The organism is Lutibacter sp. TH_r2 (genome assembly GCF_033101135.1).
Lineage (GTDB): Bacteria > Bacteroidota > Bacteroidia > Flavobacteriales > Flavobacteriaceae > Lutibacter.
In genome coordinates, this window is sequence record NZ_JAWMPV010000003.1 from 173014 (window position 1) to 230684 (window position 57671).

The 57671-nt window shown below is 29.6% G+C and carries 49 protein-coding genes (1 of these 49 running past the window's edge); 12 read left to right on the forward strand and 37 right to left on the reverse strand.

Annotated features, from left to right (window positions below; all coding sequences use genetic code 11):
* Positions 1 to 122 precede the first annotated feature (122 nt).
* Genes R3X25_RS10690 through R3X25_RS10720 form a run of 7 tightly spaced genes read right to left on the reverse strand, consistent with a single transcriptional unit; the run spans position 123 to position 5653 of the window.
* Positions 123 to 698, reverse strand: a complete 576-nt coding sequence (locus R3X25_RS10690; RefSeq protein WP_317674635.1) for an electron transport complex protein RnfA — start codon at positions 696 to 698, stop codon at positions 123 to 125.
* A 3-nt stretch (positions 699 to 701) separates the two neighbouring features.
* On the reverse strand, positions 702 to 1307 hold the full coding sequence (locus R3X25_RS10695) for an electron transport complex subunit E (protein WP_317674637.1): 606 nt from the start codon (positions 1305 to 1307) through the stop codon (positions 702 to 704).
* Positions 1308 to 1309: 2 nt separating this feature from the next.
* Positions 1310 to 1906, reverse strand: a complete 597-nt coding sequence (locus R3X25_RS10700) for an RnfABCDGE type electron transport complex subunit G (protein ID WP_317674639.1) — start codon at positions 1904 to 1906, stop codon at positions 1310 to 1312.
* 2 nt (positions 1907 to 1908) lie between these two features.
* Complete coding sequence (locus R3X25_RS10705; protein ID WP_317674641.1) at positions 1909 to 2919, reverse strand: RnfABCDGE type electron transport complex subunit D; 1011 nt, start codon at positions 2917 to 2919, stop codon at positions 1909 to 1911.
* A 1-nt stretch (position 2920) separates the two neighbouring features.
* Positions 2921 to 4249, reverse strand: a complete 1329-nt coding sequence (gene rsxC / locus R3X25_RS10710; protein ID WP_317674642.1) for an electron transport complex subunit RsxC — start codon at positions 4247 to 4249, stop codon at positions 2921 to 2923.
* Positions 4242 to 5204: a Fe-S cluster domain-containing protein gene (locus R3X25_RS10715; protein WP_317674644.1), complete on the reverse strand. Its 963-nt coding sequence runs from the start codon at positions 5202 to 5204 to the stop codon at positions 4242 to 4244. The genes rsxC and R3X25_RS10715 overlap by 8 nt, the downstream gene beginning before the upstream one ends.
* Positions 5205 to 5206: 2 nt before the next feature.
* Positions 5207 to 5653: a SoxR reducing system RseC family protein gene (locus R3X25_RS10720; RefSeq protein ID WP_317674646.1), complete on the reverse strand. Its 447-nt coding sequence runs from the start codon at positions 5651 to 5653 to the stop codon at positions 5207 to 5209.
* A gap of 281 nt (positions 5654 to 5934) precedes the next feature.
* On the opposite strand from R3X25_RS10720, the gene dnaE reads away from it, so the two are divergent.
* The 4 genes from dnaE to R3X25_RS10740 are packed head-to-tail and all read left to right on the forward strand — an operon-like array spanning position 5935 to position 13469.
* Entirely contained in the window at positions 5935 to 10548 is a 4614-nt protein-coding gene (dnaE, locus tag R3X25_RS10725; protein ID WP_317674648.1) for a DNA polymerase III subunit alpha, read from the forward strand.
* Positions 10548 to 11645: an acyloxyacyl hydrolase gene (locus tag R3X25_RS10730; protein WP_317674650.1), complete on the forward strand. Its 1098-nt coding sequence runs from the start codon at positions 10548 to 10550 to the stop codon at positions 11643 to 11645. Before dnaE ends, R3X25_RS10730 begins: the two co-directional genes overlap by 1 nt.
* Before the next feature lie 5 nt (positions 11646 to 11650).
* On the forward strand, positions 11651 to 12718 hold the full coding sequence (locus R3X25_RS10735) for an acyloxyacyl hydrolase (RefSeq protein ID WP_317674652.1): 1068 nt from the start codon (positions 11651 to 11653) through the stop codon (positions 12716 to 12718).
* A gap of 1 nt (position 12719) precedes the next feature.
* On the forward strand, positions 12720 to 13469 hold the full coding sequence (locus R3X25_RS10740) for a head GIN domain-containing protein (RefSeq protein WP_317674654.1): 750 nt from the start codon (positions 12720 to 12722) through the stop codon (positions 13467 to 13469).
* Here the strand turns inward: R3X25_RS10740 and gldA are convergent.
* Positions 13462 to 14355 carry a gliding motility-associated ABC transporter ATP-binding subunit GldA gene (gldA, locus tag R3X25_RS10745; protein WP_317674656.1) on the reverse strand — a complete coding sequence of 298 codons (894 nt, stop codon included), beginning with the start codon at positions 14353 to 14355 and terminating at the stop codon, positions 13462 to 13464. The genes R3X25_RS10740 and gldA overlap by 8 nt on opposite strands.
* Before the next feature lie 101 nt (positions 14356 to 14456).
* Between gldA and R3X25_RS10750 the strand changes: the two genes are divergently transcribed.
* Positions 14457 to 14615 carry a YqaE/Pmp3 family membrane protein gene (locus R3X25_RS10750; protein ID WP_317674657.1) on the forward strand — a complete coding sequence of 53 codons (159 nt, stop codon included), beginning with the start codon at positions 14457 to 14459 and terminating at the stop codon, positions 14613 to 14615.
* Positions 14615 to 15307, forward strand: coding sequence for a lipoyl(octanoyl) transferase LipB (gene lipB, locus R3X25_RS10755; RefSeq protein WP_411556578.1), 693 nt, complete (start codon positions 14615 to 14617; stop codon positions 15305 to 15307). Before R3X25_RS10750 ends, lipB begins: the two co-directional genes overlap by 1 nt.
* Positions 15308 to 15322: 15 nt before the next feature.
* On the opposite strand, the gene R3X25_RS10760 is transcribed toward lipB, so the two are convergent.
* The 3 genes from R3X25_RS10760 to R3X25_RS10770 all read right to left on the reverse strand — a co-directional run bounded on the left by R3X25_RS10760 (position 15323) and on the right by R3X25_RS10770 (position 18745).
* The gene (locus R3X25_RS10760) at positions 15323 to 16963 is read right to left on the reverse strand and encodes a glycoside hydrolase family 43 protein (protein ID WP_317674659.1); all 1641 of its coding nucleotides are present in this window, start codon (positions 16961 to 16963) and stop codon (positions 15323 to 15325) included.
* 75 nt (positions 16964 to 17038) lie between these two features.
* A complete protein-coding gene (locus tag R3X25_RS10765; RefSeq protein WP_317674661.1) occupies positions 17039 to 18088 on the reverse strand; it encodes a nucleoid-associated protein in 1050 nt (349 codons plus the stop codon).
* Between the two features lie 54 nt (positions 18089 to 18142).
* Positions 18143 to 18745 (reverse strand): ribonuclease HII, encoded by a 603-nt coding sequence (locus tag R3X25_RS10770; protein WP_317674663.1) that lies wholly within the window; start codon positions 18743 to 18745, stop codon positions 18143 to 18145.
* Positions 18746 to 18844: 99 nt separating this feature from the next.
* Between R3X25_RS10770 and R3X25_RS10775 the strand changes: the two genes are divergently transcribed.
* Complete coding sequence (locus R3X25_RS10775) at positions 18845 to 20968, forward strand: putative porin (RefSeq protein ID WP_317674665.1); 2124 nt, start codon at positions 18845 to 18847, stop codon at positions 20966 to 20968.
* Here the strand turns inward: R3X25_RS10775 and nhaC are convergent.
* Positions 20961 to 22448: a Na+/H+ antiporter NhaC gene (gene nhaC / locus R3X25_RS10780; RefSeq protein WP_317674667.1), complete on the reverse strand. Its 1488-nt coding sequence runs from the start codon at positions 22446 to 22448 to the stop codon at positions 20961 to 20963. The genes R3X25_RS10775 and nhaC overlap by 8 nt on opposite strands.
* A 106-nt stretch (positions 22449 to 22554) precedes the next feature.
* Positions 22555 to 23754 (reverse strand): aminotransferase class I/II-fold pyridoxal phosphate-dependent enzyme, encoded by a 1200-nt coding sequence (locus tag R3X25_RS10785; RefSeq protein ID WP_317674669.1) that lies wholly within the window; start codon positions 23752 to 23754, stop codon positions 22555 to 22557.
* A gap of 167 nt (positions 23755 to 23921) precedes the next feature.
* On the opposite strand from R3X25_RS10785, the gene R3X25_RS10790 reads away from it, so the two are divergent.
* Positions 23922 to 24386: an Lrp/AsnC family transcriptional regulator gene (locus tag R3X25_RS10790; RefSeq protein WP_317674671.1), complete on the forward strand. Its 465-nt coding sequence runs from the start codon at positions 23922 to 23924 to the stop codon at positions 24384 to 24386.
* Positions 24387 to 24526: 140 nt separating this feature from the next.
* On the opposite strand, the gene R3X25_RS10795 is transcribed toward R3X25_RS10790, so the two are convergent.
* From R3X25_RS10795 to R3X25_RS10835, 9 genes are all read right to left on the reverse strand, one after another.
* The gene (locus tag R3X25_RS10795) at positions 24527 to 25162 is read right to left on the reverse strand and encodes a YceI family protein (RefSeq protein ID WP_317674673.1); all 636 of its coding nucleotides are present in this window, start codon (positions 25160 to 25162) and stop codon (positions 24527 to 24529) included.
* Between the two features lie 44 nt (positions 25163 to 25206).
* Positions 25207 to 27147 carry a hypothetical protein gene (locus R3X25_RS10800; protein ID WP_317674675.1) on the reverse strand — a complete coding sequence of 647 codons (1941 nt, stop codon included), beginning with the start codon at positions 27145 to 27147 and terminating at the stop codon, positions 25207 to 25209.
* Entirely contained in the window at positions 27147 to 29057 is a 1911-nt protein-coding gene (locus R3X25_RS10805; RefSeq protein WP_317674677.1) for a DUF3857 domain-containing transglutaminase family protein, read from the reverse strand. Before R3X25_RS10805 ends, R3X25_RS10800 begins: the two co-directional genes overlap by 1 nt.
* 69 nt (positions 29058 to 29126) lie before the next feature.
* Complete coding sequence (gene dtd / locus R3X25_RS10810) at positions 29127 to 29579, reverse strand: D-aminoacyl-tRNA deacylase (RefSeq protein ID WP_317674679.1); 453 nt, start codon at positions 29577 to 29579, stop codon at positions 29127 to 29129.
* A gap of 78 nt (positions 29580 to 29657) precedes the next feature.
* A complete protein-coding gene (gene rsgA / locus R3X25_RS10815; RefSeq protein WP_317674681.1) occupies positions 29658 to 30596 on the reverse strand; it encodes a ribosome small subunit-dependent GTPase A in 939 nt (312 codons plus the stop codon).
* 128 nt (positions 30597 to 30724) lie between these two features.
* Complete coding sequence (locus tag R3X25_RS10820; protein WP_317674683.1) at positions 30725 to 31801, reverse strand: bifunctional 3-deoxy-7-phosphoheptulonate synthase/chorismate mutase type II; 1077 nt, start codon at positions 31799 to 31801, stop codon at positions 30725 to 30727.
* A 14-nt stretch (positions 31802 to 31815) separates the two neighbouring features.
* Entirely contained in the window at positions 31816 to 32676 is an 861-nt protein-coding gene (locus R3X25_RS10825; RefSeq protein ID WP_317674685.1) for a prephenate dehydrogenase, read from the reverse strand.
* A gap of 1 nt (position 32677) precedes the next feature.
* Positions 32678 to 33832 carry a pyridoxal phosphate-dependent aminotransferase gene (locus tag R3X25_RS10830; RefSeq protein WP_317674687.1) on the reverse strand — a complete coding sequence of 385 codons (1155 nt, stop codon included), beginning with the start codon at positions 33830 to 33832 and terminating at the stop codon, positions 32678 to 32680.
* Positions 33832 to 34650 carry a prephenate dehydratase gene (locus tag R3X25_RS10835; protein ID WP_317674689.1) on the reverse strand — a complete coding sequence of 273 codons (819 nt, stop codon included), beginning with the start codon at positions 34648 to 34650 and terminating at the stop codon, positions 33832 to 33834. The genes R3X25_RS10830 and R3X25_RS10835 overlap by 1 nt, the downstream gene beginning before the upstream one ends.
* Before the next feature lie 379 nt (positions 34651 to 35029).
* Here R3X25_RS10835 and R3X25_RS10840 point away from each other — a divergent pair, with 379 nt between their 5' ends.
* Positions 35030 to 36427, forward strand: coding sequence for a capsule assembly Wzi family protein (locus R3X25_RS10840; protein ID WP_317674691.1), 1398 nt, complete (start codon positions 35030 to 35032; stop codon positions 36425 to 36427).
* 17 nt (positions 36428 to 36444) lie between these two features.
* On the forward strand, positions 36445 to 37182 hold the full coding sequence (locus R3X25_RS10845) for a tyrosine-protein phosphatase (RefSeq protein ID WP_317674693.1): 738 nt from the start codon (positions 36445 to 36447) through the stop codon (positions 37180 to 37182).
* Positions 37183 to 37197: 15 nt separating this feature from the next.
* Here the strand turns inward: R3X25_RS10845 and R3X25_RS10850 are convergent, their stop codons facing one another.
* From R3X25_RS10850 to R3X25_RS10865, 4 genes are all read right to left on the reverse strand, one after another.
* Positions 37198 to 39576, reverse strand: a complete 2379-nt coding sequence (locus R3X25_RS10850) for a polysaccharide biosynthesis tyrosine autokinase (protein WP_317674695.1) — start codon at positions 39574 to 39576, stop codon at positions 37198 to 37200.
* 17 nt (positions 39577 to 39593) lie between these two features.
* Positions 39594 to 40373, reverse strand: coding sequence for a polysaccharide biosynthesis/export family protein (locus R3X25_RS10855; protein WP_317674697.1), 780 nt, complete (start codon positions 40371 to 40373; stop codon positions 39594 to 39596).
* Entirely contained in the window at positions 40366 to 42255 is a 1890-nt protein-coding gene (locus tag R3X25_RS10860) for a nucleoside-diphosphate sugar epimerase/dehydratase (RefSeq protein ID WP_317674699.1), read from the reverse strand. Before R3X25_RS10860 ends, R3X25_RS10855 begins: the two co-directional genes overlap by 8 nt.
* Positions 42256 to 43310: 1055 nt before the next feature.
* The gene (locus tag R3X25_RS10865; RefSeq protein ID WP_317674701.1) at positions 43311 to 44429 is read right to left on the reverse strand and encodes a DegT/DnrJ/EryC1/StrS family aminotransferase; all 1119 of its coding nucleotides are present in this window, start codon (positions 44427 to 44429) and stop codon (positions 43311 to 43313) included.
* A gap of 92 nt (positions 44430 to 44521) precedes the next feature.
* On the opposite strand from R3X25_RS10865, the gene R3X25_RS10870 reads away from it, so the two are divergent.
* Together R3X25_RS10870 and R3X25_RS10875 are read left to right on the forward strand one after the other, a co-directional pair.
* Positions 44522 to 45451 carry an NAD-dependent epimerase/dehydratase family protein gene (locus R3X25_RS10870; protein ID WP_317674703.1) on the forward strand — a complete coding sequence of 310 codons (930 nt, stop codon included), beginning with the start codon at positions 44522 to 44524 and terminating at the stop codon, positions 45449 to 45451.
* Entirely contained in the window at positions 45452 to 46408 is a 957-nt protein-coding gene (locus tag R3X25_RS10875) for a glycosyltransferase family 4 protein (RefSeq protein WP_317674705.1), read from the forward strand. It abuts the gene before it with no gap.
* Positions 46409 to 46946: 538 nt separating this feature from the next.
* Here R3X25_RS10875 and R3X25_RS10880 read toward each other — a convergent pair.
* The 11 genes from R3X25_RS10880 to R3X25_RS10930 form a co-directional block, all read right to left on the reverse strand.
* Positions 46947 to 47234 (reverse strand): GIY-YIG nuclease family protein, encoded by a 288-nt coding sequence (locus tag R3X25_RS10880; protein WP_317674707.1) that lies wholly within the window; start codon positions 47232 to 47234, stop codon positions 46947 to 46949.
* Between the two features lie 749 nt (positions 47235 to 47983).
* Positions 47984 to 48982, reverse strand: coding sequence for an O-antigen ligase family protein (locus tag R3X25_RS10885; protein ID WP_317674709.1), 999 nt, complete (start codon positions 48980 to 48982; stop codon positions 47984 to 47986).
* 657 nt (positions 48983 to 49639) lie between these two features.
* Positions 49640 to 50383, reverse strand: coding sequence for a glycosyltransferase family 2 protein (locus R3X25_RS10890; RefSeq protein WP_317674711.1), 744 nt, complete (start codon positions 50381 to 50383; stop codon positions 49640 to 49642).
* A gap of 2 nt (positions 50384 to 50385) precedes the next feature.
* Positions 50386 to 51306 carry a glycosyltransferase family 2 protein gene (locus tag R3X25_RS10895; RefSeq protein ID WP_317674713.1) on the reverse strand — a complete coding sequence of 307 codons (921 nt, stop codon included), beginning with the start codon at positions 51304 to 51306 and terminating at the stop codon, positions 50386 to 50388.
* Entirely contained in the window at positions 51299 to 51844 is a 546-nt protein-coding gene (locus R3X25_RS10900; RefSeq protein ID WP_317674715.1) for a putative colanic acid biosynthesis acetyltransferase, read from the reverse strand. Before R3X25_RS10900 ends, R3X25_RS10895 begins: the two co-directional genes overlap by 8 nt.
* A gap of 11 nt (positions 51845 to 51855) precedes the next feature.
* A complete protein-coding gene (locus R3X25_RS10905) occupies positions 51856 to 53169 on the reverse strand; it encodes a Coenzyme F420 hydrogenase/dehydrogenase, beta subunit C-terminal domain (RefSeq protein ID WP_317674717.1) in 1314 nt (437 codons plus the stop codon).
* Between the two features lie 53 nt (positions 53170 to 53222).
* Positions 53223 to 54335, reverse strand: coding sequence for a polysaccharide pyruvyl transferase family protein (locus tag R3X25_RS10910; RefSeq protein ID WP_317674719.1), 1113 nt, complete (start codon positions 54333 to 54335; stop codon positions 53223 to 53225).
* 1 nt (position 54336) lies between these two features.
* Complete coding sequence (locus R3X25_RS10915; RefSeq protein WP_317674721.1) at positions 54337 to 55512, reverse strand: glycosyltransferase; 1176 nt, start codon at positions 55510 to 55512, stop codon at positions 54337 to 54339.
* A gap of 58 nt (positions 55513 to 55570) precedes the next feature.
* On the reverse strand, positions 55571 to 55981 hold the full coding sequence (locus R3X25_RS10920) for an acyltransferase (protein ID WP_317674723.1): 411 nt from the start codon (positions 55979 to 55981) through the stop codon (positions 55571 to 55573).
* Between the two features lie 44 nt (positions 55982 to 56025).
* Positions 56026 to 57156: a glycosyltransferase gene (locus R3X25_RS10925; protein WP_317674725.1), complete on the reverse strand. Its 1131-nt coding sequence runs from the start codon at positions 57154 to 57156 to the stop codon at positions 56026 to 56028.
* 71 nt (positions 57157 to 57227) lie between these two features.
* Positions 57228 to 57671, reverse strand: partial view of a hypothetical protein gene (locus R3X25_RS10930; RefSeq protein ID WP_317674727.1) — the 3' portion only. The gene runs 432 nt beyond the window's last position; the window shows 444 of its 876 coding nt (coding positions 433-876); its start codon lies off the right edge, out of view; its stop codon occupies positions 57228 to 57230.

Sequence of the window (57671 nt, forward strand, 5' to 3'; positions counted from 1 at the left end):
TATAATAAAACGCTCTTTTTCAGTATTTTTTGAATATTTTAATCAAATGTAAACCTTCTAAAATAAAAAAGCCATTATTTGTAATAAATAACGGCTTTTCAACTATTTATATTTTTATTTGATTACACTAAACCAGTAAATCCTAAAAATGCTAAAGATAATAAACCTGCTGCCAACAAATTAATTGGCACACCTTTCATTCCTTTAGGTAAATCTGCTAATTCTAAATGTTCTCGAAGGCTTGCAAATATTATTAATGCCAATCCAAATCCAATTGAATTTGCAATTGCAAAGAAAACAGCTTTTATTAAACTTGCATTCTCCATTCCTAAAGCTAAAATAGCAACACCTAAAACTGCACAGTTAGTTGTAATTAATGGTAAGAAAACTCCTAATGCTTGATATAATGGTGGGCTCACTTTTTTCAAAATAATTTCAACCATCTGTACCAAAGCGGCAATTACTAAAATAAACGTAATGGTTCTTAAATATTCTAAACCTGCTGGTACTAAAATAAATTCATGTAACATATAAGTTGCTAAAGTTGCAATTGTCATTACAAATAATACTGCTCCAGCCATACCAACTGATGTTGATACTTTACTAGAAACTCCTAAAAAAGGACAAATTCCTAAAAATTGCGATAATACAATGTTGTTAACAAATACCGCTCCAATTAATATAATAATGTATTCCATCTCTTAAGCTTTTTTTGTTGAAATTTTGTTGAAAAATACGGTTAAATATGCCAAGGCTATAAATGCTCCTGGAGGTAAAATAAATAAGATAAATGTGTTTGCGTTTTCAGCAACAAATTTAAAATCGAAAATACTTCCACTTCCTAAAATTTCACGTACTGAACCTAAAATTGTTAAAGCAATAGTAAATCCTAATCCCATACCTAAAGCATCTAAAATAGAAGACCAAACATTATTTTTACTTGCAAATGCTTCTGCTCTACCTAATATTAAACAGTTAACTACAATTAATGGAATAAAAATCCCTAATTGTTCGTACAAAAACGGAACAAATGCTTCTAACACCATTTCTACAATAGTTACAAACGATGCTATAATAATAATAAAAGCTGGTATTCTAACTTTACTTGGTATTTGCGATTTTACTAATGAAACTACTATGTTAGACATTAATAATACAAACATAGTTGCAATACCCATACCTAACCCATTGAATGCAGATGAAGTAACTCCCAACGTAGGGCACATACCTAATAGCATTACAAAAATTGGATTTTCTTTTATAATTCCTTTTAAAAAATTTTCTTTTTGATTGATTGACTCTGCCATTACTATTCGGTTTTAGATTGAGAAGTTGAACTTTCTTTCACAAAAATATCGTACGCCATTTGGGTTGCTTCACTAAATGCTCTTGTTGAAATAGTAGCTCCCGTTAACGCATCAACTTCACCTTGATCCTTTTTAGGTTTTAAATTAAAGGTTGAAGGGTTTTTTCCTCGAAATTGTTCAATAAATTTATCGTCCTTCATTTTAGTTCCTAAACCTGGAGTTTCTTTTTGTTCTAAAACTTCAATATTTTGAATACTTCCATCTGGTTTAAACCCAATCATTAATTTCACTAAACCACTAAATCCTTTTTCCGAAGAACCTATTACTGCGGTACCAACATTTTCACCTGTTTTAGTAGCTACATATATTTCTACACTATCTTTAGCTAAATCAGATTTTATCATTTTTACTTCTTCAACTGGATTGTTATCAAATTCTGGCACCACTAACCTTAAAGCATTAATTTTACGTTCTATTTTACCTTGTTTAATTGGTCCAACGGTTAATTCGTTAACAAATCCTAACGATAAACCTGCTACTATGGTTATCACAAATAATGAGACTACCATATTTATAAATGTATCTTTCTTTTTAGCCATGATTACACAATTTTAGATTTGATTTGAGACCCAAATCGTCTAGGTTTAAAATAAGTGTTAATTAGTGGTACAAATGCATTCATTATTATAATTGCAAATGAAACTCCTTCTGGATATGCTCCAAACAACCTAATTACTACCGTTATAACTCCAATACCTATAGCAAATATTACCATTCCTTTCTTCGTCATTGGGCTTGTTACTAAATCAGTTGCCATATAAAAAGCTCCTAAAATAGCTCCACCAGATAAAATATGTATCATAGGGTTTGCATAATGTTCTGGGTTTACTAACCAAAAAACACCTGTCATAACTGCCATTGTAACTAATACCGTAACTGGTATATGCCAAGTAATTACTTTTCTTACTATTAGATATACTCCTCCAATTAATAAGGCTAGTGCGGACATTTCTCCAATAGAACCACCTGTAATTCCTAATAACATTTCCATTGCTGAAGGAATTTTAGATCCAATTTCAGTCATTGTTTCTCCTAACATTAAACCTTCTTTAATTACTCCTAAAGGTGTTGCTCCTGTAACGGCATCTGCTAACGCTGTTTGATTTTCTACAGCTGTTGGCCAAGTTGTCATTTGTACTGGAAATGAAATCAATAAGAAAACACGCCCAACCAATGCCGGATTAAATATATTAAAACCTAAACCTCCAAATGATAATTTTCCAACTCCAATTGCAAATAAACTTCCAACAATAATCATCCAAATTGGAATACCTGATGGTAGATTAAAGGCTAATAGTATACCTGTAATTAAAGCTGATCCGTCACCAATAGTAACTTCAGATTTTAATAAAAACTTTTGAATTAAATATTCAAATAATAAACATGAAATTACTGCTGCTGCAGTAACTACAAAGGCACCAATTCCAAACACATAAAGTGATACTAAAAAAGCAGGAATTAATGCTATCACTACATCGTACATTAGTTTTTTTGATGTTCTGTCTGAATGTACGTGAGGTGACGCTGATACAATAATAGTTTGTGCGCTCATACTAATTTTTAGCGGTTTGTAATTTTTTAACAATACTTTTACCAAATCGAATGTAGTCTAATAAAGGACGATGTGAAGGACAAACATAGCTACAAGAGCCACATTCTATACACGTCATAATATCTTCGTTTGAAGCTCTTTCATACATTCCTTTTTCTGATAGATTCATTAACAAATGAGGTTCTAATCCCATTGGGCAAACATCAACACATTCCCCACAACGGATACAATTTTTTGCTTCTCCTCTACTTGCTTCGTTTTGATCTATCACTAATATTCCAGAAGTTCCTTTGGTAACCGGAACATCTAAATTTTTAATGGCTTTTCCCATCATTGGGCCACCATTTACTATTTTTCTGGTTCCTTCAGGTAAACCTCCAACCTCATCAACTAAATCTTTAATTGGAGTTCCTATTTTTACCCAGAAATTTGAAGCATCTTCAATTTTTTTACCAGTTACAGTTACAACTCGTTCTGTTAAAGGCTCGTTGTATTGAACAGCTTGATAAATTGCAAATATAGTTCCAACATTGTGCACAATAACACCAACATCCATTGGTAAACCACCTTTTGGAACTTCTCTTTTAAGTATTGCTTTTATTAATTGTTTTTCGCTTCCTTGCGGGTATTTTACTTGTAAAGCTGCTACCTGAATTCCATCATTCTCTTTTGAAGCTTCCTTCAATACTTTAATAGCATCTTTTTTATTATTTTCAATTCCAATAACTGCTTTTTTAATGTGCAACGCATGCATTAAAATTTGAATACCAACAATTATTTCGTCTGCCTTTTCCATCATTAATCTATGATCGGCAGTTAAATACGGTTCACATTCTACACCATTAATAAGTAAACAATCTACATGATTGTCATTTTTAAGGTCTAATTTTACATGAGATGGAAATGTTGCTCCACCTAAACCAACTATACCTGAATCTATTACATGTTGAAGAATATCTTTTTGAGATAAGGTTATTTCTTTAATTAGTGGATATTCCTTTACTTCAAAATTAGATTCATCTTTTTGATCAGTTCTAATTACAATACATTGTTTTTTGTAACCACTACTATCCACAATCATATCTAATTTAGTTACAGTTCCTGCAACTGGTGAATGAATGTTTGAGGATACAAATCCACTTGTTTTAGCAATAACCTGACCTTTTTGAACTTTATCTTTACGGTCAACAATTATTTCTGAAGGTATTCCAATATGCTGCGCTATAGGAACATACACTACTTTTGGCACAGGCATTCTTTTAATTTCCTTACCTGATGTTATTTTATTTTCAGGAGGATGTATTCCTCCTTTCGGAAATGTTTTAAGCATCTGTTTTTGGGTTTTCAGGTTCAACTTTTGTTGCAACTGTTATTTTTTCTTTTACCACTGCTACTTTTTCTACTGCTGGTTTTTCAACAACTTTTTTAGCTACTGGCTTTTTTACGGGTTCTTTTTTAGGTTTTCTAGGAGGAAAATTGGTTTCTATAATTGAATGCGTAGGACAAACGTCAACACATTTTCTACATAGTGTACACAAAGCAGGATCTATATATGCTAAATTATTGTTCATTGTAATGGCATCTTTCGGACAAACATCTTCACATTTTCCACAACCAATACAAGCAACATCACAAGATCTTTTTGCTATTCCACCTTTATCTTCATTTAAACAACCTACAAATACTTTTAAATCGCGCTTATTTCTTGGACGCATTTCAATAATATCTCTTGGACACGCTTTTACACAAGCACCACATGAAGTACATTTATCAGTAATAATTACTGGTAAACCTGTGTTTTCGTCCATATACATGGCGTCAAAATCACAAACGGCAACACAATCTCCGTCTCCCAAACAACCGTATTGGCAATCTGTTTCTCCTCCATAAACTAATGAAGAAATTGCACAAGATCTTGGACCTTGATACTCTGTTGTTTTCGGTCTAACATCACAACCTCCTTGGCAACGTAAAACTGCTACTGTTGGATCTTTTTCTGCTACTTCTTTTCCTAAAAGAGCAGCAACTTGTTTCATAACTTCATTTCCTCCTACAGGACAAAATAATTCTGAAATATCCTCTGTGCTTACTAATTTTTCAGCAAACGACCTACAACCTGGTGAACCACATCCAGCGCAATTTGCACCCGGAAGTATTTCATCAACCTCTCCTATTAAAGGATTTTCATACACATAAAACTTCTTTGAAACTATATATAGTACAACTGCCGCAACAACTCCTAATGAAACCAGCAACAAAACACTATATAAAACTGAATCTGTCATTATTAATTAAATTTAAATATTGATACTCTAAATGCTTTTTTAAACGTGTTCTGTAACACGTAAAGCATTAAATAATATGGTACTAAAATGGCCATAGCTAATAAGCCTGCCACCCATTCTTTTAAAAAACTTGATGCTATAATTAGTACAGAAAGCACTAATATAAATGGTAATACATACGCCCAAAAAACAGCTTTTAAACCTAATTCTTTTTGAAGAACAACATTTACTGGCTCATTTAATTGATATTTACCATCATTTAAAACTTCTATTTCTTTTGTATTTCCTTCTGAAACTCCACAAGCACCTTTAGCGTTGCAAGCTTCACAATGCACATTTCCTGTAAGTGCTACTGTCACTATTTCAGCACTTATTTTAGCGACAACTCCTTCATGAGTTATCACTTTCCGATCTCCATTTTTATATGCATTTAAATCTAACTTTTCCATGTATTAAAAAACTACAATTGGTTAACCACGTAAAAGTAAGGCAAATAAATAGTACAAAACATGACTATTGTTAGGGTTTTAAAATCAGTAATAATTGTTACAATCCTTAATTTTCGTTTAATAAATTTACAAAAAATTCAAATACTTGATAATCATATAGGTTAAACTTTATTATATAATGATAATTTGTATTTTGTTAATAAAAATAATCTGATAAGAATTATAAAACATTTAAAATTTATACTTTTAAATTCTTTAAAATCGCTAAAAACACCTTTTAAATGTTTATAATATTTGACACTGAAACTACTGGTTTACCTAAAAATTGGAATGCTCCAATTACTGATACTGATAACTGGCCTAGATGTGTTCAAATTGCATGGCAAGTACATGATAAATATGGCAACGTAATTGAACATGAAGATTACCTTATTAAACCTGAAGGTTATAACATACCTTATGATGCTGAACAAATTCACGGAATTTCAACAGAACTTGCTAATGAAAAAGGTGAAGATTTAGAAAAAGTTTTATACCTATTTAATGAAGCTTTATCTAAAGCAACATATGTTGTAGGCCATAATGTTGAGTTTGACACTAATATTATGGGTTGTGAGTACTATAGAATGAATATCGACTCTCCTATGAGCAATATGTCTGTGTTAGATTCATGTACAGAAACTACCGCAACACTTTGTCAAATTCCTGGTGGTAGAGGTGGAAAATTCAAATTACCAACATTAACAGAATTACACCAACACTTGTTTAATATTCCTTTTGATGAAGCACATAATGCAACTGCTGATGTTGAAGCAACTACACGTTGCTTTTTAGAATTAATTCGTTTAGAAGTATTTACTGAAAATGAAATTAAAATTGAAGAAAAGTATTTTCAAAACTTTAAACAATACAATACCGAGCCCACAAAAGTAATTGGTCTAAAACATCTTAATTTAAAAGCGGAAAGCGAAAAATTAAGAAATAAAAAAACAGCACCAAACCAACCTTCAGTAGAAATTGAAATATCTGAAGAACTTAAAAAAGCTTCATTTGCACATTTACATTGTCACTCTCAATTTTCAATTCTACAATCTACCTCTAGTATTAATGGACTTGTAAATTCTGCTATTAAAAGTGGAATGAATGCTTTAGCAATTACCGATACTGGTAATATGATGAATGCCTTCAACTTTGTACAAGCTGGTTTTGGACATTATTCAAAAGCTGTGGCTCACAATGATAAAATTGATTTAGCAAAAGATATTAAGAAAAGAATTTCTGAAGCAGAAGAAATAATTTTAGAATACGATCATATAGATGAAGTTGTAGATGACGGGAAGGAAACAAAACCAAAAAAAGTTAGAGTCAATCTTAAAAATTTAACCGAAGAATGGGAGGCTTTAAAAAAACGAAAAGAAAACAAAGAAGAAGTTGAACTAGAATATGTTACAACAGAACTTGTAGATGATGAAGAAAAAGAAAAAAGAATTCCAGTTGATTTAGATTACGATCAAAATGAATATAAAATTCCTTTTAAACCTATTTCTGGTTGCGAATTTAATGTTTGTGAAGATCACACTAATAAATCATCAAAAGACAATGGTTACCAAATTGTAATGTTAGCCAAAAATAAAAATGGCTATTTAAACATGGCCAAAATGTCTTCGTTATCACATACTGATGGTTTTTACTATGTACCTAGAATAGATAAAAAAATTATTGAGCAGTATAAAGAAGATATTATGGTGCTCTCGGGGAATTTATATGGTGAGATTCCTAATAAAATATTAAATATTGGTGAAGCTCAAGCTGAAGAAGCTTTACTTTGGTGGAAAGAACAATTTGGAGATGATTTTTATCTCGAATTAATGCGCCATGGACAAGAAAATGAAGATCATGTTAACGAAGTATTAATTAAATTTTCTAAAAAACACAATGTTAAATTAATTGCAACAAACAATACTTTCTATACAGATCAAGAAGAAGCTGATGCACATGATATATTATTATGTGTAAAAGATGGTGAAAAAACTGCAACTCCAAAAGGACGTGGAAGAGGATTTAGATACGGTTTACCAAATAACCAATACTATTTCAAATCGGAAGATGAAATGAAAGAGTTATTTAAAGACATTCCTGAAGCAATTATTAATATTCAAGAAATAATTGATAAAGTTGAAGTTTTTAAATTAAGTAGAAATGTATTACTTCCAAAATTTGATATTCCTAAACAATTTATAGATCCACAAGATGAAATTGATGGAGGTGTACGAGGAGAAAATGCTTATTTACGCCATTTAACCTATGAAGGAGCTAAAATAAGATATGGAGATGTTTTGGATGAAGACACCATTGAACGACTAGATTTTGAATTAGAAATTATTAAAAAAACTGGATATCCAGGTTATTTTTTAATTGTTTGGGATTTTATTTTAGAAGCACGTAAAATGGATGTTTCGGTAGGTCCTGGTCGTGGTTCTGCTGCAGGTTCTGCAGTTGCCTATTGTTTGTGGATTACCAATATTGACCCTATTAAGTACGATTTACTTTTTGAGCGTTTCTTAAATCCTGATCGTGTATCTATGCCCGATATTGATATTGATTTTGATGATGAAGGTAGACAACGTGTTATAGATTTTGTAATTGAAAAATATGGAGCACCTCAAGTAGCTCAAATTATTACCTACGGAAGTATGGCTGCAAAATCTTCTATTAGAGATACTGCCAGAGCATTAGACCTTCCTTTAAATGAGGCCGATAGAATTGCAAAACTTATTCCTGGCGTTAAATTGCAACATATTTTTGGTGAAGACCCAAAAAGTAAAGGAAAAATAAAAGGGTTAAAATCTGAAGAGTTAGAATGTGTAGAAGAGCTTCGTAGAATTTCTGAAGGTGATAATCTAGAAGCCGAAACCATAAATCAGGCACGAAATTTAGAAGGATCTATTCGTAATACAGGAATTCACGCTTGTGGTGTTATTATTACTCCAGAACCAATTACTAATTTGGTTCCCGTTGCTACAGCAAAAGATTCCGACATGTACGTAACACAATTCGATAACGGAGTTGTGGAAAGTGCAGGTTTATTAAAAATGGATTTCTTGGGGTTAAAAACATTAACCTTAATAAAAGATACAGTTAAAATTGTAAAAGCAAAACACAATATTGATTTAATTCCTGACGATTTTCCTTTAGATGATGAAGAAACCTACAAATTATTTCAACGTGGTGAAACTATAGGTATTTTTCAATATGAATCTCCTGGAATGCAAAAGCACATGAAATCGTTAAAACCTACCGAGTTTGCCGATTTAATTGCTATGAATGCTTTATACAGACCAGGTCCAATGGAATATATTCCCTCTTTTATTGACAGAAAACACGGTATAGAAGAAATTACTTACGATTTAGAGGGCATGGAAGATTACCTTAAGGAAACTTATGGTATTACCGTGTACCAAGAGCAAGTAATGCTACTGTCTCAAAAGTTAGCAAATTTTACCAAAGGTCAAGCAGATATGCTACGTAAAGCAATGGGTAAAAAGATTTTTGCTTTACTAGAAAAATTAAAACCTCAATTTATTGAAGGTGGAAAATCTAACGGACACGATGAGAAAATATTAGAAAAAGTTTGGAAAGATTGGGAAAAATTTGCTGCTTACGCCTTTAACAAATCACACTCTACATGTTACGCTTACATAGCCTACCAAACCGCATATTTAAAAGCACATTATCCTGCTGAATATATGGCAGCAGTACTCTCTAACAATATGAACGATATTAAGCAGGTTACATTTTTTATGGAAGAATGTAAACGTGCTGGAATTCCCGTATTAGGACCAGATGTAAACGAATCTTATTATAAATTTGCTGTAAATAATGAAGGTGCTGTAAGGTTTGGAATGGGAGCAATAAAAGGTGTTGGCGCTGGAGCTATTGAAGCTATTATTAATGAACGAAAACAAAATGGAAACTTCACTTCTATTTTTGATATGACTAAAAGAGTGGATTTACGTGCAGCCAACAAACGTGCTTTTGATGGTTTAGTTATGGCTGGAGCATTGGATTCATTTAAAAATGCACATAGAGCTCAATATTATAAAACCGATGAAAAAGGTATAACTTTTATTGAACGAGCTATTCGGTTTGGAAACAAATACCAAGAAAATAAAAATTCAGCACAAGTATCACTTTTTGGAGAGGCTTCTGAAATTCAATTTCCTGAACCCGAAATTCCAATAGCTGAAGAATGGGGTGTTATGGAAAAACTTTCTAAAGAAAAGGAAATGGTTGGTATTTATATTTCTGGACATCCTTTAGATGATTATAAAACTGAAATAGATTGTTATTGCAATGGTAACACTGCAATACTTCAAGATTTAAAAAACATTGAAGGAAGAGAAGTTGCAATTGGAGGAATTATTAGTGATGTAGAACATAGAATTGCTAAAAATGGAAACGGTTGGGCATCATTTACACTCGATGACTATGAAGGTAGTTATGAATTTAGAATTTTTAGTGAAGAATATTTAAAATTTAAACATTTTTTAGTCCCAAATTCTTTTGTGTACATAAAATTAGTAGGAAGAAAAAATTATTATAATGATGATATTCGAATCTCCTTCAATAGTATTCAATTATTACATGATATTTTAGATAAATATTCTAAAAAAATATCCATAAGTATTGGCATTAACGAAATAAATGAAACAAAAATTAGTGAACTATACAGGCTTCTTGAAAAATTTAAAGGAACTAAAATTTTAAATTTTGTAATTTTGGACACTAAAGAAAAACTATCGCTAAATATGCCTAGTCGCTCTTTAAAAGTTAATATTAGCACCGAGTTTTTAGAAGAACTCGAAAAACAAGAGATTAATTTCAAATTAAATTGATGCAAAAGATATTATTTGCCCTTTTTTTATTTAGTATAACTTTAGCTTCATCACAAGAAAAGTCAGCTTATTTACAAACTGATTTTTTTTATGGTAATATTTTATCTGCTTCGGCAGATACTAGAGCATTTTTACAAGGTCATCCAACTGGGCTTATTTTAAGTTATAATAAACGCCATAAAGGTTCTAAAAATTGGCACGAACATTTTAACTATCCAGATACTGGAATTTCGTTTGCATATCAAGATTTTCATTCTGAAATATTAGGAGAAATATATGCTGTTTATGGACATTATAATTTTTATTTTTTTAACAGACTTGCTAAAAATAAATTAATGCTTCGTACTGGAATTGGGCTAGCGTATGCAACTAATCCATACAACAAAGAAACAAATAATAAAAATACCGCTTTTGGAACTAAAATTAATTCTTCAACCTATTTCAAACTTTATTACCAAAGAGAAAATTTATTTAAAAATATAGGCGTAAATGCTGGATTAACTTTTATTCATACTTCAAATTCAAATGTTAAATCTCCAAACGCAGGTGCAAATATTTGGGCATTAGCTGTTGGAGTTAATTACGATTTAGAAGCAGATAAAAACACAATACTTACTCCTTCTGAAGAAAGTAAATATTTTAAGCAACCTATTAAAATAAATATAGCTGTTAGAGGTGGTATTAATGAATCTGAAATAAATGGTACAGGACAAAAAGGCTTTTTTGTAGCTTCAGCTTATGCCGATAAACGCTTAAATAGAATTTCTGCTATTCAATTTGGAGCAGATTTATATATTTCTCCAATGCTGAAAGATTTTTATAAAATTCAACAAGCTAATCCCTATGCTAATCTAAAGGAAACAGATTCTTTTTCTAGGGTAGGATTATTTGTAGGGCATGAATTATTTATAAACAAAATATCTATTGAAACAACGCTTGGATACTATGTTAAATATCCTTTTGAATACGAAGGTAGGGTTTATGAAACACTTGGTATAAAACGTTATATTAACGATAAGTGGTTTGCTAATATTCGTTTAAAAGCTCATGCTGCGAATGCAGAAACCGTAGAGTTTGGAGTTGGAATAAGAATTTAAAACCTATGAAAAGTATTTACATTTTATTTTTATTTTTCTCTTGTTTGTTATTCTCTCAAAATCAAAATACATTCTCAACATTTCAAACTGAATTTTTTATAGGGCAACATATTGAGCACGATACTTCTTTAAAAAATGCTATTCAAAATAACTCGTATGGTTTTTTAGTGAGCTATAATTATGTAAATACAACAAATTCAAAATTCAATACTTTATTTAACTACCCTAAAAGAGGATATTCTTTCTTATACCACAATCTTAATTCTGATATTTTAGGAGAATTGTACGCTGGGTTTAGACATTTTACCTACAATTTAACACCAAAAAAACAAAATAAATTAGAACTAACTACTGGTTTTGGAGTTGGTTATGTAACTAAAAAATACAATAATTTAAACAATCCAGAAAATGTTGCTATTGGTTCTAATATTGTTGTAAGTGCTTACACAAAACTACAATATCTACAATTTTTAAAAGGAACTAATTTTAGTTTAAATTCATCGGTTAGTTTAATCCATATTTCAAATGCAGCCTTTAAAAATCCAAATTTAGGATTGAATACAATAACCTTTAATTTAGGTGTAAACTACGCTTTAGAAAATAAACCACTTCCTCTTACTGAAAAAATTGAAGACATTAAAAATTCATCCATTAACTACAATTTAATTTTTAGAACAGGTTTTAATGAGAGTAAAGAGATTGATTCTGGCTTGTATCCATTTTACAATGTTAGTTTTTATGGAGCTAAAACCATCAATAATTACTCTACCTTAACAGCAGGAACCGAATTATTTATTTCAGAATTTTTAAAACATTATACTGAAATTGAAAACAATAATAACAACATTACTAGAGGTGGAATTTTTATTGGACATGAACTAACACAGCATAAATTTTCGTTTATATCACAACTTGGATATTATATCTATTACCCAAAAGAATATGAAAGTAGAATATACGAACGGTTTGGGTTTAAATATAAATTAGGAAAGCATTTGTTTTCTGAAGTTAATTTAAAAGCTAATTTATTTAGAGCTGAAGGTTTAGAATTAGGAATAGGATACAAATTTTAATATGAAAAAAAATATTTTATACATACTTTTAGTTATTACGTTTTACGGCTGTAATAATAAAGATGCAAGCGATTGCTTTCAAACAACAGGTACAATTATTTTTCAAGAAATTGATGTACCTAGTTTTTCAACTATATTGGTACAAGAAAGAGTAGGATTGGTTATTGAAGAAGGTCCAACTCAAAAAGTAGTTATTGAAACAGGTGAAAACTTATTACCCGATGTATCTGTTGAAGTAATTGACAACGAAATTATTTTAAAAGATAATAACGCCTGTAACTTTGTTAGAGATTATGGGGTAACAGTAATTCATATTACCTCACCTAACATTACTAAAATTAGAAATGCTTCAGAGCAAGATGTAAATTCAAAAGGAGTATTAACATATCCATCTTTATACCTACAATCTGTTGGTGAGAAAACAGAATATTTAGCTGCAGGAGATTTTAACCTAAACATTTCTAATGAAAATTTAAAAGTATGGGGAAATGCTGTTTGTAATTTTAATATTACGGGAACTTCAAATAAACTCGATTTAAATTTATCTGACGGAGACACTAGATTTAATGGCTCAAATTTTATAGTTAGCGAAGTTATATTTAATCAGGTTAGTTCTAACGATATTTTAATTTATCCAACAGAAAGTATCAAAGGAAACATTTACTCTACTGGAGATGTAATTTGCTACAACACACCAACATTAATTGACGTTGAAGAAATTTCAGGTTACGGAAAACTGATTTTTAAGTAGTTAATTCTCTAAATAAACTTTCTAGGTTTTTATTTTTAGCATTCATTTGCAAAATTTTTAAGCCATTTTCTTGTGCAAAATCAAAAATTGTTGAGCGCTTATCTTCTTTTGTTTTAAAAGTTAGTTCCCAAATAGTATCATGAATATTATTAGCAGATTTTAACCCTTGAATTCTATTAACAAACTGTTTTTCTATTTTAAAATCGAATTCAACTTCAATAATTTGAGCTTGATTTTGTTTTAGTTCTATTAAATTTTTATCAGCAACTAGCTCACCTTTATTAATTAATAGTACTCTATCACAAACAGCTTCTACTTCTTGCATTATATGGGTTGAAAGTAACACTATTTTATCTTTACCAACCTGTTTAATTAAACTTCTAATTTCAACTAATTGATTTGGATCTAAACCTGTTGTTGGCTCATCTAAAATTAAAACTTCTGGATTGTGCAATAGTGCAGCGGCCAAACCAACGCGTTGACGATATCCTTTAGAAAGCTGATTTATTTTTTTACTCACTTCAGGAGTTAAGCCAACTTTTTCTATTATTAATTCAACTTCAGAATAAGGTATTTTATAAATTGAAGCATTGAATTTTAAATACTCTCTAACATACATATCTAAATATAACGGATTGTGTTCAGGCAAATAACCAATACGTTTTTGAACCTCTTTAGGATTATCATTTATTGAAAATCCACAAACAGAAACTTCTCCTTTAGATGCTGATATTGCACCCGTAATAATTTTCATAGTGGTAGATTTTCCAGCACCATTTGGGCCTAAAAAACCAACAATTTCTCCTTTTTTAAGTTCAAAACTAATAGTATTTACAGCTACTTGAGTTCCGTAAACTTTAGATATATTTTTAACAAGTACACTCATTTACTTTAATTTTAACAAAAATACAGTTTAATTACAATTAATTGTAACAATATAACGTTGGATGCTACATATATTTTAAAGAACTTTGCAAAATATAAATTATGGGCTGTTTTAGAGTTTTACTATGTATTATTTTTCCACCTTTAGCTGTTATAGATAAAGGTTGTGGAAGTTTTATACTTACATTTATTTTAACTTGTTTAGGCTGGATACCTGGCGTAATTGCAGCTCTTATAATTAATAACAATCCAGAAAGATAATGCAACAAGTTCAACTTCAAGATTTAGGCTTAAAAGATTATAAAGATACGTGGGATTTTCAGGAAAATTTATTTCAGAAAATTATTGACATTAAAATTGGTAATAGAAAAAATGAGACTTCAAACCCAACTCCAAATTACTTTTTATTTGTAGAGCATCCACATGTTTATACACTTGGAAAAAGCGGAGATTTATCTAATTTATTATTAAATGAAGAGCAGCTAAAACAAAAAGGAGCAACTTTTTATAAAATAAATCGTGGTGGAGATATTACCTATCATGGACCTGGACAAATTGTAGGTTACCCAATTCTAGATTTAGATAATTTTTTTACTGATATTCATAAATACCTACGTTTTTTAGAAGAAGTTATTATTAAAACTTTAGAAGAGTACGGCATTAAAAGTGAACGTAGTAAAGGTGAAACTGGAGTTTGGTTAGATGTTGGAACACCATTTGCTCGTAAAATTTGTGCTATGGGAGTTAGAACCAGTCGTTGGGTAACTATGCATGGTTTTGCATTAAATGTAAATACAAACCTTGGGTATTTTGATAATATTATTCCGTGTGGAATTAAAGGTAAAGCAGTAACTACAATGGAAGCAGAATTAAATAGAAAAATACCAATGGAAGAAGTTCAACAAAAAATATTAAACCATTTTACTAATTTGTTTGAAGTAGAATTTGTTTAATTTTTTAAAATAATTCTACTCGTCATTTCCTTTCATAAAAAACCAATCAAAACTAGCTGATTTTTTACTTTTATTTCCAGTTGAAGTAGCATACATCCCAATGTAAACTCCATTAAATTTTTGAGCTACATTATCTGAAATTATTGTATAATCTTGCGCTTGTCCAATTTCCTTTAAACTTTCTTCGTTTTCACCATACATAAATTGTGCTTTAATACCTTTTACCTGTACACCAAAAATAACTTCATCTTTTACAAACGGTATTTCAGCAATAATTTCAGGTTTAAATTCTCCTTTATTATCTTTTTGAAAAACTTTACTTAAAACAATTTTATTTTTTGTTTTTAATAATTGGTAATTATTACCATGTCTTCTATAGATTACCAATCCTGCCTTTTCAAAATCTTTATTAGTTTTAAACGCTAATTTTGTTTTTGCTAAATAATTAAAATTCTTTGTTCGTTTAGCTATAAATGAAGGATTTACAAATTCAGTTAATATTTCTGGACGAAGTTGAATAACCATTTTACCTTTTTTTTGAGCATACCATTTAGACTGTGGTGAACGTAAAAAATTCCATTCTAAATTAAGAAGCTCTCCCGAAAAATTGTCTAATTCTTTTAATTCAGAAACAGGAGTCCATGGCAAATTTGGTCGCTTTTGTTCAGTTTGCAACAATCCAATTCCAGGATTGTATATTGGTGTTACTCCACTTTCTTGCTGTGTTATTTCAACTTTTGCCAAAAAAGTTTCTCGAGCCAACGTAACAAATCCATCAACATTTCTTTTAGCTAGTACTACACTCCACCAATCTCCATTTTGAGTTTGAACAAGATCTGCATGACCTGTTTGACCTATTGTGTGAGTATTTCCTAAATGACGATGTGTTAATACTGGATTAGCATGATTTGGAATGTAAGGTCCCCAAAGATTTTTACTATTAAACACAGTTACAGCGTGATATTCGCCAGTACCTCCTTCACCAATTAACAACAAATACTCACCATTTATTTTATACAAATGTGGTCCTTCTGCCCAGCGCGCATTCGAAGCGTGCCCATAGGTTAATTGTTTTTTCTCACCTATTAACACACCTGTATCTGGATTAATTTCTTGCATCCATATTCCATTTTTACCTAGCCAATCACCTCGAGTACCATCTATAACACTTGCTCCGATATAATAGCAATGCCCATCTTCATCCCAAAAAAGTGATGGATCTATTCCTGGCGCATCCTTAATCCAAATTGGATTACTCCAAGGTCCTTCAGGGTTTTTGGCTGTTATAATAAAGTTTCCATTTTGCCCAACCATGGTGGTAATTATATAGAACGTTCCTTTATTGTAGCGAATTGTAGGCGCAAAAATTCCATTTGAATTTCTTAATCCATTTTTATAAACAATTTGATTAGGACGATGCAATCCATGTCCAATTTTTTCCCAATTTACTAAATCCTTACTTTTATGAATAGGTAATCCAGGATACCATTCAAAGCTTGAATTTACCATATAATACGTATCTCCCACTCTACAAATAGATGGATCTGGATAAAAACCAGATAAAATTGGGTTTTTAAAATTTTCTGGTTCGGATTGCCCAAATAAGCTTGTTGAAATAATTAAACTTATGGTTATAAAAATTACCTTAAAATTCATCTTAAAAATTATTTTATAATTTATTCAATCCGTATTAATTTATATTTATAAAAATGAAATATTTATAGCTTAAATCTAATCTTCTTCGTTAAAGTAAACTTTATAGAATTTCATTTTCTTCTCTTCATCATAACCTTTTTCTAAGTATTCTTGAGAAGCATCAGGAGCGTCAATATCTAGTTTAATTTGGATATTAGTATCTAGCTTAATTTCAGTTTTCATTTTTTGTTTTTGTTTTTTTAAAACAATATCTGAAACTGCAAATTGATTTCTAATCAATACATCATTAGTATCTTCATACTCTTTTTTATAGCCTTCGAACAACTCCTTATGATCTTCAGCTTCAAACAATTCATCTTTAAAATCGTTATAATTTACATGTTCATGCTCTTTCATAAAATCAACAGTTTTGGCTAAAAACTTGCTTTGTTCATGTACGCCAAAATCCTCTTTTATAACATCTTCAGAAAAATCACGACACATTTCCATATAATTTTGAGTGTGCTGGTTATTATCATCAGCATATTTTACATTTAAAAAATGTTGTACCCAATATTGTGCATCGTAATTGTTATTATCTACACTTAAAATTGCTCTTCCTTCAGGGTCAGAATAATTAATAATTAAACAACCTTTGTCTAATTTTTTAGTACTAATTCCCTGTTGAACATATACATCTAAACTTTCTTTCTCCATATAGGTTTGAAAAAAGTCTACCTTGTTTTCAATTTTAAAAATTCCAATAGCCTGCGTAACAATATCTTTAAACTCAATATCTTCAAACAAAGCAATAATAACATCTCCAGTTTTTATTTGTGCTGAATTAGATTGTTCAAACAAATGTGTTACAATATGTTTTGAAATTTCAACAAACGAACTTTCTTCGGTAAAAATTTCATTTGTATAATTGTTTATTTCATTCAACTCAATATTTGCATGATGATTAAAACGATAACTTTCTGCAACGTTGGCAAAAGGTTTTAGTAAAAAAGGCAACATTAAATTGTAACTTTCTTCATCAAAAGACACTAAATCTTCTGAAAAAACATTGGTTGCACTGTTAAATTTGTTTCCAACTTTATGAATGATGAATTTTGAAATTGCTGCTCTGGTTCTTTTAATCATTTTTTGAAATATTTTAGCAAAAGCAAATGTAAAATATTTCTTGATTTTAAACTGTTACAAATCCAATTTTAATTGTTCGGGAAGTAATTTAAATGTTTTTCTGTGATACTTATTTGGTCCAAATTTAGCAATAGCCGCTCTATGTTTTTTGGTTGGGTACCCTTTATTATTAAGCCAATCGTAATTTGGAAACTCCTTATTAATCTTCATCATAAACTCATCTCTATACGTTTTTGCTAATACAGATGCTGCTGCAATACTCATATATTTAGCATCACCTTTAACTACTGTTTTATGTGGAATATTTTTGTATGGTTTAAATTTGTTTCCATCCACAATAATATGTTCTGGAACTACAGAAAGCTTGTCTATAGATTTGTGCATTCCTAAAATGGAAGCTTGTAAAATATTTATTTCATCTATTTTTTCTTCTGAAATAAATGCTACACCATAAGCTATTGCTTCTTTCTCAATAATTGGACGTAATAGGTTTCTTTGTTTTTCTGTTAATTTTTTAGAATCGTTTAATAATGGATGCTCAAAACTTTTAGGTAATATTACAGCTGCGGCAACAACAGGACCTGCTAAACAACCTCTTCCTGCTTCATCTGTTCCAGCTTCGAGCACATTTTTTATATAAAATTTCTTGAGCGACATTTATTATAATTTATTTAACAAATTTAGTGTTTATTCTAAAACAATTAAGATTGATTATATTCGTTCAATTATTTTACCTTTGCGCTTTTACAATTATTTATGAAGAACTTTTTATTTAGCATCCTATTTTTATTGATTACAATATCAGTCTATTCGCAGAAAACTATTGGTTCTGATATAAATAGCTCTTTTTTTGACAGTAAAAAAGATACTATAAATAATAAAAAAGAAATTACGGTTAAACTAGATGGCGAAACTAAATTTACAGATTATAAAGTTATTTCTATAGCTTATGATACCACTTTTATAGATACTACACTTACACTAAAAAAAGATTATAAGTTTAATTACCTTCATAAAGATGATTTTGAATTGTTACCGTTTCACAATCAAGGGCAAACATATAATACACTAGGGTTTAATTTTGAAAACAATTCTATTTTCCCTGAAATGGGTATTTCAGCAAAGCGCTTTAACTATAAAACTGTTGAAGATATTAGCTATTACTCTGTTCCTACTCCCACAACCCAACTACTTTATAGATCTGGATTAGAGCAAGGTCAAGTTTTAGATGCATTTATAACTATGAACATGTCTAGACAAACAAATGTTTCTATTGCTTATAAAGGTTTGCGCTCTCTTGGAAAGTATAGAAACGCATTATCCAGTCATGGAAATTTTAGAGCAACTTTTAATTATACTTCTAAAAACAACAAATATACTGCTCGAGGCCACTTTTCGTCTTTTGATTTTTACAATGATGAAAATGGAGGTCTAACAGATGCATCTGTTTTACTATTTGAAAGTGGAAATACCAATTATGTTGATAGAGCAAGGTTAGATGTAAATTATACCAATGCAGATAATATGTTTGAGGGTAAACGATATTTTTTAGATCATACATACACCTTGTTTTCAAAAAATGAAAATCAGAAAATAAAAAACGATTCACTTAAAAATAGTTTAAAAAAACGTAAAGGCTATGAAGCCAATGTTAGAAGACTTAAAATTGATACACTAAACCTAGCTAAAAATCAATCTAAAATTGATTCGTTAAACTTCTTAATAACAGCTATTCAAATTGACACTTCTGACATAAAAAAAATAATATATTCAAAAGAAATAGCTATTAAATTAGGACATACATTAGAATACGAAACCCAACATTATAGATTTAATCAGACTAGTGCTAGTACCACATTATATGGAGATTATTACAATTCTGAAATTGAAGATCATACTTCCTATCAAAAATTCAACAATCAGTTATATGCAAAATTTAAAAGCCCTTATTTAGGAGAATTAAAAGGTGGTATTCGTTACTTTGATTATAATTACCATTATAACAGTATTCTTTACCTAGATAACCAAACTATTTCCAATGCTTTAAAAGGAAATGCTATTGCATTTGAAGCTGATTGGAAAACAAATTATAAAAACTTTTTTATTACAGCTAATGCTTCTACTATAGTATCTGGAGATATAACAGGTAGTAGTTTAAAAGCTTCTGCATACATTAAAAAAGATAGCATATTTACTTTTAAAGGTTTAGCTGAATTTACAACAAAAAATCCTGATTTAAATAAAGTCTTATACCAAAGTGATTATAAAGAATACAATTGGCAGAATAATTTTAAAAATGAAGATATTACCTCTATCGGATTTGAATTTACATCTAATAAATGGGGAAATTTAAAAGGAAGTTATAACGTAGTAGATAATTATACTTATTTTAATGAAGATGCACTTCCAACCCAAGCTGATGAAACTTTAAACTATTTTAAAGTTACAGCTAGTAAAGCCTTTACTGTTGGAAAATTTACATTAGATAATACGGTAATGTATCAAAAAGTTTCAAAAGGAGAATCCTTTTTTAATGCACCAGAACTAGTTACAAGAAACTCCTTCTATTTTGCAGACGATATTTTTAAAGGAGATCCAATGTATTTACAAACTGGAGTTACTTTAAAGTATTTTACCAAGTTTAATGCTAGAGCTTACAGTCCTGTATTAAGCGAATTTATAGTGCAAAACGATGAAGAAATTGGAAATTTTCCAATACTAGACTTCTTTGTAAATGCACAAATTCAACGTACTAGACTTTTTTTTAAAGTTGAAAATTTTACCGCTAGTTTTACTGGAAGAAAATACTATGCAGCACCAAATTACCCGTACAGAGATTTAACTGTTAGATTTGGATTGGTTTGGAATTTCTTTATTTAGTAGTAACTAATTGTTTTATTTTAATTTGAAAAGCAGCAAATATTAAAGTCATAATTGGGCTTAACCAGTTAAAAATTGCAAACGCAAAATAATCAACAACTGGAACTCCCAGCACTCCACTTTGATACGCACCACAAGTATTCCAAGGAATTAAAACTGAAGTTACCGTTCCTGAATCTTCTAACGTTCTACTTAAATTTTCAGGTGCTAAACCTTTATCTTTAAAAGCTTTTGCGTACATTTTTCCAGGCACTACAATTGCTAAATATTGATCAGAAGCAGTTGCATTTAATGTAATACAACTAAATACTGTACTTGCAAACAATCCAAAAATTGAATCGAATAAATTTAAAATAGATGCACTAATTCTAGCTAAAGCTCCAATAGCATCCATTACACCACCAAAAACCATAGCACATATAATTAACCAAATAGTACCTAACATACCTTGCATTCCACCTGAACTAAATAAATCATTTAATTCAGCACTTGATGTCTCTACAAAAGTATCAACAGTAATTGCATTCATAACTCCCTTATATCCAGCAATAAAATCTAATTTTTCTGCTCCAGATATATTTAATACAATTTCTGGTTGAAAAATTAAAGCTGCAATACCACCTAATAAAGTTCCACCTAGCAATGCAATTAATGGTGGTGCTTTTTTAATTATTAAAAATATAACCAAAGCTGGCACCACAAATAACCAAGGTGTTATATTAAAAGCTTCATTAATTGAAAATAATTTATCTGAAACATCAGCTGCTCCTACAGTATCTATACTAAATCCAATAATTATAAAAACTATTAACGTAATTACTATGGAAGGCACTGTAGTATAGGTCATGTACTTAATATGGTCAAATAAATCTCCTCCTGCCATAGCAGGTGCTAAATTTGTAGTATCACTTAACGGAGACATTTTATCTCCAAAATACGCGCCAGAAAGCACTGCTCCGGCAGTCATTCCTAAAGAAATTCCTAACGTTTCTCCTATTCCAATTAAAGCAATACCAACCGTTGCTGAAGTTGTCCAAGAACTTCCTGTTGCTACAGATATTACAGCACATATAACAACACAAGCCGCTAAAAATATGGTAGGATTTAATATTTGAAGCCCATAATAAATCATAGTAGGAATAATTCCACTTATTAACCAAGTTCCAGCCAACGCTCCAACCATTAATAAAATTAAAATAGCTCCAGCAGTAGATTTGATGTTTTCGGCAATTTCTTCTAACATTCTTGTATAGGAAACTTTGTTAAAAAAACCAACAATTGCAGCTATTGAAGCACCTAATATTAATATAAATTGATTGCTTCCACTTAATGCATCATCTCCATAAACATATACATTAAAAAAAAGCATTATCACCAATGTAAAAACTGGAATTAATGCTTCCCAAATACTCAATTCTTTATTTCTTATTATTTTTTGATTGTCTATTTTAATCTCTTCAAGATTGTCTTTTTTATGCATTTAATACTATTTTATAGTGTAATGATACGCAAAAATGAAATTTTATACAAAAAAAAGCCTTTCACATAACATAAAAGGCTTTTTAACACAACTATTGAACACTAAATTACAACACACCTACAGTTGTCATACATTTATGCATGGCTCTATAAGTACGTTCAATATCATTATCTAATCCTATTGAAAAACGAACAATTCCATTTGACAATCCCATTTTTTCTTGTTCTTCTTTAGAAATTTCAGAAGAAGTACTTGTTCCTGGAGCGCTAAACAATGTTTTATAAAATCCTAAACTTACCGCTAAATAACCTAAATTATTATGTTGCATCAACTCCATTAGTTCATTTGCTTTTTCAAGACTTCCAACATCAATAGTTAAAATACCTCCAAAACCATATTCTTTATTATACATGGTTTTAAACAGCTCATGATCATGATGACTTTTTAAACCAGGATACACTACTTTTAGTCCATCTTTTTCAAAATGTTCGGCTAAATAAGCAGCATTTTCACTATGTTTTTTCATTCTAATATGAAGTGTACGTAGGTTTTTTAAAATACTAGCTGCACGTACACTATCCATTACTGGACCTAATAACATAGCAGCTCCATCATTAACACTTCGTAATGCATCAATAAAATCTTGAGAACCACATACTACACCACCAACGGTATCATTTGTACCATTTATAAATTTTGTTAAACTATGGATAGTTATATGCGCACCTAATTTTTGAGGCGACATAATTAAAGGTGAAAATGTATTGTCCACTACTAATTTTACATGATGCCTATCTGCAATTTTTCTAATTTCGGCAATGTTTGCTACTTCTAACAATGGGTTACTTACTGCTTCACAATAAATAACTCTTGTATTTCCTTGGATTGCTTCCTCAATTTTTTCCAAAGATGTGATATCAACAAATGTTGTTTGAATATTGAATTTAGGCGCAAAGTTTTTCATAAAAGCATAAGAACCTCCATAAATAGTTCTACTTGAAACAATATGATCGCCTGCTCCACACAATTGCATTAATGTTGAAGTAATTGCTCCCATTCCAGAAGCTGATACATTTGCCGTTTCTGTAAATTCCATAGCTGCCATTGCTTCACTTAAATATAAATTACTTGGACTGGTGTGACGCGAATATAAATAACAACCTTCTGCATGACCTTCAAAAGTATCGAGCATTGTTTTGGCATGTAAAAAAGTGTATGTGGCTGAATCTGAAATAGAAGGATTTACGCCTCCAAATTCTCCAAAATATTGTAAATCTTGTATATTATTTGCTGGTTTATTACTCATGGTAAAATTATTATAGATTGAACATATTCTATAAATATAATCTAATTCAACTTTTATTACTGCAAATAATAACTTTTACAGTACTTAATTAATATATAACTCTATTTTACAAAATTATTTACGACTACTTAAGGGATAATTTACTAATTTTAGAAAAATTTACTTCTATGATTGCTTTAGACACTATTGACAAACAAATATTAATGCTTTTGCAAGAGAACTCTAAAATGAATATTAAAGAGGTTGCTTTAAAAATTGGACTCACAAATTCACCAACATACGATAGAATTAAGCGACTTGAAAAACTAGAAATTATTAAAGGCTATACTGCTGTACTAAATAAAGAAAAAATAGGCTTGGATTTGGTAGTTTTTTGCCAAGTAACATTGCAAGTTCATTCAAAAAAATTAATCACCCAATTTGAACATGCCGTTTATAAAATGCCAGAAGTTTTAGGCTGTTACCATGTTGCAGGAAATTTTGATTATTTACTTAAAATTGTAACTCCAAATATAAAATCGTACCAATTATTTTTAAAAAACAAACTTTCTGTTTTAGAGTCTGTTGCTAATGTGCAAAGTAATTTTGTAATGAGTGAAGTTAAAGAAAGTTCTGTACTTACTATAAACTAAAAAGCTGTCTGAAAATTAACATTTTGAAACTACACCACATATTAATTGACTTAACATGATAAGATTCTGAAACAAGTTCAGAATAACTAGTTTAAATGCTTTTCAGACAGCTTTTTAATACTGCTAATTATATATTTAGCTTATTTTGAAGCTTCTACTTTAAAAGAAATTTCAAATTCATCGTTTATAAATTTATCTTTTAAATTATCGAAAAACTTTTTAGACTTGTACTCAATATTGTATTCAGTTCTATCAATTTTAAAAGTTTCACCAACTAATTCAATTCCACCTTCAACTTCATTTACAACAGCCTTAAATTCAATAGGTTTAGAAATTCCTTTAACTGTTAAGTTTCCTTTTACAGTTTCACCTTCAACACTTGTAATTTCAAACGTTGATGTTGGGTTATTTTCAACATCAAAAAAGTCTTCGTTTTTTAAGTGTTTTACCAATTTAGCATTCATTTCGTCATCTGCTGGAATATCTAATACTGTGATTGCACTCATATCAAACGTAAAAGTACCTGCTATTAATTTACCTTCTTTAACTGTTAAGTTACCTTCTTTAATTGCCACAGTTCCATCATGGCTTCCTGTTGGTTTATAACCTTTCCAGTTTAACGTTGAGGCTTCAACTTTTGCAGTATATACTCCATCTTCAATTACAGCTACTTCAGTTTTAGCTTCCGCAACTTCTGGTTTTGTTTCTTTTTTTTCTGTTTTACATGCAATAAATGCCACACTTACTAAAAGTGCTAGTACTACTAATTTTTTCATTTTTTAGATTGATTTATAGTTTATGCAATGATACTAAATTGTTTTTAAATTTTCTTTAAAACAATCTGTTCTGCATTCTTTTTAACAATATTTTTGTAAAATTCTTTAAGCTCTTGATAATATTGAGCAGGGTAAATTACTGAATTTGTAGCCATTTCTGAAAATATTTCTATTCGATCTCCTTTATCAATTACTCTAAATTTATACGATCCTAACTCTTCAGGTAAACCTATTGCTAAACTTTCTGGAATTGACTCTACAGCATAGCCTTCTGGTAATTGGATGCTGGCCAAATATTTAGTTTTAGAGATGGTTGAAAAATCTACAGGATAATCTCTTTTTTCTAACTTAAAAGGATTTTTAGTAATACTATTAAATACCAATGGCTTTAAATAAATTTTATCTCCAGCAGATGTTGTTAAATCTTCACTAGAAAATTTAAACGTTTCTACAATAGGCTTGTAACTATTTTCTTTATTTGTAATTCTTATAGTTTCTATTTCTATACCATTATTATCCTCTTCAATTTTAGATATTAAATCCTCTTCAGATAATGCATTGTAGTTATTTCTATAATTCATTCCAAAATAATTTGAATATTGAGTTCTAGAAATCCCTTCAATTTCACCTTCTTCATTTAAACTAAAGCTTATATTACTATTAATTTCTGAAGGTTTAACTGATGCCATCTGCACCCAATTAAAAGAACCACTTGGTCTTACCAAGGTTCCTTGCCAATTAATGGCTCTTTTAGGTAGTACATTTGGTGCACTGTATTTTTCTGTAGCATCTAATAAAACTACTTGTCCTTCTAACTCAACTCCTGCAACAACATAATTAAATCCATCTAAAGTTGGCATTAAAGGAATACCATTACTTCGAGTACTTACCAATATAGGATTTGCTGATAATCCAATTTCTCTTAATACAATTACAAGAAATAAGTTTATATCTGACACATTCCCCGTTCCTTTTTTATACGCATTTTTAATTCCTTCATCAGTATATTTACCATTGTATTTATTCCATTTTATTTTTGATTTTGTAAAATCTAATGCTGCCTTAATTTTTTGAGTATTTGTTGTGGCATTTTGTTTTAATAAATTAATTTCTTCTTCTAAAAATTTACCCTTACTTAATTGGTCTCCAAAGTTTGAGCTTTCATTAATTGTTTTAGCAACATCTTCCCAAGTAGAAGCATAGTCTTCATAAACACTTCCAGGTACAACTACTGAAACAACTTCAAAAACTAATCCCGCTCGATAGTTATCAATATTACTTACATAAGCTTCTTTTAACATTGCAGGAACGTTTGTTGCTTTAATAATATAATTATCATCATTTGTTCCCATTGAAGTGTTAATTCTTCGTTCAAGATTTATTTCAATAGGTAAGTACCCTTTTGTTCTTTTATTTACAGTGAAATACTCTAAAACGGACACTTTACCTTCATAGTTTTTAACAGGTATAGGATACTGAATTACCACGTCGTCTATACTTGAAAAAAACGGAGATACTATTCTATATCTCCATTCTAAAATACACCCTTCTTTTAGGTTAGGCATTGTAAATTTTGTAACATTTGTGTATTTATCTTTACTATCTCTAAAAATATCTTTTTTATTTAACTTTGTTTCTTCAATTTTTCCAGATACTAGATTATAGGTTACAGCTTTAAGTGCTAAAATTTTTTCTTTACCAGAACTATTAGTTGATAAAAAAATTGATTTAGTAGCCCAATCAAAACCTTCTTTATTATATATTTTTAAACGTACATAATATTCAGAAATTAATTGTATTCCAGTACTTGAACTGTAATCAAAATAGGTATTTCTTTTTTTTATTAAAAATGCAGCATTTGCTGAAGAATCTAAAGGATAAACTTGTTCTTCTAATTCAGCTTTTGACACTTTTCCAAATTTATACTCTTGTGAATTTATAGTTACTGATACCAATATTAGTATTAATAAAACAATCTTTTTCATTAGTTATTTTTATTTAAAATTATTTTTGCGTTATCGAATTTTTTTATTTTTTTTCTAAATGCTCTGTATAGATCATATTCTTCTTTAGAATACTTACCTTCAACTAGTTTCATTTTTCTTTTATAAAGATATTCAGACTCATTTATTTTTATTAGCTCCATAGAATACTCACCATATTTAGATGTGAGTTGAACATTTTCGGGTATAAATTCCACTTTATAAGTTTCGGGAAGTTTTATTTTAACTTCATCAATATCTATAAAATTTACTCCAATTTCAAAAGGTAATTTTCTATTTTTAACTCTTTTTGGAACGTAAGAACTCTTATTAAATGCATTCACTGTAATAAACATTTGCTCACCACTAAAAGTTGCATAATCTAATGCTGAAAATTTTAATTCTTCTTTAAAAATTGCATTCGCTTTATCATTTTCAACTTTATTTACAGAAAAATTTATGTTATTAATGTTAGAAAAATAATTTTTAAATTCCATTTCTAACTCTTTTGTATTATTACCTAAAAATCTTCCTAAATGATTGTTATATTGAATTCCTGTTGAAGAAATATTTACAGAAGCTTCTATAGATCCATCTAATTTAACACTGTAATTTCCTATTGTTTTTTGTATGCTTTCCTCTGGTTTATAGATTCGAGTATGCTTTATTTCTCCACCTTCAGGCGTTAAAACCAATACATCTCTATCATTTGTAAAATCACCAATTTCTCCAAATGCGTTATCTTGTGAAGTACATTCTAACCAAATATCTTTATTGTCTATTGGTAAATACAAAATCATGTGATTACCTTCTTGCGAAGCTATTGCATTGTCTATATTTCTTTTCCTATCTGCATACACCAATACATGGTGAGATTGAATATCTACAACTCTTAATAAAGCAGCTGTATAATTTGTTAAAGCTTTACAATCTCCATAACCTAACCTGTCTACATCTGAAGCCAACATTGGTTTAAATCCACCAACACCTATTTGAACACTAATATATCTTACTTTATCTTGAACATACTTATAAATAATTTTTGCTTTGTCTATTGGCTTTTCTACTCCTCTAGTTATATTAATAATTTTCTGTTTTGTACTTTCAGGTACATCTAAAGTATTTTTAACTAAATTATTATAAAACCATTCTCCATATTCTTTCCAGTTTGAAGCTTCTCCATCAACACCTTCTAAATTAAACTTATCAACTGCAAACTTTATACGTGGTACTAAATCTGAAATTGATAACGAATGAGACTCGTACTTAATCGCAGGAATAGTATTAGCTTCTATTTGAAGTCCATTTTCAATTTCTTCAATTTCAACTTTAAAATTATCAAAATTGTTTTTTGACATTTTCAAATTGATATCTTCTGGGTATGTAATTTTAAATTTTGATTTTTCAACACTTGTTTCAAAAGAGCTTACATATAACCATTGAGGAATAAACGCTGTATTTGAAGTTTCAATTTCATAAGTGTAGTGAACAGTAAAAGGATAGGAAATTGGAGTATAATCATAGTGTATTAATCTACTATCAGAAAACAATGATCCGTCAGCAGCTGAAAAGTCTTTAAAATCTTTATTTTTAATTTTTTTTAACAACTTTCCATTACTATCATACACAAAACCAGATACATTTTTAATTTTTCGTCTTTTATCATAATAAATGGTAATATCTCCGTAAGTTTCATCTTGTTTATTTAAAACTGTTACAGCAATATTGTAAGAGCAAACCATTAAGCGTTGTGACTTTATTTCAACTTCGGTATTATCCACTCTTAAAACCGAATTTGCATTTTTTGTTAAGCTTTCTGGAATATTTTGAACATTGAAATCAAACTCTTGAGAATAAAAAACAGAGGTACAAAGCAGTATTACTACTACTGTAATTAATTGAGGGAACTTCATAGAAATTATTTTAATGCAATTAATTAAAAATAATTTAGAAATTCAATGATTTTTGTCAGATTAAAGGTTTTAAACCTTATTTTTAGAATCTATAAGAATTGTTACTGGACCATTATTTAGCAATTCTACTTTCATATCTGCTCCAAATTCTCCTGTTCCAACTTTTTTACCAAGCTGATTTTCAAACTCTTGAACAAACTTATTGTATAAAGGAATTGCAATTTCTGGTTTTGCAGCTTTTATATAAGAAGGTCTATTTCCTTTTTTTGTACTAGCTTGAAGTGTAAATTGACTAACTATAATTGCATCTGCATCTTTGTCTAATAATGATGTATTCATAACGCCATTTTCATCATTAAAAATACGAAGGTTTACCGTTTTTTTAACCAACCATTGAATATCTTCTAAAGCGTCTTCGTTTTCAATACCAACCAATATTAACAATCCCATTTTTATGGCACTTACTATTTTTTTATCAATAGTAACTGATGCTTTGGAAACTCTTTGAATAACAACTTTCATTTTATATTGATGAGATTCTTAAATAATTTTTGAATTAATTTTATATGAAATATGATTTCGACTACGCTCAATCACCAATTAACTATAAATATCTGTTCGGTAGTGCTCTTCATCACCTTCAATCATTTGCAAATAACTTCTATAACGTGAATAAGCAATTTCCCCATTTTCAACAGCTTCTTTAATAGCACATTTTGGTTCGTTTATATGCTTACAGTTGTTAAATTTACATTGAGATTTTAAAGCAAAAAATTCAGGAAAATAATCTGTAATTTCTTCTTCTTCAAAATCTACCACTCCAAATCCTTTTATTCCTGGTGTATCTATAATAAATCCGCCAAAACTTAAATGAAACATTTCGGCAAATGTAGTTGTATGCATTCCTTGTTTGTGTGTTTTTGAAACCTCGGCAGTTTTTAAATTTAGACCTGGTTCAATGGCATTTATTAAGGTAGATTTCCCTACACCTGAATGTCCAGAAAACATGGTGGTTTTACCAATCATTAATTCTTTAACTTCGTCAATACCAATTTTTTTAGTTGCTGAAATAGCTATACACTTATATCCAATTTCTGTATAAATATCATCTAACAAAGCTAATTTATCTAATTGCTCATCAGAGTATTGATCTAATTTATTAAAAAGCAATACCGTTTCAATACTATACGCTTCTGCAGTTGCTAAAAATCGATCTATAAAACCTGTAAATGTTGGTGGATTGTCTATAGTTACTAATAAAAAGGCAATATCTATATTTGCAGCTATAATATGAGTTTGCTTGGATAAATTTACTGATTTACGAATAATGTAGTTTTTACGCTCTAAAATTTCAGTAATTACGCCTGTTTCTTTTCCTTCTTCAAAATCAAAATTTACAAAATCTCCAACGGCTACTGGATTGGTACTTTTAATTCCTTTAATTCGGAATTTACCTTTTAAACGGCATTCCACCACTTGTTCATTTTCGGCATATACGGTATACCAACTTCCTGTAGATTTTGTTACAACTCCATTCATTATTACAAATATAATTGAATTGTTTGTTTATAAAACAAAAAGAAGAACCTAAATCATAAGGTTCTTCTTTTTAATAAATTTCATTTATAAAAATTCGTTATCACGAATAAAATGAAGCAATCTATAAATTAATTTACTTTATGCTGAATATTAATTGACTCTACATGAATTGCTTTAAATACCTCTTCTACAAACTCTTTACTTAAACCTTTACTTTGTCCTATTTCAACCATAGCATTTAAAATATCTGACCATCTTCCACTTTGTAAAATAGCCACATTTTCTGCATGTTTCAACTTTCCTATATTTTCTGCAACTCCCATTCTATCACTTAAAATATCGATAATATTGTTATCAATTAAATCAAGTTCTTTTCTGTATAAGTTTAATTTACTTTGGAAACTTTCTTTAGAACTACTTTTTTGACGAATTTTTAAATCTTGTGTAATTTTATCTAATTGAGCTGGCGTAATTTGCTGCGCAGCATCACTCCAAGCATTGTCTGGATCTACATGAGTTTCAATCATAAATCCATCAAAGTTTAAATCTAACGCTGTTTGAGAAACATCTAAAATAGTATCTCTTCTACCACAAATATGTGAAGGATCTAAAATTAAAGGTAAATCTGGAAATTCTTTCTTTAATTCAATTGCTATATGCCATTTTGGTTTATTTCTATAATGCCCAGTATTGTAAGCTGAAAAACCTCTATGAATAACACCTAATTGTGAAATTCCATTTGCTTGAAAACGTTCTACACCACCTAACCATAATGCTAAATCTGGGTTTACTGGATTTTTAACTAGTACTGGTTTATCAACACCTTTTAAAGCATCAGCAATTTCCTGTACTGCAAAAGGGTTTACAGTAGTTCTAGCTCCAATCCATAAAATATCAACATCAGCTTTTAAAGCTAATTCTACATGGCTAGCATTACCAACTTCCGTAGTAATTTTCATTCCAGTTTCTTCTCTAACTCTTTGTAACCAAGGTAGTCCAATTCCTCCAACACCTTCAAAACCTCCAGGTCTAGTTCTCGGTTTCCAAATACCAGCTCTAAATACATTTGTATCGGTATCTTTTAATAAATGAGCTGTTTTCATCACTTGCTCTTCTGTTTCAGCACTACAAGGACCTGCGATTACAATAGGGTGATCTAATCCCATTCCATCTAACCACTTTCTGTTTTCTTTTGTTATTTCCATCTTAATTTAGTTTCTTATTTAGTTGTGTTTTCTATTCCGTTTAAAATTGATTTTATATAATTTGTACTATTCATGGTTTCATTCAGCTTTTCAGCATCATCATTTTGAATGTACGTTTTAAATTCTTTTAAATTTTTAATATACTCGTCTAACGATTTTATTACATTTTCTTTATTCTGAAGAAAAATTGGTGTCCACATATTTGACGAACTTTTTGCTAAACGTACTGTTGAAGCAAAACCTGTACTTGCCATATCAAATATTGCTTGTTCGTTTTTTTCTATATCTAACACCGTTCTTCCTAACATGAATGAGCTAACGTGCGACAAATGTGAAACATACGCAATATGACGGTCATGTTCTAACGGATTCATCATTTTTATACGCATATTTAACATTTTAAACAAGCTAATTGCTTTATCTAATGCTCTCCAATCACTTTTGTCGGCTTCACAAATTATGTTAACTTTTTCGTCAAATAAATTTGAAATAGCTGCTTCTGGTCCAGAATGTTCTGTTCCTGCTAAAGGATGTGCAGCTACAAAAAACTTTCGTTTAGAGTGATTGTTAACTTGCTTACAAATATTTTCTTTTACTGAACCTACATCAAAAACCAACGTTCCTTCCTTTATTTCATCCAATGCTTTTAGTGTTACAGCTGCAATTTTATCAACTGGTACAGCTATAATTACTACATCTACATTTTTTAAGTCTGAAAAGTCTGCTGCTGTATCAATAAAGCCTATTTCTAGTGCTTTTTGAACGTGTTCTGGATTTTTATCAATTCCTAGTATTTCAAAATCCCCACGTTTTTTTAAATCCAGTACCATGGAACCTCCAATTAAACCTAAACCGATAACTGCTATTTTTTCCATACTAGTTTTTTACTAAAATTCGGTCTAATACTTTTTTTAACACTTCTTCAGATACACATAAAGATGATCTAATGTAACCTTCACCATTGCTTCCAAAAATTACTCCTGGTGTTATAAATACATTTGAGTTGTATAATATTTCATCGGTAAATTCAATGGCTTTTCGTCCTTCTGGAAGTTTAGCCCACACAAACATTCCTTTGGTAGTTGTATCATACGTACAGCCTAATGCATCAAATATTTGCCATACTAGTTCTCTTCTTTTGGTATAAGTTTTATTTAAATCTATAAACCAATTATCGTCACAATTTAAAGCGGCTATAGCTCCTTTCTGTATTCCTAAAAACATTCCAGAATCCATATTACTTTTTACTTGTAATACTATTTTTAAAATTTCAGCATTTCCAACCAACATTCCTACACGCCAACCTGCCATGTTAAATGTTTTACTTAATGAATTTAATTCTATTGCAACATCTTTCGCTCCTTCAATTTCTAAAATACTTATAGGATTGTTATTTAAAATAAAACTATAAGGATTGTCATTCACAATTAAAATATTGTGCTTCTTTGCAAAAGCAACTAGTTGTTCAAAATCTTTTTTTGAAGCTACTGTTCCTGTTGGCATGTGTGGATAATTGACCCACATAATCTTCACATTTGCTAAATCTTCCTTTTCAAGTTCTTCATAATTTGGCATCCAATTGTTAGCTTCATTTAAGTTATAGTTAACAATTTCTGCTTGTACCAAATTAGATACCGAAGCATACGTTGGATACCCAGGATTTGGAACTAATACTTTATCTCCTTTATTTAAAAAAGCCATTGAAATGTGCATAATTCCTTCTTTGGAACCCATTAAAGGCAAAATTTCATTTACAGGATTTAACGCTACATTGTATTGTTTTTGATAGAAATTTGAAATAGCCTCACGTAATTCTGGAATACCTTGATAGCTTTGATATTGATGTGCATTGGCTAATTTAGTTGTTTCAGTTAATGCTTTTATAACTTCTTGTGATGGTGCTAAATCTGGACTACCAATTGCAATGTTAATAATTGGTTTTCCTTCTGCACGTAATGCGGCTATTTCTCGTAGTTTTTTTGAAAAATAGTATTCTTGTACCTGATTTAATCTGTCAGCTTTTGCTATCATTACTCTTTATTTTTGGTGTATTCACCTAATACTTTTAATGTTTCTACTTTATCTTTAATTTCTTCTAGTGCATCGTAATAATCTGCATAACTATTGAAAATAAAATCTGCAAAAAACGCATATTTCCAAGGTGTTTCTATTACTGGCATTGATTGAATTTTTGATAAATTTAAATGGTGTTTTGCCAAAATTGTTAACACGCTTGCCAAACTACCAGAATCATCGCTTGTTATAAATTTTATAGAAGCTTTGTTTGCTGAAAGACTTCTTTTAACTGCTTCATTTGAAAGAATAAAAAAACGAGTTGCATTGTCTTTTATAGTTTGAATGCCTGGCGCAATAATAGTTAAATCGAATATTTCAGCTGCTAACGTACTAGCAATTGCGCCTACACCTTTTAATTGGTTATCATGAATACGTTTTGCTACATTAGCTGTATCCTTATCTTCAATTAATTTTATGTGCGGATATTCTTTAAAAAACTTATGACATTGCAATAATGCCATTGGGTGTGAATATACTTCTGTAATATCTTCAATTTTTTGACCATTCAACACCATTAAATTATGATGTATTGGCAAATAACTCTCACCATTTATTGATAAATTATAATCATCTATCAAAGCGTAATTAGGTAATATTGCACCTGCAATTGAATTTTCAATTGCCATAATTAATACTTCTGCTTTACCTTCTTCTAATAAAATAGGCATTTCACTAAATGATAAACATTCAATTAGATCAATATTTTTACCGAAATACTGTTCGGCAACTATATGATGATAAGATCCTTTAATTCCTTGTATAGCTACTCTCATTTAAAATTTTTCCTAAAAAAAAAGTCCCGATTTTTATCGAGACTCTTCATTTATTTTTTACAAATAACACATACAAAGCCTCACCCTTTATTGCTAAAATAAAAGTAAAAAAAGAAGCTGTTAAATGTGTTTGTTAATTTCATGTCTTATTAATACAAGACAAATCTAGAAATTAATTTTTAAACAACCATGTTTTTTAATAAAATTATAAAATAAATATCCTTTTAGCTTATACACTTCATTTTTATTATAAAATTCATACTTAAAAGTCGTTTTTACCAATTATATTTCAAATATCTATACGAGCTATTATTAGATATGCTTCATTGATTAATAGAAAAAATAGTACATTTGAGCCTATTTTTGAATAAAAATATTTATGAAATTTTCACCAATTATATTTTTGATTATATTTTTAACCTTCTCAAAGGTTACTGCTCAAGAAACGAACTATTATTATGGTATAGAATTAAATTCAGGATTGAGCACTGAAGATCGTTTACCTTTTTGGTTAACTGCCAACGACTTTGGTAAAATTCCAGATTCAAACTATGCGTTAACAACACTGTCACTTGGAAAGACTTTTAATGCTGACAAAAATTTTGATATTGCATTTAAAACTTCAATTACTGGGTCTATTGCTGACGAAAATAAAGCTATTATTAATGAATTGTATGTAAGTTTAAAATACAAAAATTTACAACTTAATGCAGGAAGTATAAATGAAGAGGTTGTATTTGAAGGACTTTCATCATCGAATGGGAATTTTGTTAAATCTACCAATGCGCGTGCCATCCCAGGTATTAATATAAAAACTAGAGGCTATTTAGAACTTCCATTTGCTAAAAAATGGTTAACATTTAAAGCAAATTATGGGGAGTATTTAATGAATGATCATCGATTTGTAGACAATACACATATACATCAAAAGAGCCTGCATTTTAAATCTAAATTAAATAACAAACTTGATTTAGTTGTTGGTTTAGATCACTACGTACAATGGGGAGGAACTTCATATTCTAGCGGAAAACAACCTACCAGTTTTAAAGATTATATCCGTTTTGTTACTGGTATGGGAGGTGGATTAGATGCGAGTGGAAATACTTTTAAAAACACCTTGGGAAATCATATTGGTAATTACTTACTTCAATTAGACTATAAAGGAGCTAAAACCAATTGGAATTTTTATATCTCACACCCTTTTGAAGATAAATCTGGAAGAGAGTGGGCAAATTACCCTGATGGACTTTTTGGTGTATTTATGGATTTTAAAAAACCGAAAAATGTTTTTTCTCATCTATTAGTAGAATATACCAACACAAAACATATGAGCGGATTAAATGGACCTGATGATGCAGATGCTGGAAGAGGTAGAGATAATTATTTTAACAACGGACCTACTTACCATTCTGGTTGGACTTATTTTGGACAAGTTATTGGGACTCCTTTTATACTTCCAAATGAAATAAACGAGCAAGGTTTTGTATTAGGTGTTAATAATAACTATCAAAGACTGAAATCATTTCATGTAGGCACTAAAGGAATTGTTAAAAATATTCCGTATCAACTAAAATTGAGTTACACCACTTATTATCCTTGGTTCGACAGTGCTTCTACTTATAAACCTACAGTATTTTCAAGTTTTTTAGAAACTGATTTTTCTTCATTATTTAATCATAAAATTAAGTTCAATATTGGTACGGTAATTGATGCTGGAAATACTATAAAAACCAATTACGGAGGTTATATTAAAATCTCCAAAAAAGGACTTTTTTAAGCCTAAATTAAATTGTTATGATCACATTTTTAAAAAAGAAAAAAAACTTAATAAACTGTTTACCTGCTAACTTTACAGAAATACATTGCCACATTCTACCTGGTATTGATGATGGAGCTAAAAATATAGAAGAATCTATTGCTTTATTAAAAAGAATGAAAGGCTATGGTATACAAAAATTTATTTGCACACCGCATAGTATGGAAGGTGTTTGGGAAAACTCTACAGAAATTATTCAAAAACAACTAAACCTGTTAAACTCTGAATTAAAAAACCATAATTTAGAAGATGTAAATATACAAGCTGCTGCTGAATACATGATGGATCATCGATTTGAAGAATTATTAGAAACTGAAAAACTTCTTACATTAAAAGGTCATAAAATTTTGGTGGAAATGTCTTATTTTAATCCACCTGTTAATTTATACGAGCTTTTATTTAATATTCAAGTAAAAGGATATCAACCTGTATTAGCACATCCTGAACGTTACAAATTTTTACACGGTAATTACAAAGAGTATCAAAAGTTAAAAGATGCTGGTTGTTTATTTCAATTAAATCTACTTTCTCTTACAGATCACTATGGAAAAAGTGTTCAAAAAACAACATTAAAATTGCTTAATGACAAACTATATGATTTTGTAGGAAGTGATGTCCACAACCAATATCATCTTGATAAACTAGAAACTATAAAAAGTTCAAAAATAGTAAAACTTGTAACTCCTCTATTAGAAAATAACACTACGTTTATTTAATAGCTGTAGTATTTATTATTTGATTTTCTTTTTAATTTTGTTGAATAGACCTTTATTAGATTTTTTAGCAGCCCCATCATTTCCATAACCATAACCATAACCATAGCCATAGCCTCTCTCATAATCAGTATCATTAATTAATACGGCCATGTTAGGTAATCTGTTTTCATTATACATGGTTTTTGGAACCTCTAACAATCTTTTATCTAAATAATTTGCTCTAATTACATAAATAAATAAATCTGCATAAGAACTAATTAGCAAGGTATCTGTTACCAAACTAACCGGAGCTGTATCTACAATTATATAATCATAATTTTCTTTCCCCCAATTTATCACCTCTTCAAATCGTCCATTCATTAATAATTCTGCAGGATTAGGTGGAATAATTCCAGAGTGAATCATATCAAACCCATACGCTTCAATTCTGTTCACCACATCTTTTGGACTCAATTCTTCGTTTCTTAAAAAATGTGTTAACCCCTTACTATTTTCCATTTCTAAATAATCAATAATTTTAGGGTTTCGAATATCAGCACCTATTAATAATACTTTTTTAGATGATAATCCCAATACAGATGCTGTATTAATAGCTATAAAGGTTTTTCCTTCTCCACTTATTGTGGAACTTAAAAAAATAATTTTTGACTCTTTAACTCCTTTAGAAAACATGAAGTTAATATTTGTTCGAAGCAATCTAAAAGCTTCCGCAATTCCACTTCTATCCGTATCAGAAACCACAACTTTTTTAGTATGAGTTGTTTTTGGTATATCTCCTAATATTGGAGCAGAAAACATAGCTTCAATATCTTTTTTTCCATGTACCTTATTGTCTAACAAAAATTTAATATAAATAAATGCAAACGGTACAATAAGCCCTATAAGCAATGCTGCCAATAAAATAATATTCTTTTTTGGAGCTACAGGAACTTTACTACCATAGGCCTTATCTATAATTTTAGAATTTGGTATGGTACTCGCTAGCGAAATTGCATTTTCTTCACGCTTTTTTAACAAGTATAAATACAGTGATTCAATTATTTGTTGTTGACGTTGAATTTCTCTAAATTCTTTTTCTTGTTTTGGTACAGAAGATATTTTAGAATTTAGAATATAATCTTGTCTCTTTACATCATTTAAAGAAATTTCTAAAGAGGATTTAAAATTTGAAAGGCTTTGAGAAATATTTGATCTTAACCCTTTTATTTGGTTTTCTAAATTTATAATTACTGGATTCAATTTACTTGAACTCTGTAATATACGATCTCTTTCTAATAATAACTCATTATACTTTTGAGTATTTGAACTAATAGACTCATTAGACAATCCCAAATTAGCAGGTATTAAATCACCTTCATTTCCCTTTAAATAGTCATCTACATAGTTTGCTAATTTTAATTGTGTATTTAAGTCAACAATTCGTTTCTCAATTTCAGCATTTGCATCTAGCACTAAACTAGCTTCAGAATTAATATTTGTTATATTATTTGTTGTTTTGAATTCTTCAACATCGCTTTCAACAGTTTCTAAATCTTTAGTTATAATTGCCAGTCGATCATTAATAAATTTATCTGTTTTTTTAGAAACAATACTTTTATCTTCAACAACTTCTTCATTGTATATAGTTACTAATTTGTTTAAAACATCCGCAGCTTTAACTTTTAATTGATCAACTAAACTAATTTTAATAACACTCGCATTTTTATTTATTGGCTGAATTTGAATACTATTTCTATACCCACTCACTACACTTTGAACAGGAACTATTCGAACTGTTAATTCTTCATTTACACCTATTTTATTTGCATTTAATGGTGTTACAGTTATATCTCCAAAATTTGTTTTGATATTTTCACCAAAAACACCTGTACTTATTTTATTTTCATTTATATCACTTAATACAAATTCATTTGCTCCCGTAATTTTAATAGAAAACATGGTATCTGATTCATAAAACAAAGAATCTTTAGTGAAAAAAGTAAATTTAACAGGACTATTTTTAGCATATACTTCTGAAGTTTTCACTCTACCCGCAGCATAATACTTTACATTTAATTCTAATTCTTTAACAACTTGTGCTAGTAAGGTTCTAGATTTTAATAGTTCAATTTCATTTTCCAATGAGGTTTGTGAACCTCCCATTAATCCTAAATCTTCAAATGCAGAAAGTTCAGATGCAAAAGATGCTCCATTCTCATCATTTATTAAAATAGTTGTAGAAACTTCATATGTTTTTGGGGTATATCTCAAATACGCATACGCTACTACTAAAGCTAAAAACACACTTAAAACAAACCATTTCCAATAGTAAGCATATTTTTCTAGTTCTTGACGTATATTTACAGTGTCATCATTTAAATTTACCGTATTGATCGGTTGTTCGTGTTGCGTCATCTTTTCTTTAACTTTTTTTATCTAGTAACTATCGCTATTATTGATATTAGTGTTGATATTGCAGAAATAACAATACTTGTATTAGGACCTACCATAGAAGAATTAATACGTGCTTTATTTGGTTGTACATACAGCACATCATTTTGAGCCAAATAAAAATACGGGGAATTAAATAATTCTCTACTTGTTAAATCAATAGGTATAAACACTCTGCTTCCTTCCTGTTCTCTAATTAAGGTAATGTTTGCTCTTTCACCTTGAATGTTCAAATCTCCAGCCATGCTAATGGCCTCTAAAATAGTAATACGTTCATTTAACACTGAAATGGCCCCTGGGCTTTTTACCTCACCCAATACAGAAACTTTAAAATTTTCCAAACGAATATAAATGGTTGGCTTTTTGATATAATCTGAAAGCTTTTTTTCTAAATCAAGAGTTAATTCTTTTGTAGTTAATCCAGCTACTTTTAATGTACCCAACACAGGGAAATTAATAGCACCATCACTATCGACTAAATAAGATAAAGGTTTAGCATTTGACATGGTAGTTCCTACCATTGGTGTTTCATATAAATTAAAAGGAATTGCAGCTTCTGGATCTACTGTGGATACAACTATTTTTAATATATCTCCTCTTTGTAATTGAGGTTCGTATTGCTGAATGGAATCGTTAATTGCTACACCTTCCATTTCTTGGAAATACACAATTTTTTTTGATGAAACACAAGATGTATTCATCCATAAAACACTCAATCCTATTAGGTAAACTAACGTTTTTACTTTTATTAATCTATTCATGGTCTATTTTTTCAAATTCTGAATTGTTTGAAATAAATTCAGGTACAATTTGTTTTATTTTTTTTACAATTTCATAATTTGTACTTTTTCTTAAATGTGTGCACAAATCATGTAACGAGTCTTCTATGAAATCACAATTTAAAGGTTTTACCTTTGCAATCATAATTTTAGGGTGATGCGTTTTTTTAGTTTTCTCTCCATCCCCCAATAATTCTTCGTATATTTTTTCTCCTGGTCGTAACCCTGTAATGTCAATTTTAATGTCATCTGGATGATTTAACCCTGATAGATGAATCATATTTTTTGCTAAATCATAAATTTTCACAGATTCCCCCATATCAAATACAAATATCTCGCCTCCTTCTCCCATAACACCAGCTTCTAATACGAGTTGACATGCTTCTGGAATGGTCATAAAATATCTAGTAATTTCATGATGTGTAACCGTTAAAGGGCCTCCTTTTTCTATTTGTTTTTTAAATAAAGGAATCACAGAACCATTAGAACCCAATACATTTCCAAAACGTGTGGTTATAAACTTAGTTTCACCTTTTTCTTTTAAACAGCTCACCATCATTTCAGCCAACCTTTTGGTAGCTCCCATTACATTGGTAGGGTTTACCGCTTTATCAGTAGAAATCATCACAAACTTTTCGGTTTTATGTTTAATTGCTAATTCTGCAATTGTTTTAGTCCCTAAAACATTCACATTTACAGCCTCATATGGATTATTTTCCATTAAAGGTACATGCTTGTATGCTGCCGCGTGAAAAACAATATTTGGCTTGTACGCTTCAAAAACGTTTTTCATCCTACTTTCACTCCTCACATCCGCAACAATAGCATTAAAGTTTTGATACTCTTTCTGAACAAACTCCTGCTCAATTTCGTACAATGGCGATTCTGATTGATCTACCAATATTAATTTTTTATAATTGCATATAGCAACTTGCCTAGCAATTTCACATCCAATTGACCCTGCCGCTCCAGTAATTAATATCACTTTATTCTTTAACTCATTTTCAACTATTGGATTGTTTAAATTTATTGGTTTTCTCCCCAATAAATCTTCAATACGCACATTTTTAATTTGTTTAGGATTTAAATCTCCTTCTATCCATGAAGTAGCATGAGGTACAATTTTAACATTTACAGGTAATAAGGATAATTTATCTGATATAGCTATTAACTTTGATGTAGACGAATCTTGAAACGCAATAATTATTTCTGAAATCCCTTTTCTCTTAATAAATTCAGGAGTTATATTTGAATACTTATAGACTTTTAATCCATTAATTCTTTTACCCCATTTACGCTTATCATCATCAATAAAACCAACAATCTGAACTTTATTCTCTTTAATATCTCTTAAAACAGAATAGGTTAACAACCCTGTTTCTCCTGCTCCATAAATTAATATTCTTCTATCTACGTGTAAATCTGAAAATATCAGCTTAAAAAGCTCTTTAAAAACAAACCTACTGGCCACCAAAAAAAACGTGTTTAGTAAAAAATGTATAACTAAAATAGAAATTGGAAACGTAAAGAATGGAATAAGTTTAAATTCCCTATTTAATAAAACAAAACCAGACAAAAAAGAAAACAACAAAATAGCAGCAAAAACAATATTCAGCGAATCTCTAAACCCTGTATGCCTCACTATTCCTTTATAAGATCCAACAACTAGAAAGCTAATTAATGAAAAAACTAGTATAATAGGTAATTGAACTGATAATTTAGAAGAATCGAAATCAAAATTGAAATTGAAACGCACTAAATAGGCTATAATAAACGTATTACAAACTATATACAAATCAATTAGTAATACGATCCAACGAGGTGTATTACTTTTAATTATTCTTTTAACAGTGCTTTTTAACATATCAAAATTTTAGAATCCCAAACAATTCTATGCCTCCTATACTATCAACAAAATTATACTTATACAATTATTTTTTTCTAATGAAAACTTAATTAGTTATTTACATATCTAATGTTATTTCAATAGAATGCAAATGTACTTTTTTTTTATGTATTTATACTTGTTTCTTGAGTAATTGTTCATTTTAAACAATTTGAATTCATAGCGTATTCTTATCCCTAATTTAATTAGACCCTAAAATTTAACTTTGGTTACATTCTATTTTTAAAAAAAGAACTATAAATATTCAAGTGCCTATAAATCACATCTTTAACATCAAATTCTCGTTCTGCTTTTAACCTCGAATTCATCCCCATTTCATTTCTTAAAGTAGCATTTTCACAAACAATAGTAGCAACGACATTACAAAAGCGTATTTCTCATAATTTGACAATCAGACTTTTAAAATTAAAAAAGAAATTACCCAAATAGTTAACAGTAAATCTAATACCTTTAAAAATGTGAGTGAAATAGTATTTATAGAAAATTTATATATTCTTTCTTTGTTCGATAGATGATTGCTTGATTTCTAAATTCCAAATAACACAGTTAGCAATTAAAAATTAGTTTAATTTTAAAAAATATTATTGTTTAATGCCTTTTAAAATGATACCGTTTCGAGTATAAAAAAAACGCCATGCTGAACTTGGTTCAATAGCTGTCAGATAGTACTACGTATTAAATATTGGAACTACAGTTCGGCAGGTTACGCATCAAGCACCGAATGACGGTAAGGAGTACCACGTCGCTATTGCTCCTCGTAATGACAAGTAAAACACGACATTACGAATGAAAGGTAGTGGAATGAAGCAATCTCAACTACGTGACAAACAGATTACCACGTTGCTAACGCTCCTTTTAATGATACAAGAAACACGTCATTGCGAATGAAACGCAGAGAAATGAAGCAATCTCATCTTCGCGACCAACAGATTACCACGTTGCTATCACTCCTCGTAATGACAAAAGGAAGTATCATTGCGAATGAAACAAGTGGAACGTGTCAATCTGTACAATTAAAAACAACTTTTAATTATTCTAATAATTCTCTCTAAATCTTCTATAGATAAACTTGAACCGCTCGGCAAACACAATCCTCTTGCAAATAAATCTTCTGAAACTCCATTTAGATAAGAGCTGCATTCTTTAAAAATAGGTTGTGTATGCATAGGTTTCCATAAGGGTCTCGATTCAATGTGCTCTGCAGCTAATGCCCTTCTAATTTTTTCTCTATTTTTAAATGAAGTAGCTAATATACATGTTAACCATCTATTTGAAAACATACCATTTGGCTCCTCTAAAACATCTATTCCGTTTAGTGATTGTAAAGCGTTTTTATAAAACAGGTAATTTGCCCTTCTTTTTTGCACTCTCTTATTCAAAACTTCTAATTGACCTCTTCCAATTCCTGCTAACACATTACTTAATCTATAATTATAACCAATTTCAGCATGTTGGTAATGTGGTGCTTTCTCTTGTGCTTGTGAAGCATAAAATATCGCTTTTTCTTTTTGCTCTTCGGAATTACAAATCAATATACCACCTCCAGAAGTCGTTATAATTTTGTTTCCATTAAAAGAAATAACGCTAAAATCTCCAAAGGTTCCACAATACTTCTTTTCTAACTTACTTCCCAATGCACTTGCAGCATCTTCAATAATGGGAATTTTGTACTTTTTACCAAGTTCGCATATCTCCTTCATTTTTGCAGGCATACCATACGAATGCACTACAACAATAGCGCCTAGTTTTTCACCGTTCAACAAACGCTCTTGAATGGCTATTTCTAATAAGTGAGGGCACATATTCCAAGTGTCTTTTTCACTATCTACAAATACAGGAATTCCACCAAGGTATAGTACCGGGTTCACCGAAGCCGCAAATGTAAAGTCTTGACAAATTACAACATCACCATTTTTAACCCCAGCAAGTTTTAATGCGAGATGAATTGCTGAAGTTCCAGAATTTAGTGCCACCACCTTTTTCGAAGTGTTAATATAATGTGCAAGCTCGGCTTCAAATTTGTCAATATGTGTTCCAATTGGAGCAATCCAATTTTCTTCAAAAGCTTGAGCGATATATTTTTGCTCTTCTCCAGTTAGATGTGGTGGTGATAACCAAATTTTTTTTACCATGCATAAATGCTTTCAACAAAAGTAAGTTTTTTTTGTGAGTCAAAAATCAACTAAAAACGCTATTTTTACAGCGTTTTTTAAATTATGAATGCATGCATAAAAAAATTTTAGTTACAGGAAGTACTGGTTTTGTAGGGCAAAATTTAATTCCTTATTTAGAAAAACACCACTACACTAGTATTGGGGTTTCTAGAACTGCTTCTAAACAAACTATAAATTATACTACGTTAGCTGAACATGGATGGGACAATGCTTTTGCAATCATTCATTTAGCAGGAAAAGCACATGATTTAAAAAATAGTAGTGACGATCAAGCATATTTTGATGTGAACACGGAACTCACTAAAAATTTATTTCAACAATTTTTAAAAAGCGATTGTTCTATTTTTATTTACATGAGCTCTGTAAAAGCGGTTGCCGATACTGTTGAAGGAAATTTAAAGGAAACTGTAAAACCAAACCCAATTACGGCTTATGGAAAATCTAAAATTGCAGCTGAAAACTATATTTTAAATCATAAATTACCCAAAAATAAAAAAGCATATATTTTAAGACCTTGTATGATACATGGCCCAGGAAATAAAGGGAATTTAAATTTATTGTATCAAATAGTAGCAAAAGGAATTCCTTACCCTTTAGGTGCATTTGATAATAAACGTTCTTTTTTATCGGTAGAAAATTTATGTTTTGCAATTTATACATTACTCGAAAAACAACCTGAAAGTGCTATTTTTAACCTCGCAGATGATGAGGCTATTTCTACCACTAAATTAATAGAAATCATAGGAAAAGCATCGGGTAAAAATACTCGTATTTGGAAACTTCCAAAATCACTTATTCACTTATTAGCTAGTATTGGTAGCGCACTAAAACTTCCATTTAATCAAGAACGCTTGGAAAAATTAACCGAAAATTATAAGGTTGATAATTCTCTTTTAAAAAATACCTTAACAATACAATTACCTATAAGTACAGAGGAAGGGCTTACAACTACCATACAATCATTTCAAGAAAAAAAATAAATGGAAACTATTTTTATAAGCATTGGATTTATTATCGCTGCAATTATATACTTAAAAATTGCAACTAAATTTAACATTGTAGACAACCCAAATTTTAGAAGCTCTCATACCATTCCTACAATTAGAGGTGGAGGCATCTTATTTTTAATTGCCGTACTTGCATTTTTTATCAGTTCCAATTTTCAATACCCTTATTTTGTTGCTGGATTAACGAGTATAGCTATTGTTAGTTTTTTAGACGATATTTTAACGCTATCTGCAAAATTAAGATTGCCATTTCAATTTTTAGCAATAGGATTGGTACTTTATCAATTGGCTATTTTTTCATCGCCTTTATGGATTATAGCACTTGTGCTAATTGTAGCTGTAGCTTTTATTAATATCTATAACTTTATGGATGGTATTAATGGAATTACAGGATTGTATAGCTTGGCTGTTTTAAGCATTTTAGGATTTATTAATTATAATGAAACTATTTTAGACAATAGACTTGTTTATTATTTAGCTATTTCAATTTTAGTTTTCGGATTCTATAATTTTCGAAAAAAAGCCAGAATGTTTGCAGGTGATATTGGAAGTATTTCCATAGCAATGGCACTACTTTTTATAGGTGGAATGCTAATTGCTAAACTTGAAGCTCCTATACTTTTGTTAGCTGTTGCAATCTATGGAATAGATAGTGGTTTAACCATTTTATACCGTTTGTATTTGAAGGAGCATATCATGGAACCTCATAGACACCATGTGTATCAAAAATTGGTAGATGTTTGGAAATGGAGTCATTTAAAAGTTTCTTTAACTTATATGGTATTGCAACTTCTAGTTAATGTATTGGTTTTCTTTTTTTACAAAGAAAATGTATCGACCCAGTGGATGGTTCTGGTGGTTTCTATTGTTATTTTAAGTACATTGTATATCATTGTATTTAAAAAAACGGAACGGTTGAAATTGAAATAACACGTCATTGCGAATGAAACGCAGTGGAATGAAGTAATCTCATCTTCGCGAACAACAGATTACCACGTCGCTATCGCTCCTCGTAATGACAAGAAAAACAGGTCATTGCGAATGAACGCAGTGGAATAAAGCAATCTCATCTTCGCAATCAACAGATGACCACGTTGCTATCACTTCTCGTACTAACACAAAAAACACGTCATTTCGAACGAAACGCAGTAAATTAAATTCAGTGTAATGAATAGGTTTTTGGTGTAGGTGGATTTAAGATAGGAACTCCAATGGGGCAGATTCCGTGTCACATTTTGACTACGCTCAATGACCGAGCACGGAATGACGGTAAGTAAATCATCTGTTCAGAGCGACGAATAAGCTAAATATGTTAAGGAAAAATCAACGTCATTTCCAACTTGGTTACTCAAAACACAATAGTATCGTCATGCTGAACTTGCTTCAGCATCTGTATCGATGATAGTTTATCTGTTCTCCAGACTCTGAAACCAGTTCAGAGTGACGAATTTGTTCAGAATCTGTATATCTATAAACTCAAATCATCATACAAATCAACCAAATCAGGATTTCCTTCCTTTACTAAATTCCATTTCCATTCAGAATGCCAAGTCTTTAATTGTTTCTCTCTTTTAATAGCTAAAGAAAGATCCAAAAACTCTTCGAAATACATGAGTTCATTCACATTGTATTTTCTAGTAAATGTTGAATTCCCATTTTTATGCTCACCAATCCTTCTCACCAAATTAGAGGTAACACCAACATATAAGGTTGTTTTGTTTTTATTGCTTAAAATATAGATATAACTCTTTTGCATTGCTTTTTTTATATAAAAAAATGGAAATAAATTAGAAACGTCATGTTGCAAATTGTTCAATGACTTAAATTGATATAGTATCGTCATGCTGAAATCTGTTCAGCATCTGTTAGTTGTGAACTAAAAACTGTAATTGAAACTCCAGTCCAGCAGACTCTGAACTAAATTCAGAGTGACGAGTTGGTTTAGAGTGACGAAAACAAAAGAAACGTCATGCTGAAATCTGTTCAGCATCTGTTAATTGTGAACTAAAAACTGTAATTGAAACTCCAGTCCAGCAGACTCTGAACTAAATTCAGAGTGACGAGTAGGTTTTTGGGTATGGTGGATTCAAAGTAAAAACTTCAGATGGGCAGATTCCGTGTCACATTTCAACTACGCTCAATGACCGAACACGGAATGACAGAAATACAAAACGTCATGCTGAACTTGGTTACTCAAAACACAGTAGCAACGTCATGCTGAACTTCGTTCAGCATCTGTAGGTTGTTAATTAGATACTGTAATTGAAACTACTATTCGGCAGACTCTGAAACAAGTTCAGAGTGACGGAAAGCAAGGAATGACGGTTTTATCTAACTTTTTAACAAGCCTAACACCTTCCAAAAGCTCTAAAAAATTCACTTCTAGCCTATTATATATTATTTTTTTGAAAATTTTTCACACTTTCAATTTCTTCTTTAATCATTTTAGAAAAAATCAATACTATTAGCTTTAATTTCTATTCTATTTTATACTTAAAAAAAATATTACTTAATTTTAAAATTCTGTTTATCCTTTAATAAATAATTTTTTATCGAAAACAAAAAGGCAACAGCTATCCAAAATTTATAATTTTGATAAATTGATGATGAAACAAATGAAAAAAATAAGTATTGTATAAAATAAAGTGATATCCAACTATAATTTGAAGTAACAATTAATTTAAAAGATATCTTAATCGCTAAAAAACAGATTACTAAAAATATAACTCCTCCAACTATTCCTAAAGTGTAGAAAGCCTCAATCAGAAAATTATGGGGATGCATCATAGAGGTTTTAGAGTTCCAGAAATATTCTAGTAGAAATGTATTTCCAACCATTGGGTTTTCAATAAATTTTTCAAACGAAATACGCCATAAATCTAATCTAATACTACTGGACTGATCCGTACCCTGAAAAAAACTCATACTTCTCTCTAAAAATGAGCTTTTATAAAACTTTAAAACTCCCCATACTATACCAATATTTAATATTGGAAAAATAATTTTAAATTTTAATGACATATTTTTTAAAAGCAGTTTCCTATTAAAAAAAACAAAGAGAAATATACCTCCCAATAAACTTAGAAAAGGCCCTCTACTACCAGAAACAATGATTATCATTATTCCTACTAAAAAAGAAATTGAGTTTATTAAAATATTTAATACTCCTTTAGTTTTTAAAAGATTATAACACGGATAAACATAAAAATAAAGTGAAAACAACGATAGCGTAGTGCCTATATGTCCAAAAATAATAGGATAAATTTTAAGTATTCCCGAAGATCTACCATAATTTATAGGTAATTTATATGGAAACAGATTTATAATAGCAATACTAAATAAAATAATATAAATCCATTTAGCTATAAATTGACTTTTTATTTTATCCATAGGAGTAAAATATATACTAAGAGCCGGAATAAATGTTATTCCAATTGCTTTAGCAAAATAATCATAGCCACTTAATTTATAGGGTAAATTAAAAAAATAAAAACTATACATCATTTTACTTAAATATAAGAGCCAAAAAATGACTAAAATAACAAAGTGTTTAGATTTAAATTTTGAAAAGTCGAATGAGGCTATTATTACCAGAGTTGATATAAATACTGAAAACCCTCTATAAACAATATTAGCGTTTCGCTGATCTAAATCAGTTAAACTTGGTAAAAAAGTAAAGATCATAAAACCTACAAATAAATTAAGTATGTTAAAATTATACAAAGTAATTTTATACTGTTTTAATTCGCTATAAGTCATTTTAAAAAGTATTTATTTTACACACTTTCAGGGTCGTTAAACATTTATATCAGTATTTAATTTTGCAAATTAAGATAAAAAAACTCCACAAAGATGCGATTTTATCAAAAATAATATTTTAAGATAGAATCTAATTCTCAGCAACTAATTTTGATTTCGTATAAACTATTTTTGGATATTGAATATACTATTCATTTTCAAATCAGGAAACACCCATTGTATTGAAGTTATTCTTTTTTAAATAAGGCATAAGAATCAACCCTACAAAACCTGCACTACCTATTTCAAATATAGGTTTATTAATGTCTTGATTTTAAACTTTCATTCTATTTCATGAAATTCTGAAATCGAACATTCAGCAAAGCTCAACAAATTCAGAATGACATTTATTTCAAAGTGGTGTCATCGTTTCAATAAACCTGAAATTTTCCAAATCCCCCTTAATCTTACTTTTAAAGGCGAAAATTTAATTTCATTGCGTGTCAATGCTTTGGCAATTTCTTTAGAAATTAACTGGTAACTTTTCACTCCTGAAGAGCTTAAACCTCCAATTAACATTTTAGTAGTTGTAATACCTGAATACTTCCAAGTAATGTTGTGTTTTAAAAAGAAACGGGTAATTAATTCGTAATCTGCTCCAATGGTAAAATCTAAATGGTACAGCCCAAAACTATCAAATAAAGTTCTTTTAAAAAATATAGCTGGATGTGGTGGCATAAAACCAATTTTTAACTTTTCTGGATTCCACTTTGCAGCGCTATAGGTGCGTACAATTGTTCCATCTTGTTTATGCTGTACAATATTTCCAACGGATGCATCAATAGCGTTCTGGCTATGAAAATTAGCAACTTTTTTTAACACGTTTTCACTAGCAAAAGTGTCATCAGAGTTTAAAATTCCAACTAGGTCTCCTGTTGCTAATTGAATGCCTTTGTTCATGGCATCGTATAGACCTTTATCTGGTTCAGATATCCATTTTGTAATTACGTCTTCATTTTTTTTAATAATAGCAACTGTAGTATCTTTTGAATTTCCATCTACTACAATATACTCAACATTGGCATGCGTTTGCCCTGCTACCGATTGAATGGTTTTTTCTAATGTTGTTGCGCTGTTATAGCAAACGGTAATAATGGAGATTTTCATAATTATCCTATTTTGGTTACATCATAACCATATTCTTCTTTAAAGTATTGAATTAGGTTGCTTTTATTCTTTCCTGCAATTTTATAGGCTTCATAAATTTTTACATCCACCAAAAAACGATACCAACCACATTGTAAAGCATTCCAAATAAACCCTCTTTTACCTTCCAAAATTCCACCTTGTAAAAAATAACGTACAAACCAAAATAGTATTGGTCTTACAAATAAAGGTAGTTTTAAATAACGTTGTTTTAGCCAACGTCTTCTTTCTTCACTAGTTCCAAAAAATTTACCAGCAACTACATTTGCATTGGTAAAATTATAGATTTTATCTAAAATATCAATGGCTTCACGCGTGGCATAACTATTATGCTTTTGCGTCCACCAAGTTATATTATTTAAGTTATTATCTATTAAATCTCCTTCAACTTCAACAGTTTTACCTTCTGCTAATTTCATCCGTTCATCCATCCAACGTTGCTCACATGTAGCAGTTCCTGTTCTCCATATTTTTAGGTGCCAAATAGGGTACATTCCTCCTTTTTTTAATGGTTTTCCCATAAAATATATTAAACGTTTTACTCTAATACCATTTACATCTTCGGGTATTTTAGCTAAATTATTTATCAAACTATTTTGCAAATTTTCTGACAAATACTCGTCTGCATCTACACGAATTACCCATTTACTAGTTATGGATGCATTTTTTAAACCCCAATTAATCTGGTCGGCATGGTTTATAAATTTATGTTGATAAAAGTCACAGTTATTTTGTTCTGCTATTTTTTGAGTACTATCTGTAGAAAAAGAATCTATAATTACTATAGATTCACAAATATTTTTAACGGAATCTATACAACGTTGTAAATGTTGTTCTTCATTATAGGTTAAAATAAAAGCCGTTAAAGATTGTTTACTACTCATTTATAATTCTTTTTTTTATAAATTTTGCTGGGTTTCCACCAACTACAGTCCAAGGTTCTACATTTTTAAATACGGCTGACCTTGCTCCGACAACAGCGCCTTCTCCAATAGTTACTCCCATACCAATAAAAGTATCTGCTGCTACCCATACCCTATCTTTAATTGTTATTTGTTTGGAAACAAGAGGTAATAAATTTTTAGATATATCATGAGACGCGGTACATACATAACTCCCTTGAGAAATAACACTATTTGAAGCAATTACAACTTTTGACTTATTATAAATTTCAACATTAGGGCCTAAACAAGAAAATTTATCAATCTCTAAATTCCAAGGAGCAAAAATATCACAACTTGAATAAATCAATACTCTTTTATGTATTTTGGCTCCAAACATTCGAAGTAAGGCATTTCTAATAAAGAATAATTTTTTACCTATTAATAACCGAAAGATTGTTTTATTGATAACATTCCAAAAAATTCTTTTAATAAATTTAGGCTTTTTTTCCGAATACTCATTTAATTTTATTTCTTCCATGCCATCTATTATTAAAAAATTCGCTTTAACCTTTCCAATACTCCTCTTTTATAATGATTAATTTTTGTAACCATTCTCAATCTCTTCAAAACTAACATCATCTCCTTATCAAAATAGTCAATATCACGTTTACTCTTCCAAGTAACTAAACTTTTTTCTCTGGTTATTCTTCGCATACGCTGTATAAGTTTAACCTCTGGTGATAAAAATTTATTGAAGATTCTTTTCGGAGGTAAATTTTTAATCTCGGATAATTTCATTCTATACGATAGGCAATCCTGCCTATGTGTAAAACTACCTTTTTGCGATCTTACAAATTCAGATTCAGGGAGCATTTTCACATTTAAAAAACTGCTTTTAATCCCATCAATAATAATATTATCTGCCAAAGTCGATCTAGTAACAATTACATTATTACCTCCACCTTCATTTACATAAGGCCTTATCCAAGCATCTCCTAAAGATATATCTGCTAATTCCCCTGAAACATCATCACAAAAATCACAAGCATTGCATTTAAAAAGACCTGTCCCCCACATATCGCCTAAAGTTCTCATTTTAACAGTTTGTAACCTTTCACTTTTTTCAGAAATTACTCCAAATGAATAATCACCTGCAGTACTATTAAAATCTTTTACCCTATACTCCACCTTCTTAATAGAGGAATTTTTAACCCCTGTTTTTTGCACTAAATACTCTGTAAAAAACTTACTCTTTATCCCTCCACATATAATTGCAATAGTAAATACAATCTTCTCTTTCAATAAATTATCTCTATATTGTGCTAATCGAATCGCTTTTAAAAAGCACGGGACACCTACTATAGCTACTTTCCCTTCTAAATTAGCTACCTTATCTAAAACTGATTCCAAGGTTACAGGATAATATCTTGTTTTAGAAGTTGATTTTATATTATCTTCTTTACTTGTTATTACATATGAGAATTTATCACCAACTTCTTTTACATTTACTATATAATCAATTATACCTTGATTAATTAATTCTATTGTGACATAAGTTGCAATTCCACCAGATGAAGATGTTTTCCTAAATTCTTTGGAATAACCTACATAAGTATTTTTATATTTTCCAATTTTTGAATGAAACTTTGTCGAGTCATCAGCAGGTAAAAATAAATTAGATATTTCTGTTTCAGTTTTTACTTCATCCTCTGGAAATGGATTAAAAGGACATACAGAAATACATGAGGCCTCTTCCGAACAATCACCTATCTTATGTGGAACTAAAAAACCTAAATCATTCCAATCCATTTTTAATGCTTTTGCATCACAAAAACTTGTACATATACCGCAACCAGTACACAAATCTTTCTCTACTATATGATTTATTACGCTTGGAACTCCGCTCATACCGAATACTATTTGAAATTATTTTTTAAAAACTCAATCCCTTTTTGTCTAAACATATCAATTTCTTTATTTACAGTATTCCAGTTAATACGAGCATAAATCAAGCCTTTGTTAATTTCTCCTGGCTGATTAATAAGTCTATCTGCAAGCCCTAAATCTTTAAGAAGAGATTCGAAGCGAGCCATTCCTCTTTCTTTATTTGCAACTGTAATAAATGGTTTGTTAAATATTATAGCAAAAATAGTTCCATGAAAGGAATCTGTTACTACAAATTCAGCATCATAAAAACTCTTTAACCATTGTTCTATAGAAGGATAGATACCTTTTATCGCATTTTGCAAAATCTGAATTTTTCTAAACTGCCTAATACCATAAGGCTCAATACTTAATTCACTAGCCACTTTATTAGCTATCTCTTGTTTTGATGCTGTATTATCTAAAATATAAAGCAATAACTTTCCATTTGACTTTGAAACATTTGAAGCTTTAATAATATTAATATAGTCATCTTTTTTCAATAACATAGTTGGGTCTAACTGATGTTGAGCATTTACTTCTAAAAATTGATTACATAATGTTACACCTGATTTTTCTCTAACTGATACTGCATCAAATTTCTTAACCAAATCCTTACAACGTTTTGTTTCTTTATCTGGGTACTGCCAACTATCTTTACCAAAAGATGCCGCATATGAAACCCGCTTAATGTGATTTTTATCTGACACAAAATCAAGAAAAGCATCATTTATATGTGGAGCAGCAGTGTAATTCCATATTTGATCACTTCCAACAACATAACCTTTAAAATTGTATTTATTAACTACTTCTTTTAAACTTTTATCTGTATAAATATTTGGTGTAAAGTGCTTAATATACTTTCTTTTAAAACATTCGACACTAACCAAAGGTAAAATGCGAAATATAGGTAAGAAACTTGCTAGCTTTATAGTTTCCCATTTAATCCAAACAAGTAGCCTTATAAGTGAGTTATCTCTATTTCGTCTTCGACTAATTATTATAGAATCATGACCTAAATCCTTAAGAGTTGTTTTTAAAGCATAGCCTTGTAAAATACCTCCATAATTCCAATTAAAAGGTAAAGTAAGTTGTCCTATCTTCATATTATTTATTTACTAATTTATTAAATAATTCGTTCCATTTTTTTGATATTTCACCAATGGTAAACTTTTCAGATTCTTCGATACAGTTATTTGACATTTCTAATAAACAATTTTCATCAGTTGCTAATTTTTTAATACTTTTTTCAATATCTCCACTATTATAAGGCACACTTGTAATACATCCTGTCTTTTCATTTTCTATCAAATCATAAACTGACTCATAACTGCCATAAACAATAGGTACAACACCATATCTCATACCCTCTACTATTACTAATCCAAACCCTTCATATTCGGATGTTAATAGCAATAATGATGCTCTTTTATAATAATCTAATGGGTTTTGAAAACCTTCAAAAGTAATACGTTGAATATTACGTTTTAAGACTAATGCCTCTAACTTTTCTCTTTCTGGACCATCTCCAACAATTTCAAGTTTCCAATCAATTAATTCTTTACTAACCTTTTCCCAAACATCCACAATACGTTCTACTCTCTTTTGATTATAATCAATACGCCCAACATAAATTAATAACTTCTCTTTATTTGACTTTTCCCAATTTACTTGATCAATAGTCAAGGGATTTGTAATCACTGTAAGTTTAGAAGTACTTTTTAGCATTGCATAATCAGAAAATATTTTTTTAAAACTCTCTGATAAGATAACATATTGATCACTATTTTTATACACATAATGCATACTTAATCTAATAATAGACTCTACACCAAACCTTTTTAACTTTAATAATTGTTTTTTTAATAAATTGCTCTCTTGTTTTGCTAATGCAATATCAATATCTGTTACTCTGGCATTTTTATTTGGAGCATTATGATAAACTGATATAATTTTACATTTTTTATTAGAACCTCTTGCTTTTCTACACAAAATATTTGTTTGAAAAGGTAAAGACCATTGATTTATAATAATATCGACTTTAAAATTTCTTATAGCCGCTCCTAATACCTTTTTATTCTCTTTTTTTAAAACAGGATAACTTAAACTAATTAGATTTATTTGAGATTTAAGCTCTGATTTTAAAGAAGGTATTGTCTGCTCAAATGAGGCTATAGCCACTTTATAACCATTAGAAACAAATTCATTTGCTAAAAAAGTAGTTACCTTTTCTGTTCCTCCAAAATTAGGATACGTACCTATTAAAAAAAGTATACTTGCCATATTATGTTAATTTTAAGGTATCTATAAATTTTAGTTTAATCTCTTCTATTAAAAAAAATTAGTTGCAAAGATTTTTAAATCCGAACTGATTTTCCTCTATTGTTTTATCTAACATATCTATATGTTTATTTAAATCCTTTTGATTGCTAAATCTATCTTTGATTTTTACAGCTGGTACTCCGCCATAAATTGCAAAGGGTTCAACATTTTTTGTTACCACAGATCCCATAGCAATTATAGCTCCATCTCCAATTGTTACACCTGTCATAATTTTAGAATAAGCACCTATCCAAACATCTTTCCCAATACTCGTTTTATTTAAAGCGCCTCTCCCTGAAAATATAATAGGAACTCCAACTTTAGAATACTCATGATCACCTCCTATAATACTAACATTATTTGCTAACATCGTATACTTACCTATTTCTACTTTTGGGTATACAATAAAATCTAATTTATTTTCTTTCATTTAATCTGAAAATTAGATATAAATATACATTTAAAAATTGTTAATTACTTTAATAAATCATCGACTAAATTATTAATAACATTGTTTTGATAATTTGGATTAAACTTATCATCTATAACTTCATAACATCTGTACTTTACATTTTCTCTATCCAAATTTTTCAATAACCAATTTTGCAAAGAATTTGTTAGACTTTCGAAATTATTATACTCAAATAATACCCCATTATAATTATTTATTATTGCTTCAAACTCGGGCATTTGATTATTTGGATCATTATGAGAAATTACTGGTGTCCCATAATTTAAAGCGTGAATTGCTGTTAATCCAACTTCACCAGGTGAAATACAACATGTACTTGAAGCTAGTAATTTATAAATCTCAAACTCATCATAGCAAGCTCCATAAAAGCATATATTCCGATAAACATTATGCTTTTTTGCGTATGCTATTAAAATCTCTTTTTCCTGCCCATCACCAACAAACAGAACATTGATGTAAATATTTCTCTTCTTCAGATAGCTTATCAGATCAATAACAACTTTTAGTTTCTTTTGTTTAGTTAATCTCCCTATAAATATTATTTGAGGGTTTTCTGATTTTTCAAAAAGATTAGCTTTAAAAACATTAAGCTCTTCTCTTGTTAATTTTTCCCTATATATTTTTTGCTTTTCGTAATCCAATGAATTATAAATTACTCTTAAATAATTTTTATTAAACCCTAAATCTGTCATATTCTTCTTTGCATAACTACCATACAATAAAAAACCATCAAAAAGGTGATAAAACATCTTATAAAAAGTTGATTTCAGATTCTTCTTATTTTCAAGAATACCATGAGTCCAATTAATTACAGGCTTACCTTTTATTTTAATCAAAAAAACAGAGAGTAAAATTGTAACCCAATATGGGCTAGAATGAAAAATATATGCATCGTATTTATTATTCAAAAGATGAGATAGCATGTTTTTATGAAATATTAAACTTCCTATTTTAAACGCTTTAGCATTAAAAAATCTAGGATTATCCTTAAAATCATATTCTTTTATAGATGTTTTCATCATTTTATCATCTCCCATAAAATAATACTCATATTTTTTTGACTTTAAAAGTCTTTCAATAATCCCCTTTCTGTAATGTGGAAATCCTGGGTAAATAATTAATACTTTTTTCATTCTTTAACCTCTATTGTTCTAACCTAAATAAGCCAATTATATATAAGACAAAATTATATATCAGACAGGTTTTACTCATTTTTTAAATATTTATTTAGGTATAATTTAATTAAATAATTTTGATCCAAACGTAAGCTTGTATCCTTTTTACTATTTGGCATTTTAGCACCTTTTTTAAAATAGTTTTCAGGTAAATCCCAATATACTATACCTCGCACAGAATTACCTTTATACTGATAATTTTTAACAAATTCAATATAATGCTGCATAGCCTCTAAATCGATTAATTCGTTTCGATGTTTTTTGTTACTTGGGTGAACCATATACCACATAAATGGAATTACAACTTTATCTAACCTTTGAGCATAGCTAAACGCAGTATTCAAATTTCGCTCTAAATAATTATTAGTATTCGTCCAGTTTCCATCTATATCTGGATAGAATATATATAACGAAGGAAAAATAATATCTGTTAATTTTAATATTGGATCTAACTTTCGATTTTCATTCCATTT

What these genes read in the sequence shown, in the direction of transcription:
- R3X25_RS10690 (WP_317674635.1), bottom strand. Translation starts at nt 698, where the DNA reads ATGGAATACATTATTATATTAATTGGAGCGGTATTTGTTAACAACATT.
- R3X25_RS10695 (WP_317674637.1), bottom strand. Translation starts at nt 1,307, where the DNA reads ATGGCAGAGTCAATCAATCAAAAAGAAAATTTTTTAAAAGGAATTATA.
- R3X25_RS10700 (WP_317674639.1), bottom strand. Translation starts at nt 1,906, where the DNA reads ATGGCTAAAAAGAAAGATACATTTATAAATATGGTAGTCTCATTATTT.
- R3X25_RS10705 (WP_317674641.1), bottom strand. Translation starts at nt 2,919, where the DNA reads ATGAGCGCACAAACTATTATTGTATCAGCGTCACCTCACGTACATTCA.
- rsxC (WP_317674642.1), bottom strand. Translation starts at nt 4,249, where the DNA reads ATGCTTAAAACATTTCCGAAAGGAGGAATACATCCTCCTGAAAATAAA.
- R3X25_RS10715 (WP_317674644.1), bottom strand. Translation starts at nt 5,204, where the DNA reads ATGACAGATTCAGTTTTATATAGTGTTTTGTTGCTGGTTTCATTAGGA.
- R3X25_RS10720 (WP_317674646.1), bottom strand. Translation starts at nt 5,653, where the DNA reads ATGGAAAAGTTAGATTTAAATGCATATAAAAATGGAGATCGGAAAGTG.
- dnaE (WP_317674648.1), top strand. Translation starts at nt 5,935, where the DNA reads ATGTTTATAATATTTGACACTGAAACTACTGGTTTACCTAAAAATTGG.
- R3X25_RS10730 (WP_317674650.1), top strand. Translation starts at nt 10,548, where the DNA reads ATGCAAAAGATATTATTTGCCCTTTTTTTATTTAGTATAACTTTAGCT.
- R3X25_RS10735 (WP_317674652.1), top strand. Translation starts at nt 11,651, where the DNA reads ATGAAAAGTATTTACATTTTATTTTTATTTTTCTCTTGTTTGTTATTC.
- R3X25_RS10740 (WP_317674654.1), top strand. Translation starts at nt 12,720, where the DNA reads ATGAAAAAAAATATTTTATACATACTTTTAGTTATTACGTTTTACGGC.
- gldA (WP_317674656.1), bottom strand. Translation starts at nt 14,355, where the DNA reads ATGAGTGTACTTGTTAAAAATATATCTAAAGTTTACGGAACTCAAGTA.
- R3X25_RS10750 (WP_317674657.1), top strand. Translation starts at nt 14,457, where the DNA reads ATGGGCTGTTTTAGAGTTTTACTATGTATTATTTTTCCACCTTTAGCT.
- lipB (WP_411556578.1), top strand. Translation starts at nt 14,615, where the DNA reads ATGCAACAAGTTCAACTTCAAGATTTAGGCTTAAAAGATTATAAAGAT.
- R3X25_RS10760 (WP_317674659.1), bottom strand. Translation starts at nt 16,963, where the DNA reads ATGAATTTTAAGGTAATTTTTATAACCATAAGTTTAATTATTTCAACA.
- R3X25_RS10765 (WP_317674661.1), bottom strand. Translation starts at nt 18,088, where the DNA reads ATGATTAAAAGAACCAGAGCAGCAATTTCAAAATTCATCATTCATAAA.
- R3X25_RS10770 (WP_317674663.1), bottom strand. Translation starts at nt 18,745, where the DNA reads ATGTCGCTCAAGAAATTTTATATAAAAAATGTGCTCGAAGCTGGAACA.
- R3X25_RS10775 (WP_317674665.1), top strand. Translation starts at nt 18,845, where the DNA reads ATGAAGAACTTTTTATTTAGCATCCTATTTTTATTGATTACAATATCA.
- nhaC (WP_317674667.1), bottom strand. Translation starts at nt 22,448, where the DNA reads ATGCATAAAAAAGACAATCTTGAAGAGATTAAAATAGACAATCAAAAA.
- R3X25_RS10785 (WP_317674669.1), bottom strand. Translation starts at nt 23,754, where the DNA reads ATGAGTAATAAACCAGCAAATAATATACAAGATTTACAATATTTTGGA.
- R3X25_RS10790 (WP_317674671.1), top strand. Translation starts at nt 23,922, where the DNA reads ATGATTGCTTTAGACACTATTGACAAACAAATATTAATGCTTTTGCAA.
- R3X25_RS10795 (WP_317674673.1), bottom strand. Translation starts at nt 25,162, where the DNA reads ATGAAAAAATTAGTAGTACTAGCACTTTTAGTAAGTGTGGCATTTATT.
- R3X25_RS10800 (WP_317674675.1), bottom strand. Translation starts at nt 27,147, where the DNA reads ATGAAAAAGATTGTTTTATTAATACTAATATTGGTATCAGTAACTATA.
- R3X25_RS10805 (WP_317674677.1), bottom strand. Translation starts at nt 29,057, where the DNA reads ATGAAGTTCCCTCAATTAATTACAGTAGTAGTAATACTGCTTTGTACC.
- dtd (WP_317674679.1), bottom strand. Translation starts at nt 29,579, where the DNA reads ATGAAAGTTGTTATTCAAAGAGTTTCCAAAGCATCAGTTACTATTGAT.
- rsgA (WP_317674681.1), bottom strand. Translation starts at nt 30,596, where the DNA reads ATGAATGGAGTTGTAACAAAATCTACAGGAAGTTGGTATACCGTATAT.
- R3X25_RS10820 (WP_317674683.1), bottom strand. Translation starts at nt 31,801, where the DNA reads ATGGAAATAACAAAAGAAAACAGAAAGTGGTTAGATGGAATGGGATTA.
- R3X25_RS10825 (WP_317674685.1), bottom strand. Translation starts at nt 32,676, where the DNA reads ATGGAAAAAATAGCAGTTATCGGTTTAGGTTTAATTGGAGGTTCCATG.
- R3X25_RS10830 (WP_317674687.1), bottom strand. Translation starts at nt 33,832, where the DNA reads ATGATAGCAAAAGCTGACAGATTAAATCAGGTACAAGAATACTATTTT.
- R3X25_RS10835 (WP_317674689.1), bottom strand. Translation starts at nt 34,650, where the DNA reads ATGAGAGTAGCTATACAAGGAATTAAAGGATCTTATCATCATATAGTT.
- R3X25_RS10840 (WP_317674691.1), top strand. Translation starts at nt 35,030, where the DNA reads ATGAAATTTTCACCAATTATATTTTTGATTATATTTTTAACCTTCTCA.
- R3X25_RS10845 (WP_317674693.1), top strand. Translation starts at nt 36,445, where the DNA reads ATGATCACATTTTTAAAAAAGAAAAAAAACTTAATAAACTGTTTACCT.
- R3X25_RS10850 (WP_317674695.1), bottom strand. Translation starts at nt 39,576, where the DNA reads ATGACGCAACACGAACAACCGATCAATACGGTAAATTTAAATGATGAC.
- R3X25_RS10855 (WP_317674697.1), bottom strand. Translation starts at nt 40,373, where the DNA reads ATGAATAGATTAATAAAAGTAAAAACGTTAGTTTACCTAATAGGATTG.
- R3X25_RS10860 (WP_317674699.1), bottom strand. Translation starts at nt 42,255, where the DNA reads ATGTTAAAAAGCACTGTTAAAAGAATAATTAAAAGTAATACACCTCGT.
- R3X25_RS10865 (WP_317674701.1), bottom strand. Translation starts at nt 44,429, where the DNA reads ATGGTAAAAAAAATTTGGTTATCACCACCACATCTAACTGGAGAAGAG.
- R3X25_RS10870 (WP_317674703.1), top strand. Translation starts at nt 44,522, where the DNA reads ATGCATAAAAAAATTTTAGTTACAGGAAGTACTGGTTTTGTAGGGCAA.
- R3X25_RS10875 (WP_317674705.1), top strand. Translation starts at nt 45,452, where the DNA reads ATGGAAACTATTTTTATAAGCATTGGATTTATTATCGCTGCAATTATA.
- R3X25_RS10880 (WP_317674707.1), bottom strand. Translation starts at nt 47,234, where the DNA reads ATGCAAAAGAGTTATATCTATATTTTAAGCAATAAAAACAAAACAACC.
- R3X25_RS10885 (WP_317674709.1), bottom strand. Translation starts at nt 48,982, where the DNA reads ATGATGTATAGTTTTTATTTTTTTAATTTACCCTATAAATTAAGTGGC.
- R3X25_RS10890 (WP_317674711.1), bottom strand. Translation starts at nt 50,383, where the DNA reads ATGAAAATCTCCATTATTACCGTTTGCTATAACAGCGCAACAACATTA.
- R3X25_RS10895 (WP_317674713.1), bottom strand. Translation starts at nt 51,306, where the DNA reads ATGAGTAGTAAACAATCTTTAACGGCTTTTATTTTAACCTATAATGAA.
- R3X25_RS10900 (WP_317674715.1), bottom strand. Translation starts at nt 51,844, where the DNA reads ATGGAAGAAATAAAATTAAATGAGTATTCGGAAAAAAAGCCTAAATTT.
- R3X25_RS10910 (WP_317674719.1), bottom strand. Translation starts at nt 54,335, where the DNA reads ATGAAGATAGGACAACTTACTTTACCTTTTAATTGGAATTATGGAGGT.
- R3X25_RS10915 (WP_317674721.1), bottom strand. Translation starts at nt 55,512, where the DNA reads ATGGCAAGTATACTTTTTTTAATAGGTACGTATCCTAATTTTGGAGGA.
- R3X25_RS10920 (WP_317674723.1), bottom strand. Translation starts at nt 55,981, where the DNA reads ATGAAAGAAAATAAATTAGATTTTATTGTATACCCAAAAGTAGAAATA.
- R3X25_RS10925 (WP_317674725.1), bottom strand. Translation starts at nt 57,156, where the DNA reads ATGAAAAAAGTATTAATTATTTACCCAGGATTTCCACATTACAGAAAG.